Below are 55,695 nucleotides of genomic sequence, written 5' to 3'. Positions count from 1 at the left end.
GAGGCCGATGTCACCACGCTCACCGAGGCGTGCGGCGCGGCCCGGCCCGCCGTCAGCCAGCATCTGGCCCGGCTGCGCCTCGCGGGACTGGTGCAGACCCGCAAGGAGGGCCGCCGGGTGGTCTACTCGCTCAGCGACGGACACCTGCGCCGGCTGGTCGACGAGGCACTGAACGTGGCCGACCACCGGCTCGCCGAGCGGCGAGCCGAGACGGGGTCGTGACGTCAGAACGCGGCGGCCGTCCCGAGGTACTGCTCGACGAAGGCCGCCGCCGCGGCGGGCGAGGTGAACAGGCGGCGCAGCCGGGCCAGCGTGGTGCCCGCGCGGAACGGATCGCCCGAGGCGACCCCGTGGTAGATGTCCGACAGCCACTGTGAGAACTCCTGGTAGTCCCACACGCGGCGCAGCGACGCCTCCGAGTAGCCCTCCAGCCCGCTGCCGTCGCCCTCGGTGACGCACGCGACGAGCGCGTCGCCGAGGAGGAAGGCGTCGTTGAGGGCGAGGTTCATGCCTTTCGCCGCGATCGGTGCGACCAGGTGGCCGGCGTCGCCGGCGAGGAACAGCCGCCCGTGGGCCATGGGGTCGACCACGTAGTGGTGCATGTCCAGGACCCGCTTCTCGATCAGCTTGCCCTCCCTGAGCGCCGGCGCCCCGGCCGCCCCGAGCCGTTCCCGCAGCTCGGCCCAGACCCGCTCGTGCGACCAGTCCTCCGGGTCCTCGCCCGGCGGGCACTGGAGGTAGTAGCGGGTGACCTCGGGGCTGCGGGGCATGTGCCCGGCGAAGCCGCGCGGATGGATGCCGAACAGCACGCAGTCCGAGGAGGGCGGCGCCTCGGCGAGCAGCGCCAGCCAGCTGATGCCGTCGTCCTGCCGCGCGATCCGCGCCCGCTCCGGCACCAGCGCGTCCCGCGTCACCCCGCGTGCCCCGTCGCAGCCCGCGACGAACTCGGCGCGCAGCACCCGCCGCTGACCCGTGTCCGGGCAGTGGTACGACACCGCGGGCCGGTCCGTGTCCAGGTCGTGCAGGCGTACCTCCCGCACGCCGAAGCGGATGTCGCCGCCGCGTACGTCCGCGTACTCCCGCACCAGGTCCGTCACCAGCAGCGGCTGCGGATAGACGTAGTGGCGGCGGTCCGTGAGATCGGCGTACGTGAACCGGTGGCGCTCGCCGTCGAAGCGGAACTCGCAGGCGGTGTGTGTCTCGGTGCGGTCCAGCAGGTTCTTTGCCAGGCCGCGTTGTTCGAGGGCGCGTACCGCCCACTCCTCGATGATCCCGGCTCTGGGCCGGGTTTCGATGAACTGTCTGCTCTCGGTCTCCAGGACCACGCAGTCCACGGAGGCGGCCCGCAGGATGTTGCCGATGGTGAGCCCGGCGGGTCCGGCGCCCACGATGACGACCGTACGGCCTTCCTCGGGCGCGGAGTTGAGTTCGGGGTAGGGGTGCGTCACCCCCGCATTATGACGGTGTCCCGTCAGCCACGGATCGGCTGACGGGACACCGGGGGAGGGAGCTCGGTGAGCAGGGAGGGTCAGTGCGCCGGGGCGTCCGTGACCACGACCTCCTCGATGCTCTGCTCGATCGCCTCGGGCTTCGACGCGGTGGCCTTGGCCCAGTAGTAGATGCCGAGCGAGAACGCCGAGACGACCACCATGTCCCACCACAGCGGCAGGTCACCGGTGCCGCCGAAGGTGCTCAGGAAGGAGAGCAGGCCGATGCCCAGCAGGTAGGGGAGCAGCCACTGCGCGGCCTTGAAGTCCAGCCGGGGGGCGTCGGGCAGGCCCTTGCGGATCGCGTACGCGGCGTAGGAGCCGAGCAGCACGTAGCCGATCAGGATCGCGGCGCCCAGGCGCCACAGGGTGTCCCAGCCGGACCAGAAGATGATCAGGTTGGCGACCGCGAACGACAGGGGCGCGATGAACTTGCCGAACGGCAGCCGGTACGGGCGCTCGTGGTGCGGCAGGCGGTCCTTGAAGACGCCGTACGCCAGCGGGGCACCCGCGTACATCAGCACGCTCGCCGAGGTGATGAAGCTGACCAGCGTCTGCCAGCTGGGGAAGGGCAGGAAGCAGATCACGCCGGTCACGAAGGAGACCGCGAGGCCGAACCACGGAACACCGCGCGAGTCGGTCTTGGCGAACAGCTTCGGGGCGTAACCGTTCTTGGCCAGGCCGTAGGAGATCCGGGAGGTGGCGGTGGTGTAGATCAGGCCGGTGCCACCGGGGGAGATGATCGCGTCGGCGAACAGGACGAAGCTCAGCCAGCCGAGGCCCACCAGCGTGGCGAGACCGGCCCAGGGGCCGCTGATGCCGGCGTAGTCGAGGTGCGCCCAGCCCTTGGCGAAGGAGGCGTGCGGCAGGGCGACGATGAACGTGACCTGGAGCAGGATGTAGATCACGGAGCCGATCGCCACCGAGCCGAGCGTCGCGCGCGGCAGGTCCCGCTTCGGGTTGCGGCTCTCACCGGCCAGCTGGATCGCCTGCTCGAAGCCGAGCAGCGCGAAGATGATGCCGCTGGAGCTGATCGCGGTGAGGACACCCTTGGCGCCGAACGGTGCGAAGCCCTCGGAGGTGAAGTTGGCGGGGTGGAAGTTGCCGATGGCGATGATGAAGATCGCGGCGAGCGGGACGGCGATCTTCCACCAGGTGGCGGCGCTGTTGGTGTGTGCCAGGACGCGGACGCCGAGGAAGTTCACCGCGACGAAGAGCGCCATGAGGACGACCGCGACGGCGATGCCGCTGGCCGTGAGCGTGCCGTTGGCGCGCTGGAATCCGTCGGCCCACTGCCAGTGCTTGGCGTAGCCGATCATGGCCTCGACCTCGATCGGGGCCACCGTCGCGGCCTGCAGCCACGCGAACCAGCCGAACGACATGCCGGCCAGGCCGCCGAAGGCGTAGTGCGGGTAGCGGGCGGTGCCGCCGGCCACCGGGAACATGCCGCCGAGTTCGGCGTGCACCAGGGCGAGCAGCGTGATCGCCACCGCGCCGATCACCCACGAGATGATCGCCGCGGGGCCTGCCGCCACCACTGCCTTCTCGGCACCGAACAGCCAGCCGGAGCCGATGATGGAGCCCACCGAGGCCCACATCAGACCAATGAGTCCGACGTCGCGTCGCAGCCCACCGGTGTCGCTTTTGGCTGCCGGTGGAGCCAGGTCGACTTTCGCCATGTAAGTGGCCTCTCAGATCGCTTACGCAGTTTTAACGGGCAATGACGCCACAGGCTAGAGACGGTTTCCGAGCGAGCAAAAGAGTGTTAACCAAAACTTGACCTGGGATCTTAGGTGTCTTGGGCGCACGCTCAGTCACGGAGTTGTCACAGGTCAGATGGTCACTCGGAATGTCAATATTCAGCGGCGAATTGTGAGTAGAAGGAGAGATTCAGTAGGTCAGGAGGGGAATTTCGATCGCGGGGCAGCGGTCCATGACCATGTCAAGTCCGGCGTTCTGGGTCCGTTCATAGGCGGCCTTGTCTACGACGTCGAGCTGGAACCACACCGCCTTCGCCCCCTTCGCCACGGCCTCGTCGGCCACCGCTCCGGCCAGGGAGCTGTTGACGAACACGTCGACCACGTCAACCTCGAACGGGATGTCCGCGAGGGAGGCGTATCCCCGCTCGCCGTGCACCGTCTCCGCCTTCGGGTGCACCGGCACGATCCGCTTGCCGAACCGCTGCAGCACCTGCGCCACGCCGTACGCGGCCCGCCGAGGGTTCGAGGACAGGCCGACCACCGCCCAGGTGTCACCCAGCTCGGTCAGGATCCTGCGGATCTTCGCTTCGTTGCCGTAGTCGCCGTAGTCGCCGTACACGGCCGCCTCCTCGGGCTGCTCGGGGAACTGTCGTCGCGGCAACGGCACCACGCCGCGGCTGATTCCCGCCACGGTGTCCGGATCGGGGCCGCCACGGTGTCCGGAATCGGGGCAAGGTGCCTGCATACGGCCGCTTTCCCGCCTACGCTCGCTGCGTGCTGCGCATCCTCGACGCCCGAACCGGTGAGCCCGTCGCCGCCGCGCCCGCCCGGCGCGGCCTGACCCGTGTCGAGGCGCGTGCCTCCGGCCTCGACCCGACGTCCCTGCGCGTGCTGCTCACCGCCGACCTCCTCGCCCGCGCGCTGGAACTCGGCGGCACCCCCGTCTGGACGACGCTCACCGCCCCCCATGACCGGCCCGAACTCCGCCGAGCGGCCACCACCCTGTCCATCCGCCCCTTCGAGAACGCCCACGACCTCGCGCCCGGCCTCGGCGAGGCCCAGGTGATCCATGTGACGGAACAGGACTATGGGGACACGCCCGGCGCAGGGCCGGTGGTGTCGGTGGCGCCGGTGGTGTGGCAGGGGGAGCGGCGGGACGGGCCGGCCGGAGCCACGGTCGGGCTGGAGGGCGCTCCAGGCGCTCCAGGCGCTCCGGGCGCGCCGGGCAGGGCTGCGGACGGGCTGGTCGGGCCGGACCGGGCTCCGGACGGGGGAGACCGGGCCCCCGACGGGCCGGACCGGGCCCCGGACCGGGCCCCGGGTCAGCCCCGCCGGGCTCCGGGCGCCCCGGCGGATCCCGCAACCCGTCCCGCGCCCCCACCCGAATCCTTCGCAGCGCCCCGCCCCGAACCCGGCCTCGCTTCTCGTCCCGGACCTCTCCCGGAGCCCGTGGCCTTCCTGGCTGACGCCGGCGCGGACCCCGCCGCCCTTCGGCTCGCCCTGCTCTCCGTCCCGCGGCGGGAGCCCGTGCGGCTGGACGCCGCCCTCCTGGACGATGCCGCGCGCACTCTCGCCGGGTGGCGGCGGGACGTCGCCCGATGGGCGCGGCAGCCCTCGCGGCCGGTGCCCGACGAGGTGCGGGCGCGGCTGCGCGCCGCCTGGGAGGACGATCTGGACGTGCCCGCGGTGCTCGGCGTCCTGCGGGACGCGGCGAGCGAACCCGGGCTGGCGGACGGCGCCCGCTTCGAGACGTACGCCTACGCCGACCGGCTGCTCGCCCTCGACCTCGCCCGGGACCTCGGGAGCCTCGCATGATCGAACGGGCGGGTTCGGGCCCGCTGCGCCGCCTGGTCGTGCTGCGGCATGCCAAGTCCGCCTGGCCCGAGGGTGTCGAGGACCACCGCCGTCCGCTGGCGGCGCGCGGCCTCAGGGACGCCCCGGCCGCCGGCCGCGCCCTCGCCGAGGCCGACTGCCTGCCCGACCTCGCCCTGTGCTCCCCCGCCGTACGCGCCCGCCGTACCTGGGAGCTGGCCTCCGCCCAGTGGGGCACCCCGCCCGAGGTCCGCTACGACCGGCGGCTCTACGGCGCCGACGCGGAGGAGCTGCTGCAGGTCGTGCGCGAGACACCGGCCGAGGTGGAGACGCTCCTGGTGGTAGGCCACAACCCCGGTCTGGAGGAGCTGGTCCTGGAGCTGGCCGGGGACGGCCTGGACGACGCGCTGGACCGGTTGCGGGTGAAGTTCCCCACCTCCGGGATCGCCGTACTGGCCTGGCGCGGCACCGGCTGGCCGGCCCTCGCCCCGGGGGTGGCCCTGCTGACGTCGTTCACGGTGCCGCGCGGCTAGGGGTGCGGCTAGAAGTAGGGAGAAGGGGGGAAGGGGCGGCCCGCGCCGACGGGCCCGCCGTTGCGCATAGGCTGGCGGGATGCAGGACGAGTACCGCACAGTCGCCCGCGCGGGCGTGCACGAGACCGAGGTCAACCGCTCCCGCTTCCTGTGCGCGCTCGCCCCGGCGGCCACCGAGCAGGAGGCGCAGGAGTTCATCGCCTCCGTCCGCAAGGAGCACGCCGACGCCACCCACAACTGCTGGGCCTACGTCATCGGCGCCGACGCGGCCGTCCAGAAGGCCAGCGACGACGGCGAGCCGGGCGGCACCGCCGGTGTCCCCATGCTCCAGATGCTGCTGCGCCGCGACATGCGGTACGTCGTCGCTGTCGTCACCCGCTACTACGGCGGTGTCAAGCTCGGCGCGGGCGGGCTCATCCGTGCCTACGGCGGCGCCGTCGGCGAGGCCCTGGACACGCTCGGCACGCTCACCCGGCGCCGCTTCCGGCTGGCCACGGTGACCGTCGACCACCAGCGCGCGGGCAAGGTGCAGAACGACCTGCGGTCCACGGGGCGCGAGGTGCGGGACGTCCGCTACGGCGAGGCCGTCACGATCGAGATCGGCCTGCCGGACGCCGACGTGGACGCCTTCCGCGCGTGGCTGGCCGACGCCACGGCGGGCACGGCGTCGTTCGAACTGGGCGGCGAAGCCTACGGAGATGCCTGACACCTGCCACTGATCACGCAGAACGAACAATCAAGGCGCGGGGTATGTCCGGCCGATACGGGAGTAACCGCCCGTGTTGTCAGACCCCGCCGTTACTCTCGGGGATCATGAGACTCCTGCACACGTCCGACTGGCATCTCGGCCGGGCCTTCCACCGGGTGAACATGCTCGGGGCCCAGGCCGAGTTCATCGGTCACCTCGTCACCACCGTGCGCGAGCGCGCGGTGGACGCGGTGGTCGTGTCGGGCGACGTGTACGACCGCGCGGTGCCCCCGCTCGCCGCGGTCGAGCTGTTCGACGACGCCCTGCACCGGCTCGCCGACCTCGGCGTACCCACGGTGATGATCTCCGGGAACCACGACTCGGCCCGCCGGCTCGGCGTCGGCGCCGGACTCATCGACCGCGCGGGGATCCATCTGCGCACCGAACCGGCCGCCGTCGGTACGCCGGTCGTGCTGGCCGACGACCACGCAGACGTGGCCTTCTACGGGCTGCCGTATCTCGAACCCGCCCTGGTGAAGGACGAGTTCGCGGTGGAGAAGGCGGGCCACGAGGCCGTGCTCGGCGCCGCCATGGACCGGGTCCGCGCCGACCTCGCCACGCGCGCGCGGGGCACCCGCTCCGTCGTCCTCGCCCACGCCTTCGTCACCGGCGGCCGGGCCAGCGACAGCGAGCGGGACATCACCGTCGGCGGGGTGGCCGCCGTACCGGCCGGCGTCTTCGACGGCGTCGACTACGTGGCTCTCGGGCATCTGCACGGCTGCCAGACCCTGACCGAGCGCGTCCGCTACTCGGGCTCCCCGCTCGCCTACTCATTCTCCGAGGCCGATCACCGCAAGAGCATGTGGCTCGTGGACCTGGAGGCCGACGGTGCCGTCACCGCCGAGCGTGTCGACTGCCCGGTGCCGCGCCCCCTCGCCCGGATCCGCGGCACCCTGGAGGGTCTGCTCGCCGACCCGGAGCTGAGCCGCCACGAGGACGCCTGGGTCGAGGCCACCCTCACCGACCCGGTCCGACCCGCCGACCCCATGGCCCGGCTGACCGAGCGCTTCCCGCACACCCTCAGCCTGGTCTTCGCTCCCGAGCGTGCCCCCGACGACCCCGCGGTGTCCTACGCCCGGCGGCTCGCGGGCCGCAGCGACCAGGAGATCGCCCAGGACTTCGTCGCCCATGTGCGCGGCGCCGCGCCCGACGAGCAGGAGACGGCCGTGCTCCGCGAGGCCTTCGACGCGGTGCGCGCCGACGACGCGGTACGGGAGGTGGCCCGGTGAGGCTGCACCGGCTCGACATCACCGCCTTCGGCCCCTTCGGCGGCTCGCAGACCGTCGACTTCGACGCGCTGTCCGCCGCCGGTCTGTTCCTGCTGCACGGCCCGACCGGCGCGGGCAAGACCTCCGTCCTGGACGCCGTCTGCTACGCCCTCTACGGCACCGTGCCCGGCGCCCGGCAGAGCGGCCAGGGGATGCACCTGCGCAGCGACCACGCCGACCCTGCCGCCCGCACCGAGGTCCGCCTCGAACTGACCGTCGCCGGACGCCGGTTGGAGGTCACCCGGCAGCCGCCCTGGGAGCGCCGCAAGCTGCGCGGCAAGGGCACCACGGTAGACAAGGCCCAGACCTGGCTGCGCGAGTACGACACCACGGCCGGCGCCTGGAAGGACCGCAGCCGCTCCCACCAGGAGGTCGGCAACGAGTTCGAGCAGCTCCTCGGCATGAGCCGCGAGCAGTTCTGCCAGGTCGTCCTGCTGCCGCAGGGCGACTTCGCGCGCTTCCTGCGCGCCGACGCCGAGGCCCGCGGCCGGCTGCTGGGCCGCCTCTTCGACACCCAGCGCTTCGCCGACGTCGAGAAGCGGCTCGCCGAGCGCCGCCGCGCCACCGAGGCCCGGGTGCGGGACGGGGACGCCGCGCTGCTCGCCGACGCGCACCGCATGCAACAGGAGGCGGGCGACGCCATGGAGCTGCCCGACCTGGCCCCGGGGGACCCCGGCCTGGCCGAGGCCGTGCTCGGCGCCGCCGCCGTCGCCCGCAGCACCGCCCGCGAACGCCTCACCCTCGCCCACAGCCGCCTCGCCGCCGCCGAGTCCCACCGCGCCGCCGCCCAGCGCACCCTGGACGAGGTACGCGAACTCGCCCGACTTCAGGGTCGGTTCGCCGAGGCCCGGCAGCGGGCCGAGCGCCTCCAGGAGCGGGCCGGTGCGCATCGTGCGGCCCAGGAGCGCATGGAGCGGTCCCGGAAGGCGGAGGCGGTGGCCCCCGCGCTGGAGCTGCGGGAGGCCGCCGAGAGCGAGCACACGAGGGCCGCGCGGGCCGAGACACGCGCGCGCGGGATGCTGCCCGGCTCCTTCGCCGACGCCGGCCCGGCGGGTCTGGCCGCCGCCGCCCGCCGCCTCGCCGAGGAGCTGGGCGGCCTGGAGTCGGCCCGCCGCGCCGAGCAGCGGCTCGGCGCCCTCGCCGAGGAGCGGGCCGGGCTCGACCGGCAGGAGCGCGCCGACGAGGAGGTCCTGCGCGAGGCCGACGCCTGGCTCGCCGACTGGGAGGGCACCCGCGCGGCCCTCCAGTCCCGCGCCGAGTCGGCCCAGGAGGCCGCCACCCGCGCCGAACAGCTCGCCGTCCGGCGCGAACCCGCGCGGGGGCGGCTCAACGCGGCCCGTACGCGCGACAGGTTGGCCTCAGATCTGGAGCAGGCCCAGCAGCGCGCGCACACCTCCCGGCAGGGCGCCCTGGACACCCGTACCCACTGGCTCGACCTCAAGGAAGCGCGCCTGAACGGCATCGCGGCCGAGCTGGCGGCGCACCTCACCGACGGCGAACCCTGCGCCGTCTGCGGAGCCACCGAACACCCCGCGCCCGCCCGCAAGGTCGCCGGACACGTCGACCGCGACGCCGAGGAACGCGCCCTCGCCGCCCACCAGCGGGCCGAGGAGCAGCACGCCGAGGACGAGCGGCGCCTCGGCGTCGTCCGCGAGGCCCTGGCCGCCGCCACCGCCGAGGCGGGCGACACCCCCACCGACCGGCTCGCCGCCGAGGCCGACGAGCTGGAACAGGAGTTCGCCCGCGCGCGCCGCGAGGGCTCCGTCCTGCACGCCGCCCGGGAAGAACTGCGGCGCGCCGAGCACGAGCGGGAACAGCGGCTGGCCGACCGCCAGCAGGCCGCTGTGCGCGCCGCCTCACGCCTCACCCGGCGCGACACCCTGGACCATGAACAGGCCACCTTGCAGCGGGAGTTGGCCGAGGCGCGCGGAACCGCCGACAGCGTGGCCGCGCGTGCCGGGCAACTGGAGCGGCAGACGGCGCTCCTCACCGACGCGGCCGACGCCGCGCGTGCCGCCGACGACGCCGCCCAGCGCCTGAAGGACGCCGACGCCCGCCTCGCCGACGCCGCCTACCGCGCGGGCTTCGACACTCCGCAGGCCGCGGCCGGCGCCCTCCTCGACGCCGCCGCCCATCGCGAGCTGCAGCACCGCCTCGACGCCTGGCAGACGGAGGAGGCCGCCGTACGCGCGGTGCTCGCCGAGGCCGACACGGCCGCCGCGGCCCAGCAGCCGCCCGCCGACCTCGCCACCGCGGAACAGGCCGCGGCCGAGACGGAGCGACGGCTGCGTGAGGCCGCCTCCGCGCGCGACGCCGCCGCCCGTTGCTGCACCGAGCTGGACCGGCTCTCCGCCCGCGCCACCGACGGCGTACGACACCTCGCGCCGCTGCGCGCCGAGTACGACCGGGTGGCCCGCATGGCCTCCCTCACCGCGGGCACGTCGGCCGACAACGACCGCAAGATGCGCCTGGAGTCGTACGTCCTGGCGGCCCGCCTGGAGCAGGTCGCCGCCGCCGCGACCGTACGCCTCCAGCGCATGTCCGCGGGCCGCTACACCCTCGTGCACTCCGACGACCGCGCCGGACGCGGGCGCAGCGGGCTCGGGCTACACGTGGTCGACGCCTGGACCGGCCGCGAACGCGACACCGCCACCCTGTCCGGCGGCGAGACCTTCTTCGCCTCCCTCGCCCTCGCCCTCGGCCTCGCGGATGTCGTCACGGACGAGGCCGGAGGCGTCAGCCTCGATACGCTCTTCATCGACGAGGGCTTCGGCAGCCTCGACGACCAGACCCTCGACGAGGTCCTCGACGTCCTCGACTCGCTGCGCGAACGCGACCGCAGCGTCGGCATCGTCAGCCACGTCGCCGACCTTCGCCGCCGGATCCACGCCCAGTTGGAGGTCGTCAAGGGACGGTCGGGCTCGTCGCTGCGGCAGCGGGGAGTCGGCTAGCGGCCTAGGGCGCGCCGGGGCAGCGGGGACGAGTACACGACGCTCGTGGTCACCGAGCCCAGCGCGCCGATCTTGCCCGAGACCTCCTCCAGGTGGGACATGGACCGCGCGGTGACCTTGATGACGAAGCAGTCGTCACCCGTGACGTGGTGCGCCTCCAGGATCTCCGGTGTCGCGGCCACCAGGTCGTGGAACGGCTTGTAGTTGCCGTTCGGGTACCTGAGCCGCACGAACGCCAGGATCGGCAGGCCGAGCCGCTCGGGGTCCACGACCGCCGCGTATCCCTGGATCACGCCCGCCTCCTCCAGGCGCCGGACGCGTTCGGTGACGGCACTCGGCGACATGGACACCGCGCGCGCCAGTTCGGCATAGCTGGCCCGTCCGTCGCGCTGCAGGGCCTCGAGGATGCGCCAGTCGGTGGCGTCCGGGGAATACACGGTCATCCCGGATGAATAGCAGGGGAATCCCTGGCCGGGCAAGGGTAAGCCGGTGGATCTTCCCTTCAGGGAGCGAGCCGCGGACCGTAGATTTTCGGTCATGATCACCACGACTTCCGAGAACCCCGTCCTCCGCGTCGCCCCCGCCGCCCCGGCCGAGGCCGCGGCCTACTTCCGCGCGAGCCTCGCCTTCCATGCCGACGTCTCCGACGTGGCCGCGGCGCTCGCGGCCGGCGGCGACCCCGGCTTCGTCGTGCTGGACTCCCGCTCCACCGAGTCCTGGGACCAGGGCCACATCCCCGGCGCCGTCCACCTGCCGACCGCGCTCATCCCCGAGCAGGCCGGCCAACTCCTCGACAAGTCCGTGCCGGTGGTGACGTACTGCTGGGGCCCCGGCTGCAACGGCGCCACCCGCGCCGCCCTCGCCCTGGCCGAACTCGGCTACCAAGTCAAGGAGTTGCTCGGCGGCTTCGAGTACTGGGCCCGCGAGGGCTTCGCGTACGAGACCTGGCAGGGCCCCGCCCGCCGCGACGCCGACCCGTTGACCGCGCCGGTCGAGGGCGCATGCGGTTGCTGAGACCGGGAAAACCTGAGAAGTGAACCGGATCCCTTGATTCCGTGTAGGTTCTGACCATGGCGCGATACGCGGATCCAGGCACGCTGGAGTGGGTGGAGTCGGGCGGCGGCCCGTTGATAGCGATACCGGAGACGGTGCTGCCGTTCTGGGCGGGCGCGGACAGCGCCGAACCCGCCTCGGACTACGACCGGGCGTGCGAGGTCGACGGGTACGTCGGTCTGCTCCCGGTCGGCGACAGCGCGGCGCTGGTGTTCGGCGACGACCCCGCCTCGACCTCCTATCTGCCGGACCACGGCACCTTCGTACGGTGGGCCGCCGCCGACTCGGAGGAGGAACTGCTCACCGGCGTCCCCGCCGCCCTGGCCTCGGCGGCATGGGCGCCCGAGATCCACTGGCAGGTGCCCGGCCCGGTGCTGCTGTTCGACTCGGCCTGGCCGGGCGGGACGGCGGACCGTACCGAACACCTGCGCGTCCCCCTGGACGCGGGCACGTACGCGGTGCGCGCCGCCTACGCCCAGCCGGGACCCGAGAACTGGGTCGGTCTGGTCCAGCTCAGGCGGCTCGCGGACTGACCGGAGCCACCCGAGGGGGGAGACCCGAGGCAGACCTCAACGCAGCCCGTCGAACGCGATGTTCAGATGGCGCGGGCCACGGAGCACCGCGTTCTGCCGGTACGGCGGCGGGTCCTCGACCAATCGGGGATTCTCCAGCCGCCGGGCCAGTTCGGACAGGGCGATCTGGGTCTCCAGCCGGGCCAGCGGTGCGCCGAAGCAGCTGTGGATGCCGCTGCCGAAGCCGAGGTGCTGGATGTCCCCGCGGTCCGGGTCGAAGCGGTCGGGGGCCTTGAAGCGCTCGGGGTCACGGTTGCCCGCGGCGAGGACCAGCCAGATGCGGGAGCCCTTCGGGATGGTCACCCCCCGCAGCTCGATGTCGGCGATGCAGGTGCGCTGCGGCACGAGCTGCACCGGCGGCTCGTACCGCAGCAGCTCCTCCACGATCTTCACCGACAGCCCCGGTTCCTCCCGCAGACGATCGAGGAACTCGGGGTGGCGCAACAGGGTGAGCATGCCGTTGGTGATCAGGTTGACCGTCGTCTCGTGACCGGCGATCAGCAGCAGCACCGAGGTGGCCAGCACCTCCATCATCGTCATCGAGCCGTCCGGGCCCTTGCTGTTCACCAGGTCGGACAGCAGGTCGTCCCGCGGCTCCTTGGCGCGCTGCTCGACCAGTCCGGCCAGGTACATGCCGAGCTGCATCCGCGCTTCCTGCGCGGCCTTCGCGAATTCGCCGCCCGTGCCCTCGCGCGTCTCGGGGTCGAGGCTCGCCACCAGCGGGTCCACCCACGCGCGGAAACGCGGCTCGTCCTCGCGCGGCACGCCGAGCAGCCGGCAGATCACCGTCACCGGGAACGGGTAGGCGAACTGGTCGACCAGGTCGATCTGCCGAGCGTCCCCGAAACCGTCGATCAGAGCGGTGACGATGTCGGCCAGTTCACCCCGCATGTTCTCGATCCGGCGCGGCTGGTGCGGCGGCCCGAAGCCCCTGTTGGCGATGCGCCGCAGCCGGTCGTGCTCCGGCGGGTCGAGCCGGATGAAGGACGGCGGCAGTCCGCCCGTCTCCTCCGCCTGAGCCAGCGGGTCGGCCCCGGCGGCGGCCAGGTTGGTGGCGTCGGAGCTGATCCGCGGGTCGTGGAGGAGGGCCTCGATGTCGTAGTACGAGCTGATGATGTAGGGACCGTCCTCCTCGTCGTGGAGCACCGGTGTCTTGCGGAGTTCCTCGTACACCGGATACGGGTTGGCGCGGTTCGCGAAGTCGGTGATCTTGCGCATCATCGAGGCTTCCGTCATGGCAGGTCCTTGGAGCGTCGGGCCGGGCGGCAGTCAGTGGCGGGCGGGGTGGAAGACCAGCTGCTGGTCGGCCGGCGAGTAACCGGTGAGGGTCACCATGGGGCCGTGGGTCGGCAGGGACGGGTCCGGGAAGTCGGCATCCACCGGCTGCCGGCCCTCGGGACGCCGGTCCACCGTCGGGTACTCCACCGGGAACGGCGCACCCCGCTCGATCTGCCGCTGGTAGAACTCCAGCCACCGGGTGTTGTCGAAGGACACGGCGGCCACGATCCGGCCCTTGTGGCCGTAGACGCCGACGAACCGCCGCTCGGCCAGTGACCCTTGCGTGATCATGAGCTGGTCGCCCATGGGCGGCACCCCGACCGACTTGATGTTCACCCTGAACTGCGAGGACCAGAAGGCCGGCATCCACAGGTGCGGGCGGCGGTCGGCGCCCCGGCAGATCATGTTGTGCGCGGCGGTCTCCGCCTGGGCGACGGCGTTGCCCCAGTGCTCCAGCGAGAGGAACTGGTAGCCGAACAGCGCGTGCGGGGACCGCGCGACGTCACCCGCGACGAAGACGTCGTCGGTGACGATGCCCCGGAAGTCGAAGGCCCGGCAGCCCGCGTCACAGGCGATGCCCTGCGGCCCCGCTCCGAGCCCCGACCCGGTCAGCCACTCCGTGTTGCGCATCGACCCCAGCGAGACGACCACGACATCGGACTCGACGATGCTCCCGTCGGACAGATGGACGGCCCGCACCCGGCCGCTGGAGTCGCCCTCCAGCGCGGTCACCGTCACACCGGTGCGCAGGTCCACGCCGTTCTCGGTGTGCAGGTCGGCGGCGACCGAGCCGATCACCCCGCCGAGGGCACCGACCAGCGGGGCGTCGGCACGCTCCGCCACGGTGACGTCGATGCCCGTCTCCCGGCATGCCGAGGCGACCTCCGAACCGGCGAACCCGGCACCGATGACGAAGACCCGGCGGGGCCCGGCCTTCAGCCGCTGGTACAGCGCGGCGGCGTCGTCACGCGTGCGCAGCAGGAAGACGCCGTCCAGCCGGGCCTCGTCCTCGTTGAACCAGGGCCGGGAGCGGACACCGGTCGCGATGAGCAGCCGGTCGTACTCCACCTCGTCCCCGTCGGCGAGCCGTACGCGCTTCGCCGACAGGTCGAGACCGGCCGCCGCGACGCCGAGCCGCCACTTGGCGTCGATCTCCCGGCGCTGGGGCAGCTCGGTGTGGAGCGGGGAGGCCCTGCCGAGCAGCACCGCCTTGGACAGCGGCGGCCGGTCGTACGGCTCGTACGGCTCGTCACCGATCATGGTGAGCGAACCGGCGAAGCCCTCGGCGCGCAGCGTCTCGCCGGCCCGCAGGCCGGCCAGCGAGGCGCCGACGATCACGATCCGGCCCTCGCGCCTGAGCCAGTCCATGTAGTCAGCGGCCATGGGAGGCCTCCCGGCCGTCCCCGGCCCGGTCACCCGTGTCCTCCAGCCCGTCGGCCGTGATCGCCTGCACCGGGCAGGCGGCGACGGCCCGCGCCAGCCGCTCCCGCTGCTCCTCAGGCGCCCGCGGGTTGTAGACCAGCGACTCCTCGCCGTGCATGGCGAAGACGTCGGGCGCGAGGAACGCGCACTGCGCGTACCCCTGACACTTGTTGAGATCGACCACGAGCCTCATCGACGCTGTGCCCTTCCGGTGGCCAGGTCCGGTGCGCATCACCGCAGTGCGCGGGCGGCTCCGGACAGCGGTCATGTCCCGCTCGCCAGCATGGAAGCCGGGCGGGGGCCGCGCGCCCCGGGGCACGCCGTTCGGGTGAGCGACCTCCGGCGGGTCACGGGGACGCCGTGGCGCGGGACCCGGTACGGCCGCCCGCCACGAGGATGTACACGCCGACTACCAACGACCAGGCGGGGAAGAGCAGTTCCGCCCAGGGAACGTACGACGCGACGAAGAGCAGCGTCACGGCGGTGAGGAAGCCCAGGAGCGTGAGCGGGCGCGGCAGCACGTCGAGGCGGTGCCCGATCACCGACAGGGAGCACACGAAGACGGCCGCCATCCGCACCGTGTACTCCGTCAGCAGGGTGAACGCGAAGTGGCGGCCGAAGTCCCACGCTTGCAGCTCGGGAGCGGCACCGGCGGGGTGCTCGACCGCGAGTACGGCGTTCGCCGCCGCGGCGGCGGCGAACATCGTGGCGGTGAAGACGAGCCCGCTGCCGAGGAAGACGGTGGCGAGGAACTTGTCCTCGGCCGCTCCGAGGTGAGCCCGTACGGCACCGATGAACCACAGGAAGAAGATGCCCGCGAACGGCACCAGGGCGAGGGCCGTCCGCAGCGCGGCGCGCTGCCCGGAGTCGGTGAACCCCTTGGCCGTGACCGCCCCGGCCCCCTGGGGAATTCCCAGCCGGACCAGGACGATCGCCGCCGCGAACAGCAGGGCGAAGGCGACCCCGGCCAGCCCCGCGCCCCGCGGCGCCTGCAACGCCTGCTGCCCAGGCCCTTTGTCCGGCATACGCGGCCCGCCTCCTCCGAATCGCCCCGGCATCAGCAAGCCGCGTGCGCCCCGCTCCCGCCACTGGGGGACGGCCGTACGGCTGAGGACCCGAAGGATCAGAGCTGGGACAGCTCGTCCACCAGGTCGTCCAGGCCCAGCGAGCCCTGGGAGAGGGCCGCCATGTGCCAGGCCTTCAGGTCGAAGCCGGCGCCGTGCCGCTCGCGCGCCTTCTCCCGGCCCAGCAGCCAGGCCCGCTCGCCCAGCTTGTAGCCGATCGCCTGGCCCGGCATGGTCAGGTAGCGGGTCAGCTCGCTCTCCACGAAGTCCGCCGGGCGGCTGCTGTGCGCGCCGAAGAACTCCTGCGCCAGCTCCGGAGTCCAGCGCTCACCCGGGTGGAAGGGCGAGTCGGCCGGGATCTCCAGCTCCAGGTGCATGCCGATGTCGATGATCACCCGGACCGCGCGCATCATCTGCGCGTCCAGGTAGCCCAGCCGCTCCTCCGGGTTCGTGAGGTAACCCAGCTCGTCCATCAGACGCTCCGCGTACAGCGCCCAGCCCTCCGCGTTGGCGCTGACCCCGCCGACCGTGGCCTGGTAGCGGGAGAGGTCCCCCGCCACGTGCGCCCACTGCGCGAGCTGGAGGTGGTGGCCGGGCACGCCCTCGTGGTACCAGGTCGACACCAGGTCGTACGCCGGGAACCGGGTCTGGCCCATGGTCGGCAGCCAGGTGCGGCCGGGCCGCGAGAAGTCCTCCGAGGGGGCCGTGTAGTACGGCGCCGCGGCACCGCCGGGCGGGGCGATCATCGCCTCCACCTTCCGTACCCGCTCGGCGAGTTCGAAGTGCGTGCCGTCCAGGTCCTCGATGGCCTTGTCCATCAGGCCCTGCAGCCACTCCCGCACCTCCTCCACGCCCTCGATGTGCCGGCCGTGCTCGTCCAGGTGCGCGAGCGCCGCCCACGGTGTCTCCGCGCCGGGCAGGATCTTCTCCGCCTCCTGCTTCATCTCGCCGAGGAGCCGGTGGAACTCCGCCCAGCCGTACGCGTACGCCTCGTCCAGGTCGAGGTCGGTGCCGTTGAAGTAGCGGGCGCACACCGCGTACCGCTCGCGGCCCACCGTGTTCGGGGCGCCCTCGATGGCCGGCGCGTACACGTCGCGCAGCCAGTCGCGCAGCTCCACCGTGGCCGCTGTGGCCGTACGGGCCGCCGCGTTCAGCTCGGCGCGCAGCGCGTCCGGTCCGGCGCAGACGAAGTCCTCGTACCAGCCGCGGCCCTGGCCGTCCGTGTCCGTCCAATCGGTGAGCTGGCCGATGAAGGTCGCGGTCGGCCGCGGAGCCGCGTACAGCTTGCGCTCCAGTCCCAGCGCCAGCGACGCGCGGTAGCCCGCGAGCGCGTCCGGCACCGCGCGCAGCCGCTCGGCGATCGCCGCCCAGTCCTGCTCGGTCTGCGTCGGCGTCACCGTGAAGATGTCCCGCACCGAGTGGCCGGGCGTGTGCATGTTGCCGACCGCGCGCAGATGCTCGTCCGCCTCGTGCATGGCGAGTTCGGCGGTCAGCCGTTCCCGCAGCAGCCGCCCGCAGCGGCGCTCCACGTCACTGTCCGCACCGGGCTGCCGCTCGGCCTCGTCCAGCTTCGTGAGTGTGGCCCGCGCCAGCTCCGCGAGGGCCTCCTGACCGGCGGGCGAGTAGTCGGGCAGCTTGCTCGAACTGTCCAGCACACCGAGGTAGGTACCGGTCACCGGGTCCAGGGCGATGAGGTCGTCCACATACGTGTCGGCCACCTGACGGGGCAACGGGCTCTTGGTCTCAGACATGCCGACCATCCTCATACGGCGAGGAAGCCTGCGTCACCCATGTATCACGGGATTCAGCTCTGGGCGTGCCCGGGCGGCAGCAGCGGCCCGCAGTCCCACTGCTGGAAGATCAACCGGGTCTCCACCCGGGCGACTTCGCGCTGCGAGGTGAACTCGTCCAGCACCAGCCGCTGCAGATCGGCCATGTCCGCCACCGCCACGTGCACGAGATAGTCGTCGGGCCCGGTCAGATGGAACACCGTGCGCGACTCGGGCAGCGACCGGATCCGCTCCACGAACGGTCCCACCAGCTCCCGCCGGTGCGGCCGGACCTGCACCGACAGCAGCGCCTCCAGGCCGCGCCCGAGCTTCGCCGGGTCCAGCCGCAGCTGGTGCCCGAGGATCACGCCCGAGCGGCGCAGCCGGGTCACCCGGTCCAGACACGTCGACGGAGCCACGCCCACCTGAGCGGCGAGGTCGCGGTAGGTGATCCGGGCGTCGTTCTGCAGCAGCCGCAGCAGATGGAGGTCCACCGGATCCAGTACGACAGATTCGGCCATTGGCCGAACGTAGCACGGCGAACGAATCCGGTCACCCGTTCGGTGTTCACCCTTCCCGCCATGGACACAGCGAGCATGGGTGCGTACGACGACGTACGCACCGCATCGAGAGCCCTGGCCACCGAGGCCGTGCACGCCGGCCGCGACGACCTCGCCCGCCAGGGGCTGCACGCCCCGCCGATCGACCTGTCCACCACCTACCCTTCCTACGACAGCCGCGCCGAGGCCGCCCGCATCGACTCCTTCGCCACCGACGGCGCCGACCCGGTGGGCCCGCCGGTCTACGGCCGCCTCGGCAACCCGACCGTCGCCCGCTTCGAGACCGCCCTGGCCCGCCTGGAGGGCACCGAGTCCGCGGTCGCGTTCGCCAGCGGCATGGCCGCGCTCAGCGCGGTCCTCCTCGCCCGGTCCGCCATGGGCCTGCGACACGTCGTCGCCGTACGGCCCCTGTACGGCTGCAGCGACCACCTGCTGACCGCGGGGCTGCTCGGCACCGAGGTCACCTGGACCGACCCGGCCGGCATCACCGACGCGCTCCGTCCGGACACCGGTCTGGTGATGGTCGAGTCCCCGGCCAACCCCACCCTCGCCGAACTCGACCTGCGGGCTATCGCCCACGCCTGCGGCTCGGTCCCGCTGCTCGCCGACAACACCTTCGCCACGCCCGTCCTGCAGCGTCCGGCGGAACTCGGCGCCCGCCTGGTGCTGCACAGCGCCACCAAGTACCTCGGCGGCCACGGCGACGTGCTGGCCGGCGTGGTGGCCTGCGACGAGGAGTTCGCGGGACGGCTCCGGCAGATACGTTTCGCCACCGGTGGTGTCCTGCACCCGCTGGCGGGCTACCTGCTGCTGCGCGGGCTCTCCACGCTCCCGGTGCGGGTGCGCGCGGCCTCGGCGAACGCCGCCGAACTCGTCCGTCGGCTCGCCGGTGACCCGCGCGTGGCCCGCGTCCACTATCCGCGGCTCGGCGGCGCGATGATCGCCTTCGAGGTGCACGGAGACCCGCACGAGGTCATCTCCCGGGTCCGGCTGATCACCCCGGCGGTCAGCCTCGGCAGCGTCGACACGCTCATCCAGCACCCCGCGTCCATCAGCCACCGCATCGTCGACGCCGACGACCGGCGCGGCGCCGGGGTGAGCGACCGCCTGCTGCGCCTCTCGGTGGGCCTGGAGGACGCCGACGACCTCTGGGCGGACCTGGACAACGCCCTCGGGGAGCGGGTGCGGACGCCGGTGCCGCTCCAGGAGGCGAAGGCCTGAACCTGACGTTCCCGAACGCGTACGGCCCGGCGCAATGTCGCCGGGCCGTCGCGCTTGTGTGAGGGCTCTCAGTCCTTGCGGGCCGGGCCGCCGAGCTGCTCCTGCCGGGTCTCGTACGGCGGCAGGGAGGCGACCGGGGTGGCGTCCAGGCGGGCCGTGATGACCAGGGTGCCCTCCTCGATCTGGTAGTCCAGGGGCAGCCCGAGTCCGCGCATCGCGGCGACCATGCCCGTGTTGGAGGCCTGCGTCACGGCGTACACGCTCTCGCAGCCCGCCTCCACCGCCATCGCCACCAGCCGGCCGAGCAGCTCGGTGCCGATACCGCGCTGCTGCCAGTCGTCCTCGACGAGCAGCGCGACCTCCGTCTCGTCGCCGTCCCACAGCAGATGCCCGAGGCCGACGATGCGGCCCGAGGCGGTCTGCACGGCCAGGGTGCGCCCGAAGCGGGGGCTGAGCAGGTGGTTCAGATAACGGTCCGTGTCGCCGACCGGCCCGTGGTAGCGCATGCCGAGCGTGCGCGGCGAGCACCGCTCGTGCATCGCCTTGGCCGCCGCCCGATCGCCGGTGTCGACCCGGCGCACGGTGATGTCGTTGCCCTCGGGCAGCGTCAGGACGTCCTGGCCGCGCGGAATCCGCGGACCGAGCCGGCTGTCCAGCTCCACCAGTGCGCGCGCCCGCGCGAACTCGGTCGGCGTGAACGGCAGGTACGGCCGTTCCACCGTGAGCACCCCGCCCTCCGGCGCCCGCAGCCACATGACGGTGTCGTCCAGGACGCCCTCGACCGGCACCTGCTCCGCCGCGCGGCCTCCGCCGGTCGGCGTGCCGGGCAGCGAACGGATCGTGCACCGGCCCAGCAACTGCCGTAGCGCCAGGGGAAGTTCGGAGGGATCCAGCGCGGTGCGGGCCGCCAGGCCGAGGACCCGGGTGGGGGCGTCGACCAGGTCGTGGGCGTCGGCCCGCTCGGTCCACGTCGAGGTGCCTCCGGCCGCCGCGACGACCCGGGTGAGCTCGGCCGCCGTCAGCGTGTCCGGCGCCCGCAGCAGGAACTCGTCCACCGTGCCGTCGGCCAGCGGGTGTGTCTGCAGGCTCAGGATGTCGACCTGCCCGGCGGCCAACGCCGTGCACAGCGCGGCCAGCGAACCCGGCTCGTCCATCACGGTCGTCCGCATCCGCCACAGCGTGCTCGCCCGGTCCGTGCCCGGGGCCTGCGCCTCCGGGGCTCCGGACGGCCCGGCCGACCGCGTCCGAGCGGCCGGCCGGGCACCGGTATCTTCCGTCGGCGGTGCGTGCCCGTGGCGGCGTGCCCACCAGATGTGGAAGCCCGCCGTCGCGGCGAGCACGACCGCCGAGATCACCAGCAGCGCCGGGCCGCCGGGGCCGTGCCCGACAACGTTGGCCACGGCGTCGGCCACCGCGACCGCCGTGAACAGGGCGGCGAGTTCGACGACGTCCCGCCGCCAGTGGTGCACGGGCCGACCGTGCTTCGCTCGGGTCACATCGGGCATGTCTGGTGTCATATGCTCACTGTGGACGAGCGGTGTTGCGTGATCACGAACTGCTTGTGACCGATGGGTTAAGCATGCTCCGCCCCTTTTATTGGGATTTCTACTGTCCGGGTGTTCTCCTTTCGGGCTGTGCTCCTCCCGTCACGCTGTGCGCGCCCTCCAGGGCGTCCCGCAGTCGCCGGGCCTCGGCCGCCAGGCGCGAGCCGCCCTTGCGCGAGGCGATCTCCGCCAGGTGGGGCAGCTCTCCGCTCGCCCCGGTCCGCTCGGCACAGTCCGCGGCGACGGCCAGCAGCTCCCCGAGTCCCCGCGGTGCCACGGCGGCGGCCTCGGGCTGGGCGGTCGTGAGGTCGGCGAGCAGCGGGGGCAGGGTGTGCCGGAGCGCGCCCCAGATCGTCGCGTTGGCCCCGGTGTCCGCCGCCGTCCGCGCCGACTCTGCCAGCCGCAGCGGCTTCACCGCCCCGCGCCGCACCAACTCGCCGAGATCCCGGCCCAGCCGCTCCGTGTCCAGCTGCTCCCGCGCCGCGAGCACCAGCAGAGCGTCCACGGCGGCCAGCCGGTCCTCCTGCTGCCGGGCGCTCAGCCCGTACGCGATGCACAGGTGCACCGCCTCGCCCGCCTCGCCGCCGGACTCGGCGAGCAGCGGCAGGACGGCGGCGCCCCGGCCGCCCGCCACGGCCGTCTCCGCCAGGTCGTGCAGCAGCCGGGCCGCGACCAGTTCCCGCCGCTCGGGCAGTACCGCGAGCCAGTGCGGGCGTAGCGCCACGCTCCGGTGGTAGCAGTACCAGCGGCCGTCGGAGGCGGAGACGGGCCGGCCCAGCCGGTGGAACGCCTGCGGGAAACCCTCCTGGAACTCCAGGACTTCGCCCAGGTCCAGGAGGACCAGCGCGCCCTCGGTCTGGCGACTGGTCGAGGGCTGCGCGGCAGCGGGGGCGGTCAGCCAGCGGGCGAGCCGGTCCCCCTCGTGCGTGCCGAGCGCCCGCGCCCTGCGGGCCGCCTCTTCGGCCGCCGCACGGTCGCCCCGGCGCACGCGCAGCAGGGCTTGGCCGAAGTCGGACGCGCCGACCCGGGCGGCCAGTCGCCGGTACTCCGCGAGGCGGTCCACCAACTCGTCCGGCTCCAGCAGGCCCGTGCTCCAGCTGGGCGTGGCCAGCAGCAGGGGCAGCGGTTCCGCGCGCAGGCGGTACGCCACCTCGCACAGCCGGGCGTCGAACGCGCGGGCAAGGCCGCTGTGCGGGCACGGGTGCCCGTCGAGCCCACGCTGTACCGCCGCGTGCAGCGTGGCCGTCCGCACCTTGCCGTGCAGGGATGCCAGGAGCAGATCGAGGCCTTGCGCGGTGTCGAGGAGGCCGTAGTGCGCGCTGCCGAAGAGGTCGTCGGTGCGCGGCCATTCGGGGTAGTCCGCTCCGGACCACCAGCGGTTCGCGATCACCGGTGCCAGTGCTGCGCGCAGTGCGTCCGGGTCCTGGTAGGTGTGCCGCACCAGACCGTCCAGCGCCCGCTCGAACGCGGCCACGTCACCGCCCGACGCGAGCAGCGCGCCGACCTCCTCGGCCAATTCGACCGCCGTCCGAGGCGCGGGCGCGAGCCGGACCGGCTCCGGTGCGGGCGGCAGCAGCTCCTCGTACGTCTCCGGGGTCCGGTCCGTCGCGGGGATGCCCAGCGCGGCGGAGGCCCGTGCGCGCAGTGCCGGGGTCAACTGGTCGGCAAGCACGCAGAGTTCCTCGCGTACGTCGGCGGAGCCCGGCTTCCCAGCGTGCCGTTCGACGAGTTTCAGCGCGCGCTCCTGCACCTGGGTGTCCTCGTGGCCGAACGCCTGGGCCACGACCGGAAGCAGCTCCGGCGCGGCGGCGGTGTCGCGGGACAACACCTTCCCGAGCAGCACGAGTTGGGCCCGGACCAGCTTCTTCTCGCTGCGGAAGAGGAGCCCTTCGGAGGCCTCGGCCAGCTGCCGTGCGGTCAGTTCCCCGTCCAGGGCCAGGGCGGCGAGCACCGCCTGGGCATGGGCGGCCACGGGGGAGACCGCGTCCCGGGCTAGCGCCGTCCAGTCGGCGACCCGCTCGCGCTCCTCCGCGCGGGTCAGGCCGAGCCGGGTCAGCATCGGCAGGAAGATCCGGTGGTCCGTGGGGCCGCCCCCGCGCAGCAGCCGGGCCACGCAGGCGTCGGTCAGGAACGCCCGGTCGAGGAAGCCCTCCTGGGCCAGGGTCGCGAGGGCGCTCTGCCAGGAGTCCGGTCCGTCTTCGAGCACCCAGCGGACCTCACCGAGGTCCCCGAGGGCGAAGAGCCCGGTGACCAACGGGACCAGCTGCGGCTCGCGGCGCAGCTCTGCGACGATGCGGCCCGGGCCCCAGCCGCCCCCGATGTGCTGGACCCAGCCGATGACATAGGCGTCCGTCACCGGCACCTCACCGCCCGACCTGCTCGCCAGGCCCGCCATCAGCTCGTACGGCACCCGCGCGGACACCGGCCGCTGGGCCAGCCGCTGCGCGACATCTGCCAGCCAGCCGGTGTCCCGGTGCTCCAGCGCCTCCAGCAGGGTCTCGGCCGGCGCCTGGCTCCAGCGCATGTCCGCCCCCACGAGCCAGCCGGCCGCCGCAGCCGCACCGGTGTGACAGGCGGCCCCGGCCAGGTGCAGCGCCGGATGGATGCGCGTCGGTCCGGCCTCCCAGCTCGGCAGCGCCCGCAGTTCCTTGCGCAGCTCCTTCAACTGGGGGAGGACCGAGCGCCTTTCGTCGTCCGTCATCTCCGTCAGCACGCGCAGCGTCTCCGCCGTGCCTCCGGTCCGTACCGCTGTCATCAGCGCACTCACCGCACACCCCCGTCGATCCCAATCCCCGTCATGCCCTGCTCCGCTACAGCGCCCCGCCGCACCATCCGCACCGCCAGCGCGTGCTTGCACGGTCCGCGCCCGCCCCGGTACTTGGCCCACCACAGACAGCTGCACGTCAGGGCCCCCGCCTCGTCGCGCACCCGGTGCACATGGCCGTCCTCGGCGGTCACGGTGGCGAGCGTGCCGTCCATGGCCACGGCGCCCGCGGCCACCAGTTCCCGCGCGGACCGCAGGCGCGGATTGTGCCGCTCGACGCGCTCGGCGTCGTACGGCAGTTCACGGTGGAAGTAGGCCGCCTCTGCCGTGTCGTAGCCGACCCGGCCCGAGGTGCCGAGGCGCACCAGGGCGGCCCGCACCCGCTCGGGCGTCAGGCCCGAGGCCGCCGCGAGGTCGGCTACGTCGACGCGTGGCTCCCAGGCCAGCAGCACGGCGACCAACTCGGCGTCCCCGGCGGCCTCGTCGGTGGCGAGGGCGTCCAGGACGCCGCCCTCCCCGGAGAAGCCGCGCGAGGTGTCCGGCGACAGGGTGAGGGTGAGCCGCATGCCGGGCAGGACGACCTCCCAGGCGGCGGCCGTCGCGGCCGTACCGCTGACCGTGGGGCCGTACACGCGCAGGGCCGTCGCGTGCCGCAGCACCCGTTGGAGCGCGACCAGCCGCTCCGGGCCCGGCAGGCACACGGCACCCGGCACCGCCCGGGTCGTCGGCCGCAGCCCGCGGCCCACCGGCACCACCCAGCGCGGGCCCGCCGGGGCCCGCCGCCCCGTGCCCGCCCGGGGCAGCCCACGCAGGAACCGCACCGCCCCGTCCGCCGGAAGCTCGGCCCGCAGCTCGAACCCGGCCGCGATCACCTGAGCCTCCGCGAAGCCGCGCAGCCACCGGTCGGGCAGCGGTACCTTCTTCTCCACCACGGGACCGTCGAGCGTGGTGACGGCCAGCTCCTCCGGGCCCACGCGCAGATGCAGCGGGTCGTCGCCGCCGATCCGGGAGAGGGCCTCGCGCAGCGGGTTGTTGACGTCGACGTTCGTCGTCCCGTGCCCCACCTCGCCGCCGTCCAGGCCCGGGGTGAGCACGTCCAGGCGCGCGTACACCCCACCGCAGCCGGAGAAGGACTCGAAGCGCAGCCGGTCGCCGTTGCCCGTCACCACCGGGTCGAGCGAGGCGCGCAGCTGCGGCTGGTAGTATCGCGCCGCCGCCACGTCGGCCACCGCGAGCAGCCCGGCGGCGGCGACCTGAGGCGAGGTCAGAAAGCCGGCGAAGAAGCGCGGGTGGTCCTGGGTGCCGGTGGGTGTGGCACCTCTGGAAGTCTCCAGTCCCAGCAGTCGTCCGTCCGCCCCTGAGCGCAGCACGGAGGGTTGGCGATAGGCCACTGCCTGCAGTGATCGCGTCATGGGAAAAACCGTAAAGGCGACCACTGACAATGGGCCTGACCTGCGAAAATACTCGCTCGGGCGGGGAGTTGGCAGGTGCGGACCGTGCCGCGCGCCGGGGGATGACGCCGGAGCGCGACACGGCTTCGAGAGTACGGGACCCGGGGCCCCGCGAATGCCTACTGGCCGACCCGGCCCGGCTGCAGCGTCTTGGTGAACAGCACCGTGCCGTCCTGCTCGCGCAGCCGCACCGTCAGCTCGCCGCTGCCGGCATCGATGTCGACCTCGCCGAAGAACTGGTAGCCGCCGGCGGGGGAGACGTTCGCCACGGTCGGCGCCTTCACGAACACCCGCTCCGGACCGAAGGTGTTGTCCAGCGCGCTCGCCGGGAAGGCACCGGCGTTCAGCGGACCGGAGACGAACTCCCAGAACGGCTCGAAGTCGGTGAACGCGGCACGCGAGGGCTGGTAGTGCTGGGCGGAGGTGTGGTGCACGTCGGCGGTCAGCCACAGCGTGCCGGTGATCTGCCGGTGCTTGATGAAGCGCAGCAGCTCGGCGATCTGCAGTTCACGGCCCAGCGGGGCGCCCGGGTCGCCCTGCGCGACCGCCTCGAAGTTCGCCTTGCCCTCCATGCCGTCGGGCACGACGAGGCCGAGCGGCATGTCGGCGGCGATCACCTTCCACACCGCCCGCGACCGGGACAGCTCCCGCTTGAGCCACTCCAGCTGCTCGCGGCCGAGGATGCCCTGCGGGTCGACGGTCTGGTTGTCGGGGGAGTTGGCGTTGCGGTAGGTACGCATGTCGAGGACGAAGACGTCCAGCAGCGGGCCCTGGTGCAGCACGCGGTAGACCCGGCCCTCCTGCGCCCCGGGCTGCAGCGTCGAGATCGGGAAGTACTCGCTGAACGCCCGCTGGGCGCGCGCGGCCAGCACGTCGATGCTCTTCTCGGTGTACCGGGTGTCGGTGGTGGCGATCACCTCGCCCGGGTACCAGTTGTTGCGCACCTCGTGGTCGTCCCACTGGATGATCGAGGGCACCTGGGCGTTGAACCGGCGGAGGTTCTCGTCCAGCAGGTTGTAGCGGAAGTTGCCCCGGTACTCGGCCAGGGTCTCGGCGACCTTCGACTTCTCCTCGGTGGTGATGTTCCGCCAGGTGCCGCCGCCCGGCAGGGCCTGCGTGGCGGGTATCGGGCCGTCGGCGTAGATGTTGTCGCCGCTGCACAGGAAGAAGTCCGGGTTCAGTTTCGCCATCGCGTCGAAGATCCGGTAGCCGCCGAAGTCGGGGTTGATGCCCCAGCTCTGGCCGGCCAGATCGCCCGACCACAGGAACTTCACACCCTCGCGGTGGCGCCGGGAGACGGTACGGAAGGTTCCGGTCACGGGCTCGCCGGTCGCGCGCGGGTCGTCCGGGTCCGCGAGCAGCACGCGGTAGTGGATCTGCTCGCCGGACGGCAGACCGTGCAGCCGGGTGGTGCCGGTGAAGTCCGTGTCCGGGCCCAGCACCGGCCCCTCCCACCTGCGTGGGTCGCGGAACGACTCGGTGGCCGAGGTCTCCACGATCATCCGGGCCGGCCGGTCCGAACGTACCCATACCAGGCCGGAGTCGGTGGTGACGTCGCCCGTCTGCACGCCCCAGCTCGCCTGGGGGCGCCCGGAGCGGGCGAACGCCGGTGCCGCCGCGCCGAGGCTCACGGGCAGGGTGAGGGCCGCGGAGGCGGCCAGGGAACCGCGCAGAATGCTGCGGCGCCCGGGGAGCTGACGGTGTGACATGGCTGTGCCTCCAGAGCTGGGATCCGGCCAATGCAGGGATCCACACCTAACTGGCGAGCCATAGCGAAAACATGAGTTCAAAGTGAACGACAGGCAATGAGAAGGAGTTTCGGTTTTGGATGTCAGCGGCTGCCGTCGAGGATGATGCGGGCGACCAGTGCCGGGTCGTCGTTCATGGGGACGTGGCCGCAGCCGGGCAGCCGAACCAGGCGGGCGTGCGGGATCAGCTGCTTGGCGCGGACGCCCTGGCGGCGCACGAGCACCCGGTCCCGGGTGCCCCAGGCCACGGTGACCGGCAGGCCCGGCAGGTTGTCGGTGAACTGGATCGTGACGCCCGCCCGGAGGGTCTGGCGGAATCCGGTGGCACCCGCGAGCGCCAGCGTCTCGGCGACCACGGCCTCCGGATCGCGGCGGGCGGGGCGGCCGTAGATGGTGCTCGTCAGCGCGGCACGGCCGGCCGCGGTTCGCGACAGCCGTGTCACGAGGGGCAGCGGGAGCCGCTGGGCGATGCCGCGCATCGCGAGCAGCACACCGAAGGCGTAGCGCCGCTCGGCCTGCGTCCAGAAGCCCGCCGGGGAGAGGGCGGTGACGGACCGTACGAGCTTCTCCCGGCCCAGTTCGAGGGCCAGCAGGCCGCCGAGCGAGTTGCCCGCGACGTGCGGGCGGTCCAGCTTCAGTGCCTCGAACAGGGCGGCGAGGACGCTGTTCGTCGTGGGCAGGTCGTAGGCGAGGCCGGCGGGCAGGCCCGGGGACGCGCCGAAGCCGGGCAGATCCACGGCGATCACGTCGCGTTCGGTGGCGAGGATGTCCATCACCGGGCCCCAGGCTTGCAGGTGGTGGCCGATGCCGTGCAGCAGGACCAGCGGTTCACCGCGTCCCACGCGCGCGTACGTGACGGTCACGTCCTTCGGGCCGAGCGGGGTCGGGACCTTGAAGGCGACGGTGGTGGGCATGCGTTGCTCCTCGTCTGGGCTGCGGACGGACGCCATAGACAGCTTGTCAGCAATCGCTACCCGCGGGTAGTCCTCGGGATCGAGGATTGGTCTTGACCAAGGGTGAGGGCCGCCCTATGGTCGCAGAGAACTGCAACAACCTTTAATAAACAAGGGCGCTAAAAACCGCCGGACCACGGCTCTTGCGGAGGACAGGGTGGGGACCACGCAGCTGGAATCGGTGCCGGAACCGAAGTACTGGCACCTCAAGACCGTGCTCAGTGAGGCACTTGACTCCGAGTTCTCGGTCGGTGAGATCCTGCCCAACGAGCGCGACCTCGCCGCCCGCTTCGGCGTGGCCCGGGCCACGCTCCGTCAGGCCCTCGAACAGCTGGAGCTGGAAGGCCGGCTCCAGCGCCGCCGCGGCGTCGGCACCACCGTCGCGCCCCCGCGCGTGGGTGTGGCCGTGGGCACCGAGCAGCAGGCCTGGCCGGGAACCGAAGACGACGCCTGGCAGCCCGTCGACTGCCTCCAGTCCGCGCCGCCCGCGGCCGTCGCCGCCGCCCTGGAGACCGGCTCCGGCGAGCCCGTGCACACCGTGCGCCGCTCCCGGACGTCCCACGGCCAGCACGTCGCCACGGAACTGCTCTACGTCCCGGCCGCCTCGGTGCCCGACCTCAGCGCGATCGACGCCCCGTCCGGCCCGGCACGCGCGCGTGCCGTGCTGCGCGAGCTGCAGCACCTGAGCCTGGAGGGCCAGGACCGCGCCGTCGAGCTGGGCTCGGCCCGCGCGGACGACGCCAAGGAACTGGACCGGCTCCCCGGCGCTCCCGTCCTGGTCGTCACCACCCGCTTCTTCGCCGGGGGCCGCACCGCCGCGCTGTCCGTCGCGACCTACCGCGCCGACACCTGCCGGCTGACCTTCGGCGACTCGGCAGGCGTGGAAATACACCACGGTCCGGCGCAGCAGGCGTCCTGACCCGACCTCACGCTCCACGCCTGGCTACGGCCCCGCACGCCCCGGAACTCCGCCGGGGCGTGACGTGTTGTGCGGGCAGCCCCTGTCCGCCCGGGCCGCCGCCGCTCGCCCCGGTCAGCGGCGGGCCGTCACCGTGCCCTCCACCGCGAACAGCTGCTCCTCAACGTGGTCCAGAGCCAAGCGCAGCGCCCCCGTGGCCACGGCCGCCTCGCCCAGCAGGGACAGGGCGACCTGCGGGGGCCGCAGGCAGTAGCGCGCGAGTTCGCGGCGCAGCGGCTCCAGTACGCCGTCCAGACCGGCCGCCCAGCCGCCGATGACGACCAGCTCCGGGTCGAGGGCCAGCACCAGCGCGGCCACGTCGTGGACGAGGCGCTGGATGAACCGCTCGACGGCCGCCAGCGCCCGTTGGTCGCCCTCCCGGGCCAGCGCGAACACCTCGGCCACCGCCTGCTCGTCCAGCGGATGCACCGGCTTGTCCGTGGTGGACAGCAGCGTCTCCGGGGTCTCCTCGCGGCCCAGCAGATGCAGCGCGCCGATCTCCCCGGCCGCCCCGCCATAACCCCGGTGCAGCCGCCCGCCGATCAGCGAACCCGCCCCCGGGCTCAGCCCGGCCAGCACGAACACCACGTCGTCCGACTCGGTCGCCGCGCCCTTCCAGTGCTCGGCGACAGCCGCCGCGTTGGCGTCGTTCTCCACCAGCACCGGGCACTTGAAGGAACGGCTCAGCCGCTCGCCGAGCCTCAGGCCCGTCCACTCGGGCAGGGCCGTGCCCAGCCGTACCGTGCCGTCGGCCTCGACGATGCCCGGCGTGCCCACGCCCACCGCACGCAGCGAGCCGCGTGCCACCCCGGCCCGCCGCAGCAGTTCCGCGACCGCGCCGCGCAGCCGATCCAGCCGCTCGTCGGCCGGAGCCGTCTCGTCGACCTCCTTGGCCTGTGTGCCCAGCACCCGCCCGTCCAGGTCGGACAGGAGCGCGGCGACCCGGTGCGCCCCGATCTCCAGGCCCAGCAGATGCCCCGCCTCGGCCCGGAACCGGAACCGGCGGGCGGGCCGCCCCTGGCGGCGTGCGGTGCCGTCGTCGGCCGCCGCCTCCACGACCAGCCCGGCCTCGATGAGCCCTTCGACGACCCCTTCGACGGTCGGCCGCGACAGTCCGGTGACCCGGGTGATCTCGGTGAGCGTCGTGCAGTCAGTGGCACGCAGCGCGTGCAGCACCACCGCGGAATTGATCCTTCGCAGCAGCGAGGGATCGCCGCCGGTCAGCTGCCCCACCGTCCGTCCTCCCAGCTAGCGGGCGTGTTGGGGCGGATCGTACTCGGCCCGGCCCACCCCGGCGAGTGCCGGGTTCCGCCGGCCCGGCAGCGCTCGTGACTCAGCCCGGCGCGACGAACCCCGACTCGTAGGCGACGATCACGGCCTGGGTGCGGTCGCGCGCCCCGAGCTTGGCCAGCACGGCGCTCACATGCGACTTCACCGTCTCCGTGCCGACGACCAGCCGGGCGGCGATCTCCGCGTTCGACAGCCCCCGCGCCATGAGCCGCAGCACCTCCGCCTCCCGCTCCGTCAGCCCGGCCTCCGCCAGCGGTGCAGGCGCCGCGGGTTCGCCGCCGCCGTACCGGGCGGCGAGCCGGCGTACGGACGCGGGGAACAGCAGCGACTCGCCTTCCGCCACCAGCCGCACCGCATGCACGATCTCGGCCGGCCGGGCCCGCTTCAGGAGGAACCCGTCGGCACCCGCGCGCAGCGCCTCGTACACGAACTCGTCGTCCTCGAAGGTGGTCACGACGAGGATCCTGGGCGGTGCGTCGACGGTGCGCAGCACCGCGCGCGTGGCCTCGATCCCGTCCATCAGCGGCATGCGGACGTCCATCGCGACTACGTCCGGCCGCAGTTGGCGCACCAGCGGGATGACCGCCGCACCGTCGGCAGCCTCGCCCACCACCTCGATGTCGGGCTGGGCCTCCAGCACGGCGCGCAGACCCGCGCGGACCAGGGGTTCGTCGTCGACCAGGAGAACGGTGACCGGCATCCGGCCAGCGTAGATCAGCCGAGCGGCAGCTCCGCGCGCACCTGCCAGTCGCCCCCGTCCGGTCCGGTGCGGGCGCTGCCCCCGAGCAGTTCCGCCCGCTCCCGTACGCCGCGCAGCCCGCTGCCCCGCCCGGGCCCGGGTATCGCGGCCGGAAGCGGATTACGGACCTCCAGGGCGAGGGCGCCCTCCGCCACGGACACCCGGACGCGCACGGGTACGGCCCCCGCGTGCCGCAGCACATTGGTCAGCGCCTCCTGCAGGATGCGGTACCCCTCCCGCGAGACCAGCCCCGGCACCGCCGCGACGGGCCCCGTCACCTCGGCGTCCACCGTGGCGCCGGAGGCGCGCGCGGAATCCAGGAGGCGGCCGGCGTCGGCCAGCGTCGGCCGGGCGCTCGCCGGCCGGTCCGACTCGCGCAGCACCCCGAGGACTCGATCCAGGTCCGCGAGGGCGGCCCGGCCGGTCTCCTCGATGGCCTCCAGCGCCCGGTCGGTGAACGCCGGATCGCCCGCCGCCCGCGCGGCACCCGCCTGCACCACCGCCACCGTCAGGGCATGCCCGATGGAGTCGTGCAACTCCCGTGCGATGCGGGTGCGTTCGAGCAACTGCTCGGTGCGCTCCTCCAGAGCCGCCAGCCGCTCGGCGGCCGACGGCCCGAGGAGCCGGCGCGCACACGCCGTGATCAGCTCGCCGAGCCCGACGACGACGCCGTACAGGGCGAGCAGCGGAAGCGGCGCCAGCAGGGCGTACACCCGGTCCGGCGGCAGCCGGTCCAGCAGCGGAACACCGGAAGGCGCCCGTCCCCACGCGCACTTCGCCAGCTCGTAGGTGAGCACCGGCAGCCACACCGAGGCGAACATGGCCGTCGCACCGAGGACCATCCGCAGCTCCAGCCAGAGCACCGTGCGCAGCCGGTCCCGCCAGGTCGCCGACGGCGTCACGGAGATGCCCGGCTCCTCCTCGCCCGGCGTCAGCAGCAGCCGCGCCTGGACGCCCTCGCCCATGCGCACGGCGGGCAGGAGACCGACCGGAGCGAGCAGCAGTGCGGGCATCCAGGGAGTCGACAAGTCGATGAAGAGCCACACACTCACGATCAGCATGGGCACCCACAGATGCAGCAGGCGTGTGTACGTCGTCCCCCGCAGCAGCGGGCGCAGGAAGCGGGCCATAGAGGCATCGTCGCAGGCAGCACCGACAACGGACCTCCCCCGCACGGGGGAGACGAACTCCACCGGCGGGGGAGGAACCGAGCCGCACGCCCGGCCAGGCTGGTGCCATGACCAGCATCGACGTACGAGACCTCACCAAGGAGTACGGCACCCGCCGGGCCGTGGACCACCTCACCTTCAGCGTCCGCCCCGGCCGCGTCACCGGCTTCCTCGGCCCCAACGGCGCCGGAAAGTCCACCACCATGCGGCTCGTCCTCGGCCTCGACCGGCCGACCTCCGGCAGCGCCACCGTCGGCGGCCACGCCTACGCCGAACTCCGCGACCCCCTGCGCCGGGTGGGCGCCCTGCTGGACGCGCGGGCCGCGCACGGCTCCCGCACCGCGCGGGACCATCTGCGCGCCCTGGCGGCGAGCAACCGCATCCCGTTCCGCAGGGTCGACACGGTCCTGGAGGAGACCGGACTCGCCGCGGTGGCCCGGCGCCGGGTGAAGACGTACTCCCTCGGCATGCGCCAGCGCCTCGGCATCGCCGCCGCGCTGCTCGGCGACCCCGAGGTGATCCTGCTGGACGAACCCGCCAACGGCCTCGACCCGGAGGGCATCGTCTGGATCCGCACGCTGCTGCGCCGGCTCGCGGCGCAGGGCCGTACGGTCCTGGTCTCCAGCCACTTGATGAACGAGACCGCCGCCTTCGCCGACCACCTCGTGATCCTCGGCCGGGGCCGCCTCCTCGCCGACACCCCCGTCCAGGAGTTCATCCACGCGCGCGTACGGCCCCAGGTGAGGATCCGTACGACCGACGCCACCGCGCTCGGCGACCTGCTCGCCCGGCACGGCCACGACGCCTCCCGGGACGAGGACGGAACGTGGACCGTGCGCCACGCGCGCGTGGACGAGCTGGGCCGCCTCATGTCCGAGGCGGGCGTCCCCGTACTGGAACTGGCCGCCCAGGAAGCCACCCTGGAGCAGGCCTACTTCGATCTGACCGCGGCGGAGGCCGAGTTCACCGCCCAGCCCCAGGAGGCCTGACCATGCCCTTCCTCCCCGTTCTGCACGCCGAGTGGATCAAGATCCGTACGCTGCGCCCGCTCGTCGGCAGCCTGGCCGCGGTCCTCGTCACCACCGTGGCGTTCTCCGCGCTCGCCTCCGCCGACGCCGACGACACCGATCCGTTGTTCTCGGTGTTCTTCGGCATCAGCTTCGGACAGATCGCCGCGATCTCCTTCGGTACGACGGCCGTTGCGGCCGAGTTCCGGGGCGGCGCGCTGCGGCTGACGCTCGCCGCCGCGCCCGACCGGCTCCGCTGGTTCGCCGCGAAGGCCACGGCGATCGCCCTGCCGGTGCTGGCCGTGGGCTTCCTCACGGGTCTGGCGACGCTGCTGGCCGGCAAGGCCGCCCTCGGCCCGGACGGTCCCACCTGGACCGAGGGACTGCGCGGAGCGCTCGGCTGCGGCCTCCACCTCACGCTGATGGCACTGTTCGCCGCCGGACTCGCGGCCGTACTGCGCAGCGGGGTCGCGACCCTCTCCGTCCTGATCCCGTTCCTGCTGATCGTGTCCTTCGTCATCGGCGACCTGTCCGGGGGCGTCGCCGACTTCCTGCCCGACCGGGCCGGCCAAGTGGCCCTGCACAGCACCTGGGACGGCGCGCTCGGCCCCTGGACCGGGCTCGGGGTGACCGCGCTGTGGGCAGCGGCGGCGCTGAGCGCGGGAGCGTGGTGCGTGCGGCGCCGGGACGCCTGACGGCCCGCCAATTGTCAGTGGGGCCCGCTTTACTGGATCACATGGACATCGCGAAGCATCTCGTCGTGATCGACCTGCTGTGCGCCCGCGAGTTTCCGGGGGAGGACTGTAAGTCGGACATGGGCACGGCCGGGCCCGGATACAGCACGGCGGTGTTGGAGACGAGCCATGGGATGCGCGCGGCCCAAGCCTGGGTGCGGCAGCGGGCCGCCGAGGACTTCCACGCGTACCGGGAGGCGATCGCGCAGCGGCTGAACGACCGCTGGGGCGAACAGCCCCCCTGGGGCCAGTTGACCGTGCGGGTGCGCATGGGCCGCGGCGAGGAGATACCTGAGCCCTGGGCGACCCTCAGCCTCCACACCGACGAACTCGACGTGTGGCGGGCGGAGGAGGCCGGCCGCTGGGTGGCCCTCGGTGTCGCCGACCGTGACGGTGCCGACGAGATCCGGCTGCTGGCCACGGTCACGGAGACAGACCCGCCCTAGGGGGTGTCTTCTGGATCTTGCCGCCGTCGCCGACCAGGCACCGTTTCCGTCGGCCGACCTGATGCAGAAGACACCCCCTAGGCGAGCGCAGCGTCCCGCAGCCGGGCGAACTCCTCCGCCATGGTCGCCGCCGTCCAGTGCGCGTTCAGCCCGCTCGGGTTGGGCAGCACCCACACCCGGGTCTCGCCGATGGTCCGCTCCTGCGGACCCACCTGCGCCCTGCGGTCCGCGAAAGCGGCCCGGTACGCGGTCACGCCGACCACGGCGAGCCACTTCGGCCGCCACCGCGTCACCTTGGCCGTCAGCAGCCGGCCGCCCTCGGCGTACTCCTCGGCGCTCAGCTCGTCGGCGCGCGCGGTCGCCCGCGCCACCACGTTGGTGATGCCCAGCCCGTACGCCAGCAGTTCGCGCTGCTCGGCGGGGTTCATCAGCCTCGGGGTGAAGCCGGACAGGTGCAGCACCGGCCAGAAGCGGTTGCCGGGCCGGGCGAAGTGGTGGCCCGTCGCCGCCGTCATCAGGCCCGGGTTGATGCCGCAGAAGAAGCCGCTGCACTGGGATACGGCAGGCCAGAGAGGTGCTCATCGCCTGACCTGCGACGCAGCATGCGTGTTCGGGTAGTTCGCTGCGTCTTCGTGCAGTACGTCGCTTAGGTTTGCATGATCGATTTCCCATTGGTTTCCCAGTTTCCCGCCTGATCGGGCCGGGAGGCGGGAAACGCCAGCGAGGACGTTACAAGGGCTGGAGATCAGCAATGGTCTCCGGCTACCCGACCTCACCACCGCACTACGTGATCGTCGCGCTGGCACTGCTTTGCGGCCGAGGTACGGGCGTCTACCGGCTTGATCGAGCGGGCCCCGGGCGCCGGCGCCGATCACGCCGAGTTAGGTAACGGTGACGGGACCGTGCCTCCTCGCGGTCGCCACTCCAGGCATGTGCCGAACGCTGCTCGCGACCGCAGGCACAGCATCTGCAGGGACCGATGGTCAGCGGTCGCGGCATAGGCTGGAGGCGTGACCGAGCACGACGAGCCCGATCAGGCGCCGCCCTGGAACCCTTCGGACGGACCGGTTTCTCGGGTGTGGTCCTGGCCCCCAGGGGTCCGCCCCGCGCTGTGGGTGAAGATCGACGATGAGTGGATCTACAGCCCGGTGCGCTGCAGGTACCAGGGCGCCTATGGGCGGTGGGTGTATCACGTGGACGTGGCGATGCCGGGGGAGACCTCGGCACGCCATCGGGAGTATCCGTGGCCGCAGGAAGGGCGACTCAAAGTCGCGCACGGCAGTGCCATCGAACCCAGCGTGGGCACTGAGCCGTATGTGTCCGCCGAGATGCCGACCGGCCCGCATATGAGCCGGATCCGGTGAGCGTCTACCGCGTTGTTCTCCGCTTCGGCGCGGAGGGCGCTGCGACGGTCACAGCCGAGTGGGGCGTGCAAGAGACGGCGGCCGATGCGCGGTTCGATCTGTGTCAGGCGCTATGGCGCGGCGGCCACGATCCGGTACGTCGCAGAGGACGACGCCGGCCGCACCACTGTCCTGGACACCTGGCCCAGGCTCAGGCGGCGTACTTGAGGCAGGTGCGGGCCTCGACGAGCAGAACGCGCTCGCGGACCTCCTGGCACGGGACGAGGATGTCGTCTTGCCCAGCGAGCGCGAGCCCTGTGACGAGGCTGACGACGAACACGGTGCCCGGCTGCGGCTTCGGCACGGCGTAGGCGTCGCCGTAGACGACATCCATGGTGGGGATGCCGTCCGTGTGGGAGGTGTCTTTCTCATCCATGCTGAGCCGGGCAGGCTTCCCACCATTTCTGATGGTGTGCAATAAGCCCCTGGGGGGTGCTGATCTGATCCGGAGTGTCCGGACCGTACAGGTTCAGCGGGTGGGGGTGAGGTTGGCGGTCAGGACATGCCCTCAGGAATCGCCTTAAGCAGCGGGCTTGAGTCGGATGCTGGTCGGCGCACCCGGGTCGTCGCTAGTGGACTTACGTGTGGTGGCCTTGCGGCGGCGGGCCTTGGCCAGTTCCGACGGCCTGGCCTTCTCACGGTTCATCTCCCGGATTTCGCGGCAGTCTTGGAGGCTGAACCGCAGGAATTTGCCGAAGCGGTGGTGAGGGAAGCCGCGGTGGTTGGCACCCTCTCGGAGCCACCTCTCGCCGCAGCCGATGACCTTGGCGGCGTCCTTTGGATCCAGCATCACTTCGTCCTGCTCAAGGGCCTTCTTGGCGGCTTCGATGATTGCCTCGCTGGCGGCTTCTTTGCGCAATTGGATACTCCAGGTCATTTCGGGTCCGGGCTCAACGGGTCTGGCTAAGAGCGTGTGTGGCTGTCAGGTCGTGGCTGCTGGCCGAACGCAGCAGTGGCGTATCCATGATCTGCAGGATCGCTGGTTTGGGTATCGTCTCCCTGGTTCACCTATCAAGGCTTACCTGAAAAGCCTATCGACTCATGTATCAACTAGTCAATCAGGTCTATCGCTGTCCAATGCGTGTCACTACTTGCCTGGTGGTCCGTCGCCACTCGGGCCCGGATCGATCGTGGCCGGACTGTCGTACCTCATCGTGTACGACATGCCTGTGGCGCCTCTGCCCCACTTGATTGCCAAATGTTTCGAGGCGCCGCTCTGCGCTGACGGCCCCGCACGCGCCAGAGCCCCGCACCGGATGAGGTGTGGGACGACTGGGCCGTGGGGAAGATCGGACGACGCAGGACCGGCGCACGGGAACAGGCGCCGGTCCGGGTCGCGGTGACGGGCCGGACGGTGGGGCCGCCGCTGTTCGAGTCGGCGCAGGTACTGGGCCGGGAGCGGACGTTGGCGCGGATCGACGCGGCAGCCGCGAGGCTTCAGTCGGCGTGAGCTGAGCTGCCATGTCAACTACCGGGGGCGGGCCGCCACGTTCCCTCGTGCGTGCACGTGATGCCGCGCTCGGCTTCCTCGATCGCCGGCCGCCGGGGCTGTCCGCAGATGTCGCAGGTGCAGTCCCCCCACTGGATGGCCGCCGACCGCGCACGGCAGCTCGCCCAGTCGGCGGGAGACGTCCTCGCGGTCGCCGAGTCCGCCCGTCAGCTGGCCGTCCTCGCCAGGAAGGCGGGATGGCATGACCAAGCGCTGTCGATCGCGCTCTCCGCCGCTGATCACCCGGATCTCCGAGGCACCGGACGCGCCGGGGCCGCGGTCCGCGGCCTCCTAGTCCAGAGTGCGTCGTACACCCTCGCGCGCCGAGGCGACCGAGCCGGGATGCGGGAGCTGACGGACGAAGCTGCCGCCATCGCCAAGGGACTCGGCCGTGCCACCCTGCTGCGCGACCACGGTGGCGGCTTCAGCCCCCTTACCGTGCAACTTCACAGGATCAGCGCGGAGAATCACGCAGGCGATCCCCGGGCCGCGCTCGATGCCGCTCGCACGATCTCGCTGGCGGCACTGCCCAGCGTCGAACGTCGCTCCCGCGCCCTCGGGGACATCGCTGTCACCTACGACCGCCTCGGCCGCCGCAGCGACTGCGTCCGCACGCTGCTGGCCGCCGAGCGATGCGCTCCACAGGAGACCCACGCCCGACCGGCGACGAAGTCCTTGATCTCCAGCCTGCTGGTGTCCGGCCCCACGTCAACGGAACTCCGCGGCCTCGCCGAACGCAGCGGCGTTCTCGCCTGAGGAGCGAGCACTGACCGGCTGGCCAGGCCGACCGACGGCCGGAGCCGTATGCGTGGTTCGGGCCGGCGCTCATACCTCCTTGGCTGGGCTGACCGGTGATTTCTGCCGAAGTGGCTCAGGGCGGTGGCGCTCGCCCGTAGCGTGAGGCGGCATGACTGTGCTGATCATCGGCGGCAACGGCTTCCTGGGCGCTGAGCTGGTACGCCAAGCGGTGTCCGCGGGCCTGCACCCGGCCGCCACGTTCCATTCCCGCCCCGGCGACCACGACGGGGCGACCTGGCATCACCTCGACCTTCGCGACCCCCTCCGCCTGGAGGAAGTCCTCGACACGGTGGCTCCGGCCGTGGTGATCAACGTGACGAGCGGCGGAGCGGACTGGGCGGTCACCGCCGAAGGCGGGATCCGCCTCGCCCAAGCTGCGGCCGGCCGCGGCATCCGCCTGGTGCATGTTTCCAGCGACGCCGTCTTCTCCGGCATGGCGGGCCGCGACTGCTATGACGAGTCCTGCCTTCCGGACCCCCTCACCCCCTACGGGGCCGCGAAGGCAGCCGCCGAGACCGCCGTACGCCTCCTATGCCCCGACACGGCGGCCGTCGCCCGTACGTCCCTGATCATCGGCAACGGCCGGTCCGAGCACGAGCGGCTGGTGCACGCGCTGGCCGACGGCACCCGGAAGGGCGCCTTGTTTACCGACGACATCCGTTGCCCCGTCCACGTGACAGACCTGGCTGCCGCTCTGTGGGAGATCACCCGGTCCGACGCTGCCGGCATGTTCCACCTCGCTGGGCCGGACGCCCTCAGCCGCCACGAGCTAGGCGAGCTCGTCGCCCGCCGCGACGGGCTCGACCCCGCCCGGCTGCCCTCCGCACGCCGCTCCGATACGGGACTGCCCGGCGGGCTCGACGTACGACTCGACAGCCGCACCACCCAGCAGAAGCTGCGCACCCGGCTCCGCGGCGCCCGCGAGTTCCTCAGCGGGAACAGGCCGGAGCCGACCTGACAGGCACCCACCACCACGCCCCTATTGAGGGCGAAACGCGCCGCCTCGTGACAAGCCGTGGGGCAGATTCTCCATGACCGTTCGCGAAGGGGGAGATGGTCCGATGCGGCCCAGCCAGCAGATGCGCGATCTCGGCATCGTTCAGTACGGCGCGCCTGTCCTGCGTGACCCTGCCCGCCCCTTCGCACTCCCTGCCGAGCGGGAAACCATCGACACCGTCGTCGGTCAGCTCCTTGACGTTATGGAGCGCATCCGCCGCGCGCACGACTTCTCTGGCAAGGGCCTGGGCCTGGCTGCCCCGCAGATCGGCATCGGCCGGTCCGCAGCCGTCGTCCAGCCTCCTGGATCCGACCCGATCGTTCTGCTCAACCCCCGTATCACCGACGCCTCCGCGGACATGGACGAGAGGTTCGAAGGGTGCCTGTCGTTCTTCGACGTGCGGGCACAGGTTCCCCGACCCCTGCGGATCACGGTGGAAGCGAACGCCGTCCCGGCCGAAGGACCGCCGATCGCCCGCCCGCTGCGCGCCGCCGGCGGCTTCGGCGGCACCGGCAGCCTGCGGCAACTCCTCAACCGCTCCTACGTCCTGCGCACCGGACGGCCCCCTTCCCAGGGCTGCCTCACCGACGCGATCGCCTCCATGGACGCCCTCGCCCTGGACGCCCCGGAGCAGCCGGTCCACCTGCGGATCGGCCCCGACCCCGTCGACGAGCAGGTGACCTGGCTCGGCCTGGGCCGCCCGGACGGCCGGAGCGTGTGCATCGAACCGGGCACCTGGTCGGTCACCACCCCGCCCGTCGGCGAGGGTCCGCTGTGGCGGCGCACCCGCCTGACCGGCGAACTCCCGCTGCCCGAACGCGATCCGGGCGGCTGGCGGGCCGGGCTGGGGCTGCTGCGCGAGCTGTCCGCGCTCGCCGAGCCGTCCTGGCGGATGGCCGTCGCCTGGCTGCTGGCCGGGCTGCGACCCGATATGCCCCGCCCCGTCGCCTACTTCAACGGCGAACGCGGCACCGCGAAGACCACCTCCGCCCGGCAACTGCTGCGGGTCCTCGACGGGATCCGCGCTGAGGTCCGCAACGTTCCCCGCAGCGAGGACGACGGCGCGGTCGCCGCCTCGGCCGGCTGGACCATGGGCCTGGACAACATCGCTGGCATCCCCCAGTGGCTCTCGGACTTCCTGTGCCGCACCGTCACCGGGGCCTCCGTCGCCAAACGCGAGATGTACACCGACGACGACGTCACCTCCTGGGCCTACCAACGCCCCGTCCTGCTGACCGGCATCGACGTCGGCGCCCTCCAGCCCGACCTCGCCGAACGCCTGCTCCCCTTCACCCTGGAGATGATCGACCCCAAGGCTCGGCGCAGCGAGCACGACCTGTGGCGCCGCTACCGCGCCGCGCAAAGCCGCATCCTCGGCGGCCTCCTCGACCTGGCCGCCGCGGTGTGGGCGCGCCTGCCCGACGCGGCAGAGCAGCTCGACCAACGGCCGCGGATGGCCGACTGGGCCGAACTGCTCTGGGCCCTGGACGCCGTCACCGGCTGGGACACCCTGGCCACCTACACCGGCGCCCAGGAGGAGATCACCGACGACGTCCTCGACGCCGACCCGGTCGCCACCGCCCTCACCCGCTGGGCCAGCACCACCGACACCACCGAATGGCAGGCCACCACCGGCCAGATCGACACCACCCTCCGCCCGCCCGGCCCCCTCCCCGACACCTGGCCGAAGACCACCGCTCTGCTCTCCGCCCGCCTGACCTCCCTCGCCCCCCGCGCTGCGCCAGCGCGGCATCGACATCCGCAAACTGCCCCGCACCGGCAGCGGGCGCGGCTTCCTCATCACCCTCCGCCCCGCCCCGGCCCCGGGCACCTGACCCGACACCCGCCCGACTGACCGAACCAGACCCCACACCGCTCACCCCTACCCGCCGTCGCCCGCCGGACGTGCGGGCCGCCCGCGTGCCCTCACGCCAGACCGCCGACCCGAGGGCCCCTCCTCCACCCGTCGCACGCGAAGCCCATCCAGGAGCCGGAACTCAGCCGGTGGGCGCGCCCGCCAGCTCGGGTCGGCGGTCGCAGCCGGCAGTCGGTGACGCCGAGGTGACGCTATCCGTGACACACCCGATGCCTGGCCTGATGCGGCTCTGACCTGCAAGTTTCTTGTGGACCATGACGCTAATGACGCTCTCATGCCCCATCTCACTGGGAGTAGGGAGAAGAGGAATAGGCAGGCCGGAGACATGGTGCGGCAGAGCGTCATCAGCGTCCGCCGCCCACCCGGCCGGAAGAAAACCGCACGTCAACCCGGCAATTGAGCGAGTGCCGCAGCGTCACCCACCAGCGTCACCGTGTCCGCCTGCGTCACGGGGAAGCACGGGAGCGCAGGGACCGCCAAGCAGAAGTCCCCGACTTCGGCCGCTTCCGGGCCGGATCCGGTTTCACGCGGATTCACACAACCGCTCCGGCGTTCACGGTCTTCACGGCCTTGGCCCCTGTGGCCGTCCCCGCCACCCGCGGTGTGCTGGTCGCGGAACACGGCCGGCAGAAGCGGGAGGGGATCGCGGTGAGGACATCCGTGAGGACGGTGGTGGCCACGGGCCAGGGCTGGGCAGACATGCCCACCCCTGACCTGGGGCTGCTGACACGGGATGCGGAGAAGCGTTGCCACTACGCCTTCGACCCGCTGGTGCGCGAGGGCTGGGCGACGGCGGTGGGGGTGCTCGGAGCCGGCGAGGCGCTGCGGTTCGCGTCCGAGACGGCGTTGCTGTGGCTGAGGCCGGACGTCGTGGCGGCCGGGGCGGCGGCGGATGTGCTCGCGCGGGCGGAGGCGGCCGGGTTCACGGCGGTGGGCGCGAGCGTGGTTCGGCTGGAGCGGGCGGGGGTGCGGGCGCTGTGGTGGTGGCAGCTGCGGCGCGCGACCGCGGAGCGGCTGCTGCTCTTGGACGCCGTGGTGGAGTTGGGGCCGGGGCTGCTGGTGTTGTACCGGCACCGGGACGGCGATGCCGCGCGACGCCTGACGCGCTTGAAGGGCGGCAACGCGCCCGGAGGGCGGGAGGCGGACTCGTTGCGCGAGGTGGCGGGCAGCCCCAACAGGCTTCTGACAATGGTGCACACCAGCGACGACCCGCTGGACGTGGTGCGGGAGTTGGCGGTGTTCCTGCCCTGGCGGGAGCGGGCCGCGCTGGTGGCGTCCGCCCACGCGTGCGGGCCGGGTTCGGTCGTGGAGGCTGCGCTGGCCGCAGTGATGGCGGCCTACCCCGAGACGCCGTCCGGCCGGGCGGCGGAGAACGCCACCGAGGCCGGGGCGCCGGGCCAGCGGGGGGAGGCGTTCGCGGAACTGGTCCGCGACATCGGCGCTGCGGGCACTGAGCAGCGGTGGGAAGCGGTCACGCGCTGGTCGCAGCAGGTTCCGCTGCTGACCGGCGGGGCACGCCGGTGACCGCGGGGAGGGGGTCAGCGCGGCTGGGCGAGCTTGGAGGCGAGCTTGGTCCAACGGGCGAGCAGGTCGGCGGCGGCTCCGCTGTCGATGGCGGCGCGGGCCCGGTCCAGGCCGTCGGCGAAGGCGTCCTCGAGTCCGGCGGCGGCGTTGTGGGCGGCGAGCGCTCCGGCGGAGTTGGCGAGGACGGCATCGCGGGCGGCACCCGGGGCGCCGGCGAGCACGGTGTGGACGGCGTCAGCGTTGTAGGCGGCGTCCCCGCCGCGCAGTGCGTCCGGGGCGGGGCGGTGCAGACCGAAGCGGGCGGTGTCGAACGTGGACTTGTGCACGCCGGTCTCGTCGGTGCTCCACACGTCGGTGACGTCGGCGGTGGTGATCTCGTCCAGGCCGTCGTGGCCGCGGACGACGAGCGCCCGGGTGCCCCGGTCGGCGAGCACGGTGGCCAGGACGGGGGCGAGCTGGAGGTTGGAGCAGCCGACCAGGGCGGCGCCGGGGCGTGCCGGGTTCGTCAGCGGGGCGATGTAGTTGACGGCGGTGGGCACGCCGAGGGTGCGGCGCACGGGGGAGGCGTGACGCAGGCCCCGGTGGAAGGCTGGGGCGAAGGTGAAGCCGATGCCGACCTCGGTGACGCAGCGGGCGACCTGCTCGGGGCCGAGGGTGAGCGGTACGCCGAGTTGTTCCAGGACGTCGGCGGAGCCGCTCTTGCTGGAGACCGAGCGGCCGCCGTTCTTGACCACCGGCACGCCGGCGGCGGCGGTGACGATCGCGGCCATGGTGGAGATGTTGACGGTGTGGGCGCCGTCGCCGCCGGTGCCGACGATGTCGAGCATGCCGGTGCCGTCGACGGGCAGGGGGACGACGCGCTCCATGAGGGCGTCGAGCAGGCCGCTGAGCTCGGCGGGGCTCTCGCCCTTGGCGCGCAGGGCGACGAGGAAGCCGGCGAGGGCGGCGGGCTCGTGGTCGTCGTCCATGACCGCGCGCATTGCCCACCTGGTGTCGTCCGCCGTCAGGTCCTCGCCGCGCAGCAGGGTGGCGAGCAGGTGCGGCCAGGTACGGGTGGATGCGGTCACGAAGGTCCCCTCGAAGCGGCCCGGCGCCGGGGGCTGGCGCGGGTGTCGCTTCCGAGCCTAGCGACTGACGGATCGTCATACGGCCAGGTTCGCGAGGGCGCCGTACCGGTGGACGCGTTCGCCGCCCGGGAGTTGGCGCTGCGGGCGGCCGCGGTGGCCGACGGGGGAGTGAAGGGCGACGGCGGGCTGGTGCTGGTGATCGGCGGCTCGCGCGAGTACCCCGCTCCGCCGTACGTGTCGGCGTTGGCGGCCCGCCGGGCCGGGGCGCACGGCGTGCGGGTCGCCGCACCGCCCGCACCGGCGGCACAGCAGGTTGCTCTGGAAGCCCACCTGATCGCGGGGCTGGGGCCCGAGCTGGACGCCGCGGCGGTGGACACCGTGGCCGGGGTGTCGCAGCGGATGGCCCAGGGCCTCGCGCAGACGGCGGCGCGGGGCCGGGTGGTGTGGCTGGTGGGCCCCGGGCTGGGCGGCAGTGCGCTGGCAGGGAAGGTGCTCGACGCCGTGGAAGAGGCCCGGGAGCGCGATCGGGGCGCGGCGCTGGTGATCGACGGCTCGCTGGGCGGCGGCCCCCGTGCCCGGCAGCGCCTGCGGCGCCTCGGCGCCGACCTGGTGCTGCTCAACCGCGCCGAGGCCCACGCCCTCCTTGCTGCCCCCGGCCCGCCCGCCCCGGTCCGGGGCGATGCGGTCAGCTGGGCAGCGCTGGCCGACGCGGCCCGGGAGACCGGCGCGGTGCTGGTGGCCAAGGGCGATCCGGACCGGATCACGGACGGCACCCGGAACCGGCTGGTGCCCGCCGGGCACCCGGGCCTGGCCCGGCACGGCACGGGAGACGTCCTCGCCGGCGTCGCCGCCGCGCTGCTCGCCCAGACGCTGGCGCCCGCCGACGCGGCGGCGCTGGCCTGCCACCTGGTCGGCACCGCCGGTGAGGTGCTGGCCCGCACGGCGGGGCCGGGCTGGCTGACCGGCGACCTCCTGGACACGGTCGCCCCCGTGCTGCGCGACCTGCTCGCTGGCCCCGGCTCGCACTGACCCGCACTTCCCCTGCTCCTTCCGCCGCCGACGGCGGCGCCTTCGTCCTGCGCCCGACCTGACCTGTTTGGAGAGATCGCGATGACCCTTGTCCACGACCAGCCCGCCCTTGTGGCGGTGGGGCAGTTGAGCCGAACAGCCGGCGAGCACCGGGAGTTCGGGGAGCGGCACGGGACGCTGCACCCGCGGGTGTGGGAGGCGCTGACCGCGTCGGCGCTGCCCCGGGCCGCGGTGCCCGCGGACTGCGGCGGCCTCCAGTGGGACGTGCCGCAGATCCTCGCGGCGGTGCACGAGGTCGCCCTCGCGGACCCCGCAGCCGGATGGGTGGCGGCGATCCACGGCCCGGCCGGGGTGTTCCTGTCGCGCCTGCCGGCGCAGGTGGCCCGCGACCTGGCCGGCGATGCCCCGGTGGTCGCCGGCTCCTCGGTGCCGGTCGGCCGAGCCGAACGCGATGGCGAGGGAGTTCGGCTGCGGGGGCGCTGGCCGCTGGTCACCGGCGCACCGGCGATGACCCTGGCTGCTCTCGCGGCCCCGGCCGACAGCGGCGGCGCGGCGGGCACCCGCTGGTGGCTCGTCCCGCGCGGCCAGCTGTCCGTCGAGAAGGACTGGGACGCGTTCGGGCTGCGAGGCAGCGCCTCCTACACCGTCGAGTGCGACACCCTGGTGCCGCCCGCACACAGCATCAGCCTGACCGACCCGCCGCTGGTGGACGGGGCGCTGTACCGCTACCCCCTCTACGGGCTGCTGGCCGGGTGCATCGCCGAGGTCGCCCGCGCGAGCGGCGAGCGGGCCCTGGCCGCGTTCGCCGCCCTCGCCTCGACCACCGCCTCCCGCTACGGCAGCGGGCCGCTGGCCAGCCAGCCCGCCGTCCAGGCGGCCTTCGACCAGGCCGACGGCCGAATCCGTGCCGCGGCCGGCCTGCTGGACGCGGCAACCGCTGCCGCGTGGAGCAGCGCGCTGGCCGGCCAGGTCAGCCCCGGACAGCGGGCTCTGCTGCGCACTGCCTGCTGCCAGATGGCCGAGGCCGCCGAGGCCGCGTGCCGCACGCTGTTCGACGCCGCCGGGGCGGCCGCGATCCACCGCGCCGCAGGCCTGGAGGGCTGCTGGCGCGACGCCCTGACGATCTCCCGGCACGCCCTGGTCGCCGCCCGCGGCCGCCAGCTCGCCGGAGCCCACCGCCTGACCGCCGCCACCGCTGGGGAACTGTGATGGACGACCGCCTCCTGCCGCGCTTCCTCGCCCACCCGGGCAGGCGGCCCGCCGTCGTCGGCCTGGACGGCGCCGTCTGGACGTTCGACGAAGTGCTGGGCCGGGCACTGACCCTCGCCCGGCAGTTACGGGCCACCACCGAGGTGACGGGGCGCGTCGTGCTGCTGCGCACCGGGCCGGGCGCGCTGTTCAGCGTCGCGGACCTGGCCGTGCTCCTGGCCGGCGGCGTGCCCGCCGTCCTGCCGGACCTGGCCCCTGAGCAGCTCGCCGCGCTGTGGCCGGTGGTGGAGCCCGCCACCATCGTCGACACCGTCGGCGACCGGGCGCTCGCCGACATCGCCGGCCGCGCCGGGACGCCGGTGCACGTGGTGGACGAGCGCAACACCCGGCCTGGCGGCACCCCCGCCCAGTGGCGCACGGTGGCCCGCCGCATGGCCGGGCGCCGCCTGGAGCAGACCGCGGCGATCGTGTTCACCTCCGGCACCACCGGAGTGCCGCGCGCCGTCGCCCTGACCGAAGCGGCGCTGGTGCGCGGAACCGACACCTGGACCGCGCTCTGGGGTACTCGCCCAGTCCGGACCCTGTCCTACCTGCCTGTTTCGCACATCGCCCAGCGGATCATGGGCCACACCTTGATGTGCCTGTACGGGACCACCCTGGTCACCTCCACACCCCAGCGCCTCGAAGAGGACCTGGTCCGGCACCGGGCGGACACCCTGCTCGGTGTCCCTCACATCTGGGCCCGCCTGGCGGCCGCCTGCGAGCAGCCAGGCGACGGCGGCCGGCTGCTGCGGCAGGCCCTGAGCGGGGTGCGTACCGCCGTCAACGGCGCCTCCGCCCTCGACCCCGCGGTCGCCGGCGCCCTCCACCGGCACGCGGGGCTGCGGATCAGCGGTGCCTACGGGGCGACCGAGACCACTGTGCCGGCCTTCCACCAGGACGACGCCACGCTCCCTGGGCTGGGCCGTCCGGTCGGCGTGGAGCACCGGATCGACGATGACGGGCAACTCCTGCTGCGCGGACCGAACTTGGCTGCCGGGTACGTCGAGCGGTGGCCTCACCTGATCCCGGTCACAGGCCCCGACGGCTGGCTGCACACCGGCGACCGGGTGAGCTGCGACGAGAGCGCGACGGGAGAACTGCGGATCAGCGGCCGGATCGGGTCGGCGTTCAAGACCGGCGCGGGCGTGATGATCCACCCCGAGCCGGTCGAGGCCCACCTGCTCGCCCATCCCCGGGTCGACGCCGCGTGCCTGCTCGGCCCCGGCCTGCCCCGCGCCGTCGCCCTGGTCTCCGCCCCCTCCACCGCCGACTGGCTCCCCGGCGAGGTCGCCGCCCTGGAAGACCACCTCCAACGCGGCGTCGAGACCGCCCGGCGCAGCGGCGAGCTGCCCTACTGCGACCTTGCCGCCGTCCACGTCCTGCCTGACCGGTGGCCCGAGGAACTCCTGGTCACTTCCACCGGCAAGCCCCGCCGCGACCTGATCGCCGTCCGCTACAGCCACCTGCTTCCCCCGGATCTGGAGACCACCCGTGCGCTCGCCTGACCGACCCCGCCGCGTCCTGCTCGTCGACATGGGCGGCGTCTTCTTCGACTACTCCTTCCTCAAGGCCATCAACGCGTGGGCCGCTGCCGCAGGGCAGGACCCGCAGCAGCTGCGGGACCGCTGGCTGATCGACGCGCCGTTCGACGCCTTCGAGCGCGGCGAGATCACACCCGCCGCGTACCTGGAGCACCTGCGCCACCTCCTGGCCGTCGACCTCGACGACGACCAGCTGGCGGCGGGCTGGAACGCGATCTACGGCACCACCGACCCCGCCCTGCTCGCCCTGCTCGCCGGCCCGGAGGTGCGCGGGCGCTTCGACGCCGTTGTCGGGGTCTCCAACACCAACGTGCTGCACGCCGCGTTCTGGCGTCGGCTGTTCCACGAGCAGCTGCCGGTGCTGGACGCGGTGCACTGCTCGCACGAGCTCGGCGCCACCAAACCCAGCACCGAGTTCTTCGACCACGTGGCCGCCGCCCACCGCACCACCCGCGAGCACCTCGTCCTCGTCGACGACATCGCCATCGTCACCGACGCCGCGACCGCACTCGGCCTGTACGCCCACACCTACCAGGGCCCCGCCGCCCTGGCCTCCTACCTCGACACCCTCGACACCGCCAAGGACCGCTCGTGAACCTGCTGATCACCGGCGCGGCCGGCTTCATCGGCTCCGCCCTCACCACCGCCCTGCGCACCGCCGGGCACACCGTCACCGCGCTGGACGACCTGTCCGTCCCCTCGCCCCGGCCCCGACCCGACCACCTCGTCGAACGCGACGTTCGCGCCCTCACCCCCACCGACCTGGACGGCTTCCACACCATCGTCCACCTCGCCGCGCACAAGTCGGTGCCACGCTCGTTCGCCGTCGGCGGGTTCGAACACAACACGGCCGTGGACCGGCACATGATCCACACCTTCGCCGCCTCCGGAGCCGGCCGCCTCCTGCTCGCCTCCTCCTGCGAGGTCTACGGCGACCAGAACGGACCGCTCGCCGAACACGCTCCGCACCAGCCCCGCTCCCCATACGCGGCCGGGAAGGCCACCACCGAGCACCTCGCCGACATCTACCGCCAGCAGCTCGGCCCCGGCCGGCAGATCGGGGTGGCCCGCTTCTTCAACACGTACGGGCCGTGGGAGGACCCCGACGCGGTGGTCCCGGCGTTCATCGACGCCGCCTTCGCCGACCGGCCGCTGACGATCGAGGGCACCGGAACCCAGGCCAGGGACCTCACCCACATCGACACGACCACGGCCATGCTCGGCCGCATCCTGGCCGACGACCGGCCGCTGCTGCCCGTCGTCAACATCGGCTCGGGGCGGTCCATCACCGTCCTCGACCTGGCCCGGGCCGTCATCCGCGCCACCGGCCGCGGCTCCATCACCCACGTCCAGCCCCGGCCCAACGAGATCCGCTCCTTCACCGCCGACACGACCCTGTTCACCGCCACCTACGGCCCCCTCCCGGCGCAGCGGCCGTTCGAGGAGGTCCTCGCCGAAACCGCCCGCGTCCGCGCCCTCACCTGGACCCCGGCCGGAGCCGGGCGGTGACCCTCGCCCCCACCGGCGCCGCCACCCCGCTCGCGGGCGTGGCGGCGCTGGGCACCTTCGAGTTCGGCACCGCGGCGATCCCCGCCGACCAGGCCTGCCGCCTCCTGGACAGCTACCAGGAGCTCGGCGGCCGGCTCATCGACACCGCCCCCACCTACGGCCCCACCGGCACCGGCTTCCGGGCCGAGCCGCTGATCGGCGCCTGGCTGCGAGCGGCTGGCCCCGGCATGAGGGTGATCACCAAAGCCGGGCTCGACCCCGCCCGGCCCGGCCGCGGCGACCTGCGGCCCGAGGCCATCCTCGCCTCCGCCCGCCGCAGCGCCGAGCGCCTCGGCCAGGCCGCCGTCCTGCTGCTGCACCGCGACGATCCCACCACGCCGCTCGACGAGATCGCGGACGCGGCCGACCGGGCCGTCCGCGAAGGGGTCGCCGAGCAGGTCGGAGCCTCCAACTGGACCACCGCCCGCTTGAGCGCCTGGGCCGGCCACGCCGCCGCGGCCCGCCTGGCCGCCCCGGCGGTCATCGCCCCGCTGTGGAGCCTCATCCCCCGCGACGACCCGCCCGCCGAGCCGTGGCTCGTCGAAGCCGACCCCGGACACCTGGCCATGGCCGCGAAGTTCGGCATGACCGTCGTCCCCTACCGCACCCTCGCCGCCGGCTACCTGGCCGGCCGCCACAGCGGCCGCCACACCCACCACCACGCCGGCACCTACGACACCGCCCTGGGGCGCGAGCGCCGAGACCGGCTCCACCAGGTGGCGGCCGCGCTGGAGATGACCCCGCACGGCCTGGCCCTGGCCTACCTGCGCGCCCACCGGCCGGCCCCAGTGATCCCCGTCATCGGCCCCCGCACCCTCCAGCAGCTCGGCGAGAGCATGGCCGGCGCCGCGCAGGCCGGCCGCGTCACCCGCGAACTCGCCGCCTACCTCGAAGCCCGCCCATGACCGGCCCCGACACCCTCGCCCACCCCTGCTTCCAGCAGCCGGGCGAACCGCTCCGGCACCAGGCCTCGGCTATTGGCCTCGTACGGGAAGTGCCACGTCGCCCGCCGGCAGAAGTCCCGCAGATCGTGGCCGACCTCGTCCAGCACCCCGGCCACCGCCAGCGGCTCGGCGAAACCGAACACCGCCGACTCGCCGCCAGCCTGCCGCCGCTCCACCAACACCCTCGGCGCCTCGGTGTCCAGGCGTACCTGCCAGCAGCCGCCCCGGCCCGACACCTCCCACCCCGCCCGGGCGGCGCCGGGCAACTCGCGCACCACCAGGCCCTTGAAGGCGAGCCGCTCCAGCCAACCCGCCACCAGGGCGGCGACCGCCTCGCGGCGCTGCTGCGCGTCCAGGGCCTGCGGCCGCAGCTCGCGCTTGCCCACCGCGGGCACACCGGCCGCCAGCACCCCGGCGGGCAACGTCCGGGTCACCGTGGCGCTCGCAGCGACCACGGTTCCTTCACCCACCCGCACCCCGGGCAGCACCACCGACCTGAAGCCCAACCACACGGCATCGGCGAGCTCGACGCCCGCGAACGCCGCGCCGTGGCCGTCCCGTACCGGGTGCCCGGCGTGGTACCCGTGAGTGAAGACGGCGACCTCGGCACTGATCCCCACCTGGTTGCCGATCAGCACCGGCTCGGTGCAGTTCAGCGTCACGTCCGGCGCGATCTGGCAGCCGTCGCCGATCCGCACGATCGAGCGCTCCTCCATCGTCGCGCCCGCACCGATCCGCAGCCGCTGCCCCACGTAGGTGCCATGGCCGACCGTCAGCTCCCGGCACACCGCCTCCGAGCCCGCGTCCACCACCGAGCCCGCGCCGAGGCGGGCCGAGTCCGCGACCCACCACCGGCCACCGGCGCCGACCTGCGCGCCCGCGCCGAGCTCCAGCCGCGCCGACCGCAGATCGCAGCCCGGCCCCACCACCGCCCCGTCCGCCAGCACCAGGTCGTCGGCCACGATCACCGTGCCCTCCCCGATCCGCACCCCTTCCCCGATCCAGGCCCGCCCGACTTGCAAGTCGACACCGGGAAACCCCTCGGTCCGCACCAGCCCCACCCCTTTCTTTTCCGTCACCGGGCTCCGTGGCCCGAACCGATCCCTCAACAAGGAGCGCCGTGAACACGCCCCTGTCCGTGCTGGCCGTCGCCGCCCACGCCGACGACGAGACCCTGGGCGCCGGCGGCACCCTGGCCGAGCACGCCGCCGTCGGCGACCAGGTGCACGTCCTGGTCCTGAGCGCCAGCTCCTCCAGCCGTCCCGGTCACGACGACCTCGACCACCGCAGCACCTGCGTCCACCAGGCCGTCGCCCTCTACGGCGCCGACGTCGAGATCGCCGACCTGCCCGACAACGCCTTCGACACCGCGCCCCGGCTACAGGTCACCCAGACCGTCGAAGCGGCGATCCGGCGCTGGCAGCCAGCGATCGTCTACACCCACAGCAGCGCCGACCTGTCCCTGGACCACCGCATCACCGCCGAGGCCGTCGCCGCCGCCACCCGGCCCCAGCCCGGCCACCCGGTGACCACGGTCCTGGCCTGGGAGGTGCGCTCCGCCACCGAATGGGGAGAGCGGCCCTTCCACCCCTCCTGGTTCCAGCCCCTCACCCCCGCCGCGCTGGCCCTCAAGGAACAGGCCCTGGCGGTGTACGCCTCGGAGATGCGGCCCTGGCCGCACACCCGCTCCGCCGAAGCGGTCCTGGCCGCCGCCCGGCTGCGCGGAGCCCAGATCGGCCATGACGCCGCCGAGGCGTTCGAGGTGATCCGTCACACCGTCATCCGGCCGGCCGGAACCAGGCCCGTTCCCGCTCCTCCAGGCCGATCATGAGCAGCTCGCGAGTGCGCTCCCGCATCGGCGGCAGCGCGTCCGCGGGGAACCAGCCGACCTCGAGCGACTCGTCGTCGGCGACCCGGGCCACCTGGTCCGGCCCGTCGGGACGGCACGTGAAGACCAACTGCAGGTACTGCGCCCGGTGCCCGTTGGTGTGCACCACCTCGGGGGAGACCGTCACTCCGGCGAGGCGTTCCACTACCACGTTGATCCCGGTCTCCTCCTTCACCTCGCGCACGACTCCGTCGGCCGGCTCCTCGCCCGGGTCGAGGATGCCGCTGAGGATCGACCACTCCCCGGTGTCGGAGCGGCGGTGCAGCAGCACCCGCCCCGCATCCAGGACGACCGCGTTCACCCCCGGCAGCCAGAGCCCGTGGTCAGGGCCGACCAGAGCGCGCAACGCGGCAACGTACTCAGGGATCATGAAAGCCACCGTAGAACGTGAGGAAGTGGAAGGACCGGCACCTGCCCAGCCCATCACTACCGCACGGTGGCCGGCAGCGCCCCGCGCCGTGAAGGACGTGAAGTGGGCACGGCAAGCGTGAAATCCCGTGAAACTCCCCACTCCGACCGATTGTGACCTAACGTCATGGCGTGGTGACTGACATCGCCGCCGAGTCGGCGCACCTCGTGCTCGCCGATGCCCTGGACCATGCCAAGTGGTCGGCCCGCGAGCTGGTGAAGGCCATCAACCCGCGGCTGAACGCCATGGGACACCCCCCGGTCGACCTCACGGCGGGCTACAAGTGGCTGCGCGGGCACCTGCCCCGCTCACCCGCCGTACGCGACCTCGCAGCGGTGGTCCTGACCGAGGCGACCGGCCGGCGCTACACGTCGGCGGAGCTGTGGGGCCTGGACCAGCCCACCACCGAGACCGCCGAGACCGAGGAACTCCTCGGCCCCCTCCCTTTGGGGCACGTCCTGCGTACCGCAGCCGAGTGGACCAGCGGGTCCGTCGAGCCGGCGCTGGTCCACTCCGCCGCCTCCGAGTACCTCTCCGCGGCCGTCTGGGACGCCACCCGCCAACCCGCGGCCCCTCCGACCCCCGGGCTGGGCGACGGCGACTACGTTGCACCCGAGTTCGTCGACATGCTCTTCGAGCAGCTCGCCGCGCTGCGCCGCCTCGACGACCGCACCGGCGGCAGCCCCCTGAGCCAGCGCCAGGCCCGCATCGCCCTGCACGAGTCCTTGGTCCTCATCCACACCGGCCGCTACGACGCGGCCACCGGCAACCGCCTTCTTCGGCACGCCGCCAGCGCCGCGCAGCTTGCTGGCTGGATGACCTTCGACGCGGGCCTCGACCCGGCCGGCCACCGCTACCAGCTCCTGGCCATCCGGATCGCGCGCGCCGCCGGGGACACGAACACCGTCTCCAACGCCCTCGGAATGCTTGCCTACCAGCACGCCGCCGGCGGAAACCCGAGGCTGGCCCTGCGCTTCGCGCACGCCGCCGTCGAGCATTCCGCGAAGGCCGTCCCCCTGGTCCAGGCCCGGGCGTGGGGACGGCTCGCCACCGCCCACGCCGCCGCCGGCGACCTGGACGCCTTCCGCCGTGCCACCGACCGATGTCGGCGGTTGATCGGCCAGCGTCACAGCGACGACCCCCCCTCCCTGTACTACTTCACTCCCCAGCAGGTCGACGCCGAAGCGGGCCAGGCGCTCGTCGACCTCGCCGCCCACACCCGCGGGCGACGCTCCCTCCTGCTCACCGAAGCCGCCCAGCTCCTGAACCCGATCGCAGCCCAGGGAACAGCCACCGGCTACCGCCGCTCCGGACTTCTCCACGGAATCCACCTCGTCCGCGCCAGCATCGGGGCCCGGGACGCCGAAGCGACCGCCCACTGGATCACCGCCCTGGCCCCGACTCTCCCGCAGGTGCAGTCCATCCGGTGCCGCACCCTCCTCACCACGGTCCGCACAGCCGCCGGCCGCCAACTGCGTGCCGCCGGGCGCGGGGATGCGCTGGACGCCCTCCACGCGGCACTATCGACACCATGACGCTGCTCCAGGCCGCCCCTCAATGGACGCTCGCCGCCGTCCCGTATGGCACCGCCGACGCCCGCGCCCTCACCCGAGCCCTCCACCAGGAGCAGCTGGCAATCTACGGCAGCGCGGACGACCCCGAGGCCACCGACAGCGCGGAATTCGACGCCCCGCATGGCCAGTTCCTCCTCGCCCGCCTCGGAGACGGACCGGCCCTGGCCTGCGGAGGCTGGCGCACCCTCGATCCCTCGACAGCCGAGATCAAGCGGATGTACGTGGCCCCGGCCGCCCGAGGGCAAGGGCTTAGCCGCCGGATCCTCGCCGCGCTCGAACAAGATCTGCTCAACCGCGGCCACACCGAGGTCCTGCTGGAGACCGGCGTCCACAACATCGCCGCTCTCGCCCTGTACGCCGCCTGCGGCTACGCGGCGGTCCGCTCCTACGTCCCCGGCCGCAACCCCGACATCAACCGGGCACTGAAGAAGACCGTTTTGCAACCGGCGGCGCCCCACCTCCGCACCGGCCTGCCCACGTAGCCCGGCCCGGGCACCGCACTGCCCCTCTGTTCGTCCGGCGCTCGGTGCTCCAGGGCTGGCAGCTGGGAAGTGCTCTGCCAGGATGGCCGCATGAAGTGGAACGTCGAGGTGGACATCCTCGGGATCGGCCCGCGCATGCTGACCGTCGATCAACCCAGTGCATCCGACGCCCTGGAACACACCAAGTCGCGCATCAACGAGATGTTCCTGCGGCTGCCCGCCGGGATCGCCAGCTACACCGTCGCGGTGTTCGAGCCGGGGCACCGCACAGGAGACGCGTCTGTCTGCGCTGAGCGCATCACTCTGGTGACGGCGACTGGGCCTGCGGCTCGCGGCTGACGAACATCGTGGCGTCGACGGCGACGCCACGACGGCGAAGAACCAAGGAGGTCCCACCGACGGGGGATGCGGCGGGACCTCAACCCCTGACGCTACGCCGCAGGCCACCCTGGGGTCCACCGACTCGACGAGGTCATACCACGGACGCAGGCGCTCAGGCGGGCGTGGCAACCACGGGGGTGATGGCTGACGGAGCGCTGAACTCCGTGGCCAGGGCACCCATCCGGGGGTGTGGGCGGGGCGAGGACGGCTCGGCGACGTCGCCGCCCCCAGTCTGCACCCAGGCGTGAAGCCGGATCGGCGGTTCGAGTCGGACGCGACTCCGGTGGCACCAGCGGGCACCGAGTCGCCGGGAGCCGTACGCAGCCGGGCGGTCGGCATAATCGGCAAGGGGACTGGTCGAAGACCAGATTCCCCGGCGCCATGGGGTGCCCTCCTGCCAGGCTGACTTCACTACGATCGGCACAGGAACGGAACCACGATGGCCACGGCGCAGCAGCCCACGTCCGCGCAGCACCGGAGGGTGCGGTGGAAGCCCATCGACCAGGCGCTGGCTCGCTACTCGACCGAATCGCTGGTGGTGCTGCTGGAGACCGCGCTCGCCTCCCCGGGCTGCTCCCGCTTCCACGACCACCTGCTGCTCCTGTGGACCCGAGTCCTGCGAAGCCCTGCTCGGTCCGGGGAGCGGGCGTGCGCCGAGGATCTGCCGGGACTGGTCGACACTCTCGTCCGTGCTGCTCCCGGGCGCGGCACGCTGACGGAGGCGGAGCCGAACGACCTACGGGCGTTGGTGCGGTACGAGTTGGCGGGGGAGCGGTTGCTGGTTCACCCCGGGCAGCTCGATCACCCGGTGATGTTCCTTCGCTGCGCGGAGCTGACGGCGCGGGCGGTCGACGAGTCTGTGCTGGCCGTGCACGGTTTCACCCTCACCGACGTCCTGGAGCTCGTACTGCGCTGCACTGACCGGCTGGTGTCGGGTCTCGCGCCGGCGTGGCCCGAGGTGTACGACGACCGGTCTGCGCAGGACATCGCCTGTGGAATCAGCCCCGGCGAGTACGACGCCGCGCAGGAGCTGGCCGACCTGGACCCCGCCGAGATCGCCGCCGCGTGCCAGGAGTCGGATCGTGCCGCTCTCGCGCTCGCGTGGCTGACCTCGGACATCACCGCCATGCCGCTGCGTTACAACCCCAGAGCACCGCTCCTGGGGCCGGTGCTCGCCGTCGTCGCGCACGGCCGACGCTGGCTGGTCCCGGCCTCCGCCATGCTGAACAGCTTCGCCGCGGCCCTGGAGTGCC

53 protein-coding genes and 2 pseudogenes (2 of these 55 only partly in view) are annotated in these 55,695 nt (G+C 73.1%); 30 read left to right on the top strand and 25 right to left on the bottom strand.

The genetic code is table 11. The features are described from left to right. On the top strand, positions 1 to 222 hold the 3' portion of the coding sequence (locus ACWD35_RS27795) for an ArsR/SmtB family transcription factor (RefSeq protein ID WP_451354037.1). 144 nt of this gene lie to the left of the window's left edge; the window shows 222 of its 366 coding nt (coding positions 145–366); its start codon lies beyond the left edge, outside the window; the stop codon is at positions 220 to 222. 2 nt (positions 223 to 224) lie between these two features. Here the strand turns inward: ACWD35_RS27795 and ACWD35_RS27790 are convergent, their stop codons facing one another. From ACWD35_RS27790 to ACWD35_RS27780, 3 genes are all read right to left on the bottom strand, one after another. Then, positions 225 to 1,448 carry a 4-hydroxybenzoate 3-monooxygenase gene (locus tag ACWD35_RS27790; protein WP_451354036.1) on the bottom strand — a complete coding sequence of 408 codons (1,224 nt, stop codon included), beginning with the start codon at positions 1,446 to 1,448 and terminating at the stop codon, positions 225 to 227. Positions 1,449 to 1,528: 80 nt separating this feature from the next. Beyond that, complete coding sequence (locus ACWD35_RS27785; protein WP_451354035.1) at positions 1,529 to 3,166, bottom strand: APC family permease; 1,638 nt, start codon at positions 3,164 to 3,166, stop codon at positions 1,529 to 1,531. Positions 3,167 to 3,377: 211 nt separating this feature from the next. Then, positions 3,378 to 3,767, bottom strand: coding sequence for a CoA-binding protein (locus ACWD35_RS27780; protein WP_451354115.1), 390 nt, complete (start codon positions 3,765 to 3,767; stop codon positions 3,378 to 3,380). 893 nt (positions 3,768 to 4,660) lie between these two features. On the opposite strand from ACWD35_RS27780, the pseudogene ACWD35_RS27775 reads away from it, so the two are divergent. From ACWD35_RS27775 to ACWD35_RS27755, 5 genes and pseudogenes are all read left to right on the top strand, one after another. Then, positions 4,661 to 5,002 (top strand): annotated as a pseudogene (locus tag ACWD35_RS27775) (hypothetical protein); the annotation flags it as partial. Beyond that, positions 4,999 to 5,532, top strand: a complete 534-nt coding sequence (locus ACWD35_RS27770) for a SixA phosphatase family protein (protein ID WP_451354034.1) — start codon at positions 4,999 to 5,001, stop codon at positions 5,530 to 5,532. The pseudogene ACWD35_RS27775 and the gene ACWD35_RS27770, both read left to right, overlap by 4 nt. A 79-nt stretch (positions 5,533 to 5,611) precedes the next feature. Next, positions 5,612 to 6,238, top strand: coding sequence for a YigZ family protein (locus ACWD35_RS27765; protein ID WP_451354033.1), 627 nt, complete (start codon positions 5,612 to 5,614; stop codon positions 6,236 to 6,238). Positions 6,239 to 6,345: 107 nt separating this feature from the next. Continuing rightward, entirely contained in the window at positions 6,346 to 7,509 is a 1,164-nt protein-coding gene (locus ACWD35_RS27760) for an exonuclease SbcCD subunit D (RefSeq protein WP_451354032.1), read from the top strand. Next, the gene (locus tag ACWD35_RS27755) at positions 7,506 to 10,499 is read left to right on the top strand and encodes an AAA family ATPase (protein WP_451354031.1); all 2,994 of its coding nucleotides are present in this window, start codon (positions 7,506 to 7,508) and stop codon (positions 10,497 to 10,499) included. The genes ACWD35_RS27760 and ACWD35_RS27755 overlap by 4 nt, the downstream gene beginning before the upstream one ends. Here the strand turns inward: ACWD35_RS27755 and ACWD35_RS27750 are convergent. Then, on the bottom strand, positions 10,496 to 10,942 hold the full coding sequence (locus tag ACWD35_RS27750; protein ID WP_451354030.1) for an Lrp/AsnC family transcriptional regulator: 447 nt from the start codon (positions 10,940 to 10,942) through the stop codon (positions 10,496 to 10,498). The two genes, ACWD35_RS27755 and ACWD35_RS27750, sit on opposite strands and share 4 nt — an antisense overlap. Positions 10,943 to 11,036: 94 nt before the next feature. On the opposite strand from ACWD35_RS27750, the gene ACWD35_RS27745 reads away from it, so the two are divergent. Both ACWD35_RS27745 and ACWD35_RS27740 read left to right on the top strand, forming a co-directional pair. After that, positions 11,037 to 11,513, top strand: coding sequence for a rhodanese-like domain-containing protein (locus ACWD35_RS27745; protein ID WP_451354029.1), 477 nt, complete (start codon positions 11,037 to 11,039; stop codon positions 11,511 to 11,513). Positions 11,514 to 11,569: 56 nt separating this feature from the next. Beyond that, the gene (locus ACWD35_RS27740; protein ID WP_451354028.1) at positions 11,570 to 12,085 is read left to right on the top strand and encodes an immunity 21 family protein; all 516 of its coding nucleotides are present in this window, start codon (positions 11,570 to 11,572) and stop codon (positions 12,083 to 12,085) included. Between the two features lie 36 nt (positions 12,086 to 12,121). On the opposite strand, the gene ACWD35_RS27735 is transcribed toward ACWD35_RS27740, so the two are convergent. The 6 genes from ACWD35_RS27735 to ACWD35_RS27710 form a co-directional block, all read right to left on the bottom strand. Then, on the bottom strand, positions 12,122 to 13,360 hold the full coding sequence (locus ACWD35_RS27735; RefSeq protein WP_451354027.1) for a cytochrome P450: 1,239 nt from the start codon (positions 13,358 to 13,360) through the stop codon (positions 12,122 to 12,124). Between the two features lie 33 nt (positions 13,361 to 13,393). Continuing rightward, the gene (locus ACWD35_RS27730) at positions 13,394 to 14,785 is read right to left on the bottom strand and encodes an NAD(P)/FAD-dependent oxidoreductase (RefSeq protein ID WP_451354026.1); all 1,392 of its coding nucleotides are present in this window, start codon (positions 14,783 to 14,785) and stop codon (positions 13,394 to 13,396) included. Then, a complete protein-coding gene (locus ACWD35_RS27725; RefSeq protein WP_451354025.1) occupies positions 14,775 to 15,017 on the bottom strand; it encodes a ferredoxin in 243 nt (80 codons plus the stop codon). Before ACWD35_RS27725 ends, ACWD35_RS27730 begins: the two co-directional genes overlap by 11 nt. Before the next feature lie 154 nt (positions 15,018 to 15,171). Next, on the bottom strand, positions 15,172 to 15,849 hold the full coding sequence (locus tag ACWD35_RS27720) for a hypothetical protein (RefSeq protein ID WP_451354024.1): 678 nt from the start codon (positions 15,847 to 15,849) through the stop codon (positions 15,172 to 15,174). A 98-nt stretch (positions 15,850 to 15,947) separates the two neighbouring features. After that, the gene (locus ACWD35_RS27715; protein WP_451354023.1) at positions 15,948 to 17,639 is read right to left on the bottom strand and encodes a DUF885 domain-containing protein; all 1,692 of its coding nucleotides are present in this window, start codon (positions 17,637 to 17,639) and stop codon (positions 15,948 to 15,950) included. A 53-nt stretch (positions 17,640 to 17,692) separates the two neighbouring features. Further along, the gene (locus tag ACWD35_RS27710; protein WP_451354022.1) at positions 17,693 to 18,178 is read right to left on the bottom strand and encodes an Lrp/AsnC family transcriptional regulator; all 486 of its coding nucleotides are present in this window, start codon (positions 18,176 to 18,178) and stop codon (positions 17,693 to 17,695) included. A gap of 60 nt (positions 18,179 to 18,238) precedes the next feature. On the opposite strand from ACWD35_RS27710, the gene ACWD35_RS27705 reads away from it, so the two are divergent. Further along, positions 18,239 to 19,438 carry a trans-sulfuration enzyme family protein gene (locus tag ACWD35_RS27705; protein WP_451354021.1) on the top strand — a complete coding sequence of 400 codons (1,200 nt, stop codon included), beginning with the start codon at positions 18,239 to 18,241 and terminating at the stop codon, positions 19,436 to 19,438. A 68-nt stretch (positions 19,439 to 19,506) separates the two neighbouring features. Here the strand turns inward: ACWD35_RS27705 and ACWD35_RS27700 are convergent, their stop codons facing one another. The 5 genes from ACWD35_RS27700 to ACWD35_RS27680 all read right to left on the bottom strand — a co-directional run bounded on the left by ACWD35_RS27700 (position 19,507) and on the right by ACWD35_RS27680 (position 27,859). Further along, positions 19,507 to 20,943, bottom strand: a complete 1,437-nt coding sequence (locus ACWD35_RS27700) for an N-acetyltransferase family protein (protein ID WP_451354020.1) — start codon at positions 20,941 to 20,943, stop codon at positions 19,507 to 19,509. A 100-nt stretch (positions 20,944 to 21,043) separates the two neighbouring features. After that, complete coding sequence (locus ACWD35_RS27695) at positions 21,044 to 23,737, bottom strand: DUF7825 domain-containing protein (protein ID WP_451354019.1); 2,694 nt, start codon at positions 23,735 to 23,737, stop codon at positions 21,044 to 21,046. A gap of 8 nt (positions 23,738 to 23,745) precedes the next feature. Next, complete coding sequence (locus tag ACWD35_RS27690) at positions 23,746 to 25,158, bottom strand: SWIM zinc finger family protein (RefSeq protein ID WP_451354018.1); 1,413 nt, start codon at positions 25,156 to 25,158, stop codon at positions 23,746 to 23,748. Positions 25,159 to 25,316: 158 nt separating this feature from the next. Continuing rightward, on the bottom strand, positions 25,317 to 26,906 hold the full coding sequence (locus ACWD35_RS27685) for an alkaline phosphatase D family protein (protein WP_451354017.1): 1,590 nt from the start codon (positions 26,904 to 26,906) through the stop codon (positions 25,317 to 25,319). A gap of 122 nt (positions 26,907 to 27,028) precedes the next feature. After that, the gene (locus ACWD35_RS27680; RefSeq protein WP_451354016.1) at positions 27,029 to 27,859 is read right to left on the bottom strand and encodes an alpha/beta fold hydrolase; all 831 of its coding nucleotides are present in this window, start codon (positions 27,857 to 27,859) and stop codon (positions 27,029 to 27,031) included. Between the two features lie 196 nt (positions 27,860 to 28,055). Between ACWD35_RS27680 and ACWD35_RS27675 the strand changes: the two genes are divergently transcribed. Then, entirely contained in the window at positions 28,056 to 28,817 is a 762-nt protein-coding gene (locus ACWD35_RS27675; RefSeq protein WP_451354015.1) for a GntR family transcriptional regulator, read from the top strand. Between the two features lie 114 nt (positions 28,818 to 28,931). On the opposite strand, the gene ACWD35_RS27670 is transcribed toward ACWD35_RS27675, so the two are convergent. From ACWD35_RS27670 to ACWD35_RS27660, 3 genes are all read right to left on the bottom strand, one after another. Continuing rightward, positions 28,932 to 30,089, bottom strand: a complete 1,158-nt coding sequence (locus ACWD35_RS27670; RefSeq protein WP_451354014.1) for an ROK family protein — start codon at positions 30,087 to 30,089, stop codon at positions 28,932 to 28,934. Between the two features lie 100 nt (positions 30,090 to 30,189). After that, positions 30,190 to 30,846 carry a response regulator gene (locus ACWD35_RS27665; RefSeq protein WP_451354013.1) on the bottom strand — a complete coding sequence of 219 codons (657 nt, stop codon included), beginning with the start codon at positions 30,844 to 30,846 and terminating at the stop codon, positions 30,190 to 30,192. Between the two features lie 14 nt (positions 30,847 to 30,860). Continuing rightward, entirely contained in the window at positions 30,861 to 32,015 is a 1,155-nt protein-coding gene (locus ACWD35_RS27660; protein WP_451354012.1) for a sensor histidine kinase, read from the bottom strand. 107 nt (positions 32,016 to 32,122) lie between these two features. Here ACWD35_RS27660 and ACWD35_RS27655 point away from each other — a divergent pair, with 107 nt between their 5' ends. Genes ACWD35_RS27655 through ACWD35_RS27645 form a run of 3 tightly spaced genes read left to right on the top strand, consistent with a single transcriptional unit; the run spans position 32,123 to position 34,241 of the window. Further along, a complete protein-coding gene (locus ACWD35_RS27655; RefSeq protein WP_451354011.1) occupies positions 32,123 to 33,043 on the top strand; it encodes an ABC transporter ATP-binding protein in 921 nt (306 codons plus the stop codon). Positions 33,044 to 33,045: 2 nt separating this feature from the next. Further along, positions 33,046 to 33,756, top strand: coding sequence for an ABC transporter permease (locus ACWD35_RS27650; RefSeq protein WP_451354010.1), 711 nt, complete (start codon positions 33,046 to 33,048; stop codon positions 33,754 to 33,756). A gap of 41 nt (positions 33,757 to 33,797) precedes the next feature. Further along, on the top strand, positions 33,798 to 34,241 hold the full coding sequence (locus tag ACWD35_RS27645; protein WP_451354009.1) for a hypothetical protein: 444 nt from the start codon (positions 33,798 to 33,800) through the stop codon (positions 34,239 to 34,241). A gap of 77 nt (positions 34,242 to 34,318) precedes the next feature. On the opposite strand, the gene mug is transcribed toward ACWD35_RS27645, so the two are convergent. Next, positions 34,319 to 34,771 (bottom strand): G/U mismatch-specific DNA glycosylase, encoded by a 453-nt coding sequence (gene mug, locus ACWD35_RS27640; RefSeq protein ID WP_451354114.1) that lies wholly within the window; start codon positions 34,769 to 34,771, stop codon positions 34,319 to 34,321. A gap of 480 nt (positions 34,772 to 35,251) precedes the next feature. Between mug and ACWD35_RS27635 the strand changes: the two genes are divergently transcribed. Next, positions 35,252 to 35,605 (top strand): hypothetical protein, encoded by a 354-nt coding sequence (locus ACWD35_RS27635; protein ID WP_451354008.1) that lies wholly within the window; start codon positions 35,252 to 35,254, stop codon positions 35,603 to 35,605. A gap of 190 nt (positions 35,606 to 35,795) precedes the next feature. Here ACWD35_RS27635 and ACWD35_RS27630 read toward each other — a convergent pair whose 3' ends face one another. Both ACWD35_RS27630 and ACWD35_RS27625 read right to left on the bottom strand, forming a co-directional pair. After that, on the bottom strand, positions 35,796 to 36,020 hold the full coding sequence (locus ACWD35_RS27630; RefSeq protein ID WP_451354007.1) for a hypothetical protein: 225 nt from the start codon (positions 36,018 to 36,020) through the stop codon (positions 35,796 to 35,798). Positions 36,021 to 36,164: 144 nt separating this feature from the next. Continuing rightward, a complete protein-coding gene (locus tag ACWD35_RS27625) occupies positions 36,165 to 36,521 on the bottom strand; it encodes a hypothetical protein (protein WP_451354006.1) in 357 nt (118 codons plus the stop codon). Between the two features lie 435 nt (positions 36,522 to 36,956). Between ACWD35_RS27625 and ACWD35_RS27620 the strand changes: the two are divergent. From ACWD35_RS27620 to ACWD35_RS27605, 4 genes and pseudogenes are all read left to right on the top strand, one after another. After that, positions 36,957 to 37,094, top strand: a pseudogene (locus ACWD35_RS27620) (glutamate--tRNA ligase); the annotation flags it as partial. Positions 37,095 to 37,211: 117 nt separating this feature from the next. Next, positions 37,212 to 37,889: a hypothetical protein gene (locus tag ACWD35_RS27615; RefSeq protein WP_451354005.1), complete on the top strand. Its 678-nt coding sequence runs from the start codon at positions 37,212 to 37,214 to the stop codon at positions 37,887 to 37,889. Positions 37,890 to 38,040: 151 nt separating this feature from the next. Beyond that, positions 38,041 to 38,889, top strand: coding sequence for an SDR family oxidoreductase (locus ACWD35_RS27610; RefSeq protein WP_451354004.1), 849 nt, complete (start codon positions 38,041 to 38,043; stop codon positions 38,887 to 38,889). 103 nt (positions 38,890 to 38,992) lie between these two features. Next, positions 38,993 to 40,783 carry a peptide deformylase gene (locus ACWD35_RS27605; RefSeq protein WP_451354003.1) on the top strand — a complete coding sequence of 597 codons (1,791 nt, stop codon included), beginning with the start codon at positions 38,993 to 38,995 and terminating at the stop codon, positions 40,781 to 40,783. 554 nt (positions 40,784 to 41,337) lie between these two features. Here ACWD35_RS27605 and ACWD35_RS27600 read toward each other — a convergent pair. After that, a complete protein-coding gene (locus ACWD35_RS27600) occupies positions 41,338 to 41,505 on the bottom strand; it encodes a hypothetical protein (protein WP_451354002.1) in 168 nt (55 codons plus the stop codon). On the opposite strand from ACWD35_RS27600, the gene ACWD35_RS27595 reads away from it, so the two are divergent. Then, on the top strand, positions 41,504 to 42,328 hold the full coding sequence (locus ACWD35_RS27595) for a nucleoside-diphosphate kinase (protein WP_451354001.1): 825 nt from the start codon (positions 41,504 to 41,506) through the stop codon (positions 42,326 to 42,328). The genes ACWD35_RS27600 and ACWD35_RS27595 overlap by 2 nt on opposite strands. A 14-nt stretch (positions 42,329 to 42,342) precedes the next feature. On the opposite strand, the gene trpD is transcribed toward ACWD35_RS27595, so the two are convergent. Next, positions 42,343 to 43,395 (bottom strand): anthranilate phosphoribosyltransferase, encoded by a 1,053-nt coding sequence (trpD, locus tag ACWD35_RS27590; RefSeq protein ID WP_451354000.1) that lies wholly within the window; start codon positions 43,393 to 43,395, stop codon positions 42,343 to 42,345. A gap of 108 nt (positions 43,396 to 43,503) precedes the next feature. Here trpD and ACWD35_RS27585 point away from each other — a divergent pair, with 108 nt between their 5' ends. From ACWD35_RS27585 to ACWD35_RS27560, 6 genes are all read left to right on the top strand, one after another. Continuing rightward, complete coding sequence (locus tag ACWD35_RS27585) at positions 43,504 to 44,424, top strand: NAD(P)H-hydrate dehydratase (RefSeq protein WP_451353999.1); 921 nt, start codon at positions 43,504 to 43,506, stop codon at positions 44,422 to 44,424. A gap of 81 nt (positions 44,425 to 44,505) precedes the next feature. Then, positions 44,506 to 45,633, top strand: coding sequence for a hypothetical protein (locus ACWD35_RS27580; protein WP_451353998.1), 1,128 nt, complete (start codon positions 44,506 to 44,508; stop codon positions 45,631 to 45,633). Then, positions 45,633 to 47,180, top strand: a complete 1,548-nt coding sequence (locus ACWD35_RS27575) for an AMP-binding protein (RefSeq protein ID WP_451353997.1) — start codon at positions 45,633 to 45,635, stop codon at positions 47,178 to 47,180. Before ACWD35_RS27580 ends, ACWD35_RS27575 begins: the two co-directional genes overlap by 1 nt. Next, positions 47,167 to 47,811: a hypothetical protein gene (locus tag ACWD35_RS27570; protein ID WP_451353996.1), complete on the top strand. Its 645-nt coding sequence runs from the start codon at positions 47,167 to 47,169 to the stop codon at positions 47,809 to 47,811. Before ACWD35_RS27575 ends, ACWD35_RS27570 begins: the two co-directional genes overlap by 14 nt. After that, entirely contained in the window at positions 47,808 to 48,725 is a 918-nt protein-coding gene (locus tag ACWD35_RS27565) for an NAD-dependent epimerase/dehydratase family protein (protein ID WP_451353995.1), read from the top strand. Before ACWD35_RS27570 ends, ACWD35_RS27565 begins: the two co-directional genes overlap by 4 nt. Beyond that, positions 48,722 to 49,669: an aldo/keto reductase gene (locus tag ACWD35_RS27560; RefSeq protein ID WP_451353994.1), complete on the top strand. Its 948-nt coding sequence runs from the start codon at positions 48,722 to 48,724 to the stop codon at positions 49,667 to 49,669. The genes ACWD35_RS27565 and ACWD35_RS27560 overlap by 4 nt, the downstream gene beginning before the upstream one ends. On the opposite strand, the gene ACWD35_RS27555 is transcribed toward ACWD35_RS27560, so the two are convergent. Next, positions 49,648 to 50,787 carry a hypothetical protein gene (locus ACWD35_RS27555; RefSeq protein ID WP_451353993.1) on the bottom strand — a complete coding sequence of 380 codons (1,140 nt, stop codon included), beginning with the start codon at positions 50,785 to 50,787 and terminating at the stop codon, positions 49,648 to 49,650. The genes ACWD35_RS27560 and ACWD35_RS27555 overlap by 22 nt on opposite strands. A 41-nt stretch (positions 50,788 to 50,828) precedes the next feature. Here ACWD35_RS27555 and ACWD35_RS27550 point away from each other — a divergent pair, with 41 nt between their 5' ends. Further along, positions 50,829 to 51,539, top strand: a complete 711-nt coding sequence (locus tag ACWD35_RS27550; RefSeq protein ID WP_451353992.1) for a PIG-L deacetylase family protein — start codon at positions 50,829 to 50,831, stop codon at positions 51,537 to 51,539. Here the strand turns inward: ACWD35_RS27550 and ACWD35_RS27545 are convergent. After that, positions 51,487 to 51,966, bottom strand: coding sequence for an NUDIX hydrolase (locus ACWD35_RS27545; RefSeq protein ID WP_451353991.1), 480 nt, complete (start codon positions 51,964 to 51,966; stop codon positions 51,487 to 51,489). The two genes, ACWD35_RS27550 and ACWD35_RS27545, sit on opposite strands and share 53 nt — an antisense overlap. A 170-nt stretch (positions 51,967 to 52,136) precedes the next feature. On the opposite strand from ACWD35_RS27545, the gene ACWD35_RS27540 reads away from it, so the two are divergent. From ACWD35_RS27540 to ACWD35_RS27525, 4 genes are all read left to right on the top strand, one after another. Beyond that, positions 52,137 to 53,540, top strand: coding sequence for a hypothetical protein (locus ACWD35_RS27540; protein ID WP_451353990.1), 1,404 nt, complete (start codon positions 52,137 to 52,139; stop codon positions 53,538 to 53,540). After that, positions 53,537 to 54,061 (top strand): GNAT family N-acetyltransferase, encoded by a 525-nt coding sequence (locus ACWD35_RS27535; protein WP_451353989.1) that lies wholly within the window; start codon positions 53,537 to 53,539, stop codon positions 54,059 to 54,061. Before ACWD35_RS27540 ends, ACWD35_RS27535 begins: the two co-directional genes overlap by 4 nt. 90 nt (positions 54,062 to 54,151) lie before the next feature. Continuing rightward, a complete protein-coding gene (locus tag ACWD35_RS27530) occupies positions 54,152 to 54,400 on the top strand; it encodes a hypothetical protein (RefSeq protein ID WP_451353988.1) in 249 nt (82 codons plus the stop codon). Positions 54,401 to 54,881: 481 nt separating this feature from the next. Beyond that, positions 54,882 to 55,695 carry the beginning of a hypothetical protein gene (locus ACWD35_RS27525; RefSeq protein ID WP_451353987.1) on the top strand. 2,900 nt of this gene lie beyond the right edge of the window, so 814 of the gene's 3,714 nt are visible here — the first part of the coding sequence; it begins with the start codon at positions 54,882 to 54,884; its stop codon lies beyond the right edge, outside the window.

The organism is Streptomyces sp. NPDC002671, assembly GCF_053592475.1.
This window is presented reverse-complemented; position numbering and strand designations above follow the sequence as displayed.

What these genes read in the sequence shown, in the direction of transcription:
- ACWD35_RS27720 (WP_451354024.1), bottom strand. Translation starts at nt 15,849, where the DNA reads ATGCCGGACAAAGGGCCTGGGCAGCAGGCGTTGCAGGCGCCGCGGGGC.
- ACWD35_RS27535 (WP_451353989.1), top strand. Translation starts at nt 53,537, where the DNA reads ATGACGCTGCTCCAGGCCGCCCCTCAATGGACGCTCGCCGCCGTCCCG.
- ACWD35_RS27785 (WP_451354035.1), bottom strand. Translation starts at nt 3,166, where the DNA reads ATGGCGAAAGTCGACCTGGCTCCACCGGCAGCCAAAAGCGACACCGGT.
- ACWD35_RS27630 (WP_451354007.1), bottom strand. Translation starts at nt 36,020, where the DNA reads ATGGATGAGAAAGACACCTCCCACACGGACGGCATCCCCACCATGGAT.
- ACWD35_RS27595 (WP_451354001.1), top strand. Translation starts at nt 41,504, where the DNA reads ATGCCCACCCCTGACCTGGGGCTGCTGACACGGGATGCGGAGAAGCGT.
- ACWD35_RS27650 (WP_451354010.1), top strand. Translation starts at nt 33,046, where the DNA reads ATGCCCTTCCTCCCCGTTCTGCACGCCGAGTGGATCAAGATCCGTACG.
- ACWD35_RS27545 (WP_451353991.1), bottom strand. Translation starts at nt 51,966, where the DNA reads ATGATCCCTGAGTACGTTGCCGCGTTGCGCGCTCTGGTCGGCCCTGAC.
- ACWD35_RS27530 (WP_451353988.1), top strand. Translation starts at nt 54,152, where the DNA reads ATGAAGTGGAACGTCGAGGTGGACATCCTCGGGATCGGCCCGCGCATG.
- ACWD35_RS27740 (WP_451354028.1), top strand. Translation starts at nt 11,570, where the DNA reads ATGGCGCGATACGCGGATCCAGGCACGCTGGAGTGGGTGGAGTCGGGC.
- ACWD35_RS27655 (WP_451354011.1), top strand. Translation starts at nt 32,123, where the DNA reads ATGACCAGCATCGACGTACGAGACCTCACCAAGGAGTACGGCACCCGC.
- ACWD35_RS27730 (WP_451354026.1), bottom strand. Translation starts at nt 14,785, where the DNA reads ATGGCCGCTGACTACATGGACTGGCTCAGGCGCGAGGGCCGGATCGTG.
- ACWD35_RS27725 (WP_451354025.1), bottom strand. Translation starts at nt 15,017, where the DNA reads ATGAGGCTCGTGGTCGATCTCAACAAGTGTCAGGGGTACGCGCAGTGC.
- ACWD35_RS27610 (WP_451354004.1), top strand. Translation starts at nt 38,041, where the DNA reads ATGACTGTGCTGATCATCGGCGGCAACGGCTTCCTGGGCGCTGAGCTG.
- ACWD35_RS27770 (WP_451354034.1), top strand. Translation starts at nt 4,999, where the DNA reads ATGATCGAACGGGCGGGTTCGGGCCCGCTGCGCCGCCTGGTCGTGCTG.
- ACWD35_RS27605 (WP_451354003.1), top strand. Translation starts at nt 38,993, where the DNA reads ATGCGGCCCAGCCAGCAGATGCGCGATCTCGGCATCGTTCAGTACGGC.
- ACWD35_RS27685 (WP_451354017.1), bottom strand. Translation starts at nt 26,906, where the DNA reads ATGTCACACCGTCAGCTCCCCGGGCGCCGCAGCATTCTGCGCGGTTCC.
- ACWD35_RS27715 (WP_451354023.1), bottom strand. Translation starts at nt 17,639, where the DNA reads ATGTCTGAGACCAAGAGCCCGTTGCCCCGTCAGGTGGCCGACACGTAT.
- ACWD35_RS27765 (WP_451354033.1), top strand. Translation starts at nt 5,612, where the DNA reads ATGCAGGACGAGTACCGCACAGTCGCCCGCGCGGGCGTGCACGAGACC.
- ACWD35_RS27680 (WP_451354016.1), bottom strand. Translation starts at nt 27,859, where the DNA reads ATGCCCACCACCGTCGCCTTCAAGGTCCCGACCCCGCTCGGCCCGAAG.
- ACWD35_RS27695 (WP_451354019.1), bottom strand. Translation starts at nt 23,737, where the DNA reads ATGACAGCGGTACGGACCGGAGGCACGGCGGAGACGCTGCGCGTGCTG.
- ACWD35_RS27625 (WP_451354006.1), bottom strand. Translation starts at nt 36,521, where the DNA reads ATGACCTGGAGTATCCAATTGCGCAAAGAAGCCGCCAGCGAGGCAATC.
- ACWD35_RS27660 (WP_451354012.1), bottom strand. Translation starts at nt 32,015, where the DNA reads ATGGCCCGCTTCCTGCGCCCGCTGCTGCGGGGGACGACGTACACACGC.
- ACWD35_RS27690 (WP_451354018.1), bottom strand. Translation starts at nt 25,158, where the DNA reads ATGACGCGATCACTGCAGGCAGTGGCCTATCGCCAACCCTCCGTGCTG.
- ACWD35_RS27600 (WP_451354002.1), bottom strand. Translation starts at nt 41,505, where the DNA reads ATGTCTGCCCAGCCCTGGCCCGTGGCCACCACCGTCCTCACGGATGTC.
- ACWD35_RS27575 (WP_451353997.1), top strand. Translation starts at nt 45,633, where the DNA reads ATGGACGACCGCCTCCTGCCGCGCTTCCTCGCCCACCCGGGCAGGCGG.
- ACWD35_RS27760 (WP_451354032.1), top strand. Translation starts at nt 6,346, where the DNA reads ATGAGACTCCTGCACACGTCCGACTGGCATCTCGGCCGGGCCTTCCAC.
- ACWD35_RS27645 (WP_451354009.1), top strand. Translation starts at nt 33,798, where the DNA reads ATGGACATCGCGAAGCATCTCGTCGTGATCGACCTGCTGTGCGCCCGC.
- ACWD35_RS27700 (WP_451354020.1), bottom strand. Translation starts at nt 20,943, where the DNA reads ATGCCCGATGTGACCCGAGCGAAGCACGGTCGGCCCGTGCACCACTGG.
- ACWD35_RS27665 (WP_451354013.1), bottom strand. Translation starts at nt 30,846, where the DNA reads ATGCCGGTCACCGTTCTCCTGGTCGACGACGAACCCCTGGTCCGCGCG.
- ACWD35_RS27580 (WP_451353998.1), top strand. Translation starts at nt 44,506, where the DNA reads ATGACCCTTGTCCACGACCAGCCCGCCCTTGTGGCGGTGGGGCAGTTG.
- ACWD35_RS27745 (WP_451354029.1), top strand. Translation starts at nt 11,037, where the DNA reads ATGATCACCACGACTTCCGAGAACCCCGTCCTCCGCGTCGCCCCCGCC.
- ACWD35_RS27710 (WP_451354022.1), bottom strand. Translation starts at nt 18,178, where the DNA reads ATGGCCGAATCTGTCGTACTGGATCCGGTGGACCTCCATCTGCTGCGG.
- ACWD35_RS27705 (WP_451354021.1), top strand. Translation starts at nt 18,239, where the DNA reads ATGGACACAGCGAGCATGGGTGCGTACGACGACGTACGCACCGCATCG.
- ACWD35_RS27735 (WP_451354027.1), bottom strand. Translation starts at nt 13,360, where the DNA reads ATGACGGAAGCCTCGATGATGCGCAAGATCACCGACTTCGCGAACCGC.
- ACWD35_RS27750 (WP_451354030.1), bottom strand. Translation starts at nt 10,942, where the DNA reads ATGACCGTGTATTCCCCGGACGCCACCGACTGGCGCATCCTCGAGGCC.